Genomic DNA, 57,671 nt, shown 5'->3' with positions numbered 1-57,671 from the left:
CAACTTAGTAGAGAAGATAGGAAAAGGAGCAGGAGTTACTTTAGTTGATAACAACAATGGAACTATTACTTTAAAATCAAAAGATGGAGATGTATTAGGAACAGTAAATAAAGCAAACTTAACAAATAACAATGATGGTACGTATACATTTGACAATGGAAACGGAACACCAGTAGTTATAGATACTAATGCAGATGCAATAGCATTTGACAATAGTACAAATGGTTTCACATCAACAAATGTACAAGGAGCTTTAGAGGAGTTAAAAACTCAATTATCAGGTACAAGTGATTCATTAGTTAATAATAACGATGGTACTTATACTCATACTACAGTATCAGGAGATGTTGTTATCATTGATGCAAATACAACAACGGTATCAATCGATAAAGGTATTTATACATTTAAAGATGGTAAAGGAGGAGTAATTACAACAATCGATACTAATGCTTCTGCGACAGGATTTGACGATAGTAAATCACAATTGGGATCAGATAATGTACAAGGAGCTATTGACAACTTAGTAGAGAAGATCACTATAGTAGAAGGAGCAAAGGGGAATTTATCAGTATCAGGAGGACTTGAATTTACAGGAGGAACAAATGGTGTTGCTAAGTTATTAGCTGAGGCTGGTATTCAGATAGCAGATAAAGGAGTTACAGCAAGTAAGCTGGTTGCTGAAGGATCTGATAAAGGAAAAGTAGCTACAGTAAATGTAGATGGAAGTGTAACATATCAAGATATTACAGCAAATTCATTAGTTGATACTAAAACATTAAGTACAGACGGTGTTATTGTTATTGGAAAGGATAGTAATGCTACAGATACTACAGCTGTTAAGTCTTTATTAGCTGATGTAAAATTAAACATTGCTAATAATAAAATCACAACTGAGCATATTGCAAATGGTACTATTAAACCAGAAGATATTGCTAAGGCTGGTAATAATCAAGTGTTAGTCACTGATACAGATGGTAATCCTTCTTGGAAAAACCAAAGTAAAGTAGCTCCTCAATTCTTCTATATGCCAGCAGTTATTTTTGATACAAAAGCAAAAGCAACTGGATTAGTAAGAGATTTATATAAAGAATATGTAGATCAGTTTACTGGAGGAAAAATAGGAGATGGGAATGCTAATTATAATATTGCTCATGGAGCAGGTGGATATAAAATGCCTTATACAGGTGGAATAGTTGGTAGTGAAGGGGCTCCATCAGATATAGCTATATTTAATAGTGGAGAATTACATTATTATGTGACTTATTATGACACAAAAGTATTTGCTAATCTAAAGATAGATAAAGATGGTAAGCTTACTTATGATATCATTGGTAATGCTACACCTGCATCTTATATGAATATCGTTTTTGTAATCAAATAACGAATTAAAATAGTTAAGCGTTTTGAGTTTTGATTAACTCAAGACGCTTATATAACTAAATTATAATTACAAATACAACATGATATATAAAATTATAAATAAGATAACAACTAAAGTATTACTTACCTTAAGCTTAATCTTAGGAGTAAGTACAACTGTGTTGGCAGATGGTTCTAGAAATTTATATCCTAGTGGTGTGAGTGGACATCGTGCTATGTTATTAGGTAAAGGACATACTTCACCAGAGGCAATACCATTTCCTAATGCTGGAGCCCATTATGTATATGCTAAAGTAGGGGAAACTATCACTATGGCATCTTCAGCACAAGGAACAACTAACTGGAGAGATGCTAATGGAGGAATTACTTTGTATAATCCTTCAGGTAGTATAGTTGTTAATAATAATCAAACACAGGGACAAATTCCAAATCGTTCTGCTGAGATAGCAGGGCCTAAATTGAGAGAAGATAGTCAAGGAGGATATATTCCTATTTATTATAAAGTTTTAGAAGAGGGGCTTTATAGAGTTGAATTTACATCTAGAACTACTACAGGTGCCGGACCTGTATTACAAGCAAATGATTCATGGAATCAAGCTACTGCTGCTGCAATTAGTGCATGGGATGTTTCTGTAATTAATGAGGCAAAGTTTATTAATGGTAGAGTTTATACTACAAATTTAAATTTTACTAATGGTAATTTTAATGGAGAGTATGCAAATGTTTCTTTCCAAGGGAAGTTTTATGTGCGTACTAATGATGGGTTTACGTATAGAGTAACCCATAAAGGATCATCAGGTATTGTATGGGCTTTTTTTGTGAATAACAATGGTTTCTATGATCCTAAAACAAAGAATTCTTTGTATAAGAGTATGAATAGTGAGGCTAGTCAGGTTATTGATAATATTCATAATCCTAATACTCCGGATAATGATTCAAATATAACACATAAGATATACTATACGCTACCAGCGATTGATATGCCTACTAAAGCAAAAGTTGCTATCAATAGTTCATCTTATGGTTTGACTACTTGGTTGAATCCTAAAGTAATAGAGCCAGAAGTGTCTAATGTAAAGATAGTAGGTGCTGAAGGAACAGTAGGTGTTTTTGGACATAAAGGAGGTTATATAGAGTTTGATGCTCCTGTAAGTGGGCAACAATTTACGATAGATATCATAAGTAATGGATCTGTATTTAAAAAATTAGTAGGAAATACAAAAGAGGGACACAATAAAATTTATTGGGATGGAGTAGGAGCAAATGGACAAAAACTAAACGGTGTAGTTCCTGTTGATCTAAATGTACAATTACAAGGAGCTGAAGTTCACTTCCCTTTCTTTGATATGGAATACAATAAAGGAGGGATTGCTATTGAATTATTAGATTATAACAATTTTAATAATGTTATTTCTGATTTGGTTTTCTGGGATGATAGTGATATACCTAATGTAAGAAATGGGTCGAATGTTAATCCTAAGGTTAATACACATTTAACTGCTGGAAATAGGGGAATTAGTAGTAATACTAATGGTCATAAATGGGGTGAAGGAGGTTCTGGACCTAATAATACATTTGGTGATAAAAAATCCATGGATACTTGGACTTTTAGGGTTGGAAATAAAAAGGAAATCAAGACAGATGTTGTTATTAAAGAAGCAGACCTTTACACGACCTTAACTTATAAAGTAGGTGGGGTAGTAGGAAAAGGTAGCGGACATAAAGGAGATACAGTAGATTATATAGTGACAGCTGGTAATAAAGGACCTTCTGATATTATAGCAGATGCTAGTAAAGGAATTCATGGTGCTCCTTTTACATTTACAGTTCCTCCTGGAGTGGATATTATCAATCCTAATAGCGTTAAGGCTGTTTTTTCTTGTACAACAGGAAAAGTTGCTAAAGAATCTGTAACACTAAGTTATGATCCTCTAACACGTACATTCCGTTCAGAATTACAAATTCCTAATGGATGTACAGTTGAGTATAAAATCACAGGGGTGTTAAATGGTATGACAGGGTCAATGATTGCAGAATCTACAATTATGAGACCTGCGGATGTTTCTGATCCGGATGCAACAAATGGAGATCCTAATGTTAAACCAACAAATCCACACTATGAATGTTATAATAATGATTCAGGGAATTTACCAGGTAGTAGTGGATCAATCGGATGTAACAATATTAATGAAGTGGTCTTTATGGCTCTTGGAGACTGTGTAGATCAGATATTATATTTTGAAGATTTTGATAGAGGATATTGGGATCTTAATTCAGGTAGAACAGATTGGACTCAACGTGCTTCTATAAGTATTGGATCTAATGGAGAGATCTTAACACAGAATGGAAAAGTATTAAGAAATGGGCCTAAAGGAGGAGCTACAGCATCTTATCTTTTTGCCCCTGGTATTAATGATAGTCGCTATGCAGGAGCAAATAGATCACCGCATAATGAAACTATTTCTGTAGCACGTATTAAAAATGGATATTATTCAGTGAACCCTCCAGGATATGTTCAAATGGGAATTCCAGAAACAGATTCTTGGAAACAAGGTATTTGGGTACCTAATGCTCCAACGAATGATCCTAACATAGCAAATAGTAATTTTGACTGGACACCAGCATGGGAGAATGTAAAAGCTATTAGAGATATGTCAGGAGCGGTAAATGGATCAGCATTTTTAGTAAGAGGAGCTGCTTCAGCAGCACAAAGTATTAAACCATTTTATGAGTTTGAGGTAGAAGGGAAAATTGAGAAAGACAGAGTTTATACTTTAGATATTTATTCTTATGTGACATATCATGATAAAGATTATATGATCATGGATGTATTAGACAAAGAAACAGGGCATATCTATGCGTCAATTCCATTAAAGTATGGAGGAGTAGGTTTACCTGAAGGAGCCTCACCTACAGGATTTAGCTTAGGGTGGGTACCATTAACAGCTAGTTTTACATTCGCAGAAGCTGCATGTGATGATGTTGTTAATCGCCAAGTAAAGATTGCTATTCGTGGTAGTCAAGATAGAGCCTTAGAATCAGGTAAAGGATTTGGGCATACACTTATAGATAATATCACATTTTCTAAGCGTATTCAAGATCCAAACTGTGGAATTCATGTTTCTAATATTACTTGTGCAGATGAGTGTTATCAAGATATAGTAGGTAAAGGTTTTGGATGGGGATATTATGCAGGAGAATTAGGTGGTAAAAAAGTTATTGAAGAGAGTTTTACACAACCAGGAACGGATGGAGGTTTTGTATTAGATATTTATGAGCTAGATAATTCTTTTAATATGGTTATTAATGGAGTACCACTTTATAAAGAAGAATTAGAGTTTCAGAGAGCTGGTGGATTAGAGCAAAATGTACGTTTTAAAGCTGGTGGTATTTGGGAAGATGGAACAATTAAAGATATTTGGATGTTTCATCAGGGAGCAGTTTTTGATTTAGAAGATCGCTTTAATAATCCTACCCCTACAGTTCAAGTGATTATAGATAAATGGGGAAATGTTAAGTTGTATGGAAAGCGAACAGAAACGAGTAATTTGGAGGAGTTAGAGGTATTTGATAAAGTAACTAAAAATACTGTTCAATTATCTTCAATTGCATGGAATAGTGATATTAATAATACTTCTGCAAATGAAATAAAAGTTACTCAAAATGTAGTTAATGTAACTAGAATGTATGGTTTTGGTTATGGTCAACAACAAAAAGACTGTGAAACTTGCACAATTGAAAAGGAAGGTGTTTTTGCAGATGAAAGTAAAGATGGGTATGCACAGGTGGGTGAAACTATCTTATATACTTTTGATGTAAAGAACCTAGGAGACATGGATATTTATGATGTAGAGATTGTAGATCCATTATTTGGCTTTACTATTAAACTAGATGAGAATACTCATTTACCAATGCAAGAAGGAGTAACTCTATCAGGTGATAATAATAACAATGGTGTTTTAAATAGAAATGAAACATGGACATTTACAGTATCATATGTGGTAACTGAGTTTGATATTTTTGACACAAAAGGTGTGTATAATAGAGCTACTGTAAATGGTGTAGGTAAACTTCCTAAATCAGAACGTCAAGTAAAAGTAAAATCTACAGATCCAACTCCATATAAAGAAGGTGATGAAGGATGGGATCCTACTAAAGAATTCCATACTTATGTCCCTTTAAAAGGGGATGGATTGTTGATTACTAATCCTATGATTTATCAAAAAGTGAGACAATAGAATAATAACTGTGTTAGTATTCGTACTAACACAGTATTTAAAAACTGAAAACTATGCAATCAAAAAAACTATATAAATCAGTTGCCTTATTGGGTCTAGCGTTGCCAGCTACAGTAGTAGCTCAGCAAGCTAAGAAAGATCAAGTAATGGTAAACCAAGGAAAGATTTCGGTAGCAGAAGGTGGAGTAATGTCAACAATCTATGATTTTGATAATACGAAAGAAGGTTATGTGAAGAATGATGGAACGGTTTATTACTACAGCAATTTCAACAATGATAATTTATACGAGCACAGTACTAACGCCAAAGGTTCTAAAGTAGTGTTCACTCCTTTTGAACAAGCAACAGGTGGGCAAGCTATCACAGGGAGTCAACCATCAAACTTCTTTGATGTTGTTTTAGACAACCCAACAAAGGACATGGCTTTTGATCTAAAGAACGAAGCGAATGTACGTGGAAGTGTAGACTTTAAAGACGGAATTATCAAGGTAGACTCTTTAGCCGGTATGCTTACTTTTCACCAAGGAGCTAAAGCATTAAAGCCAACAGATAGAAGTCACGCAGAGGGCTATGTAGAGAAGATTGGTAACGAAGAATTTCAATATCCTAAGGGCGATAAGGGACTTTATCGCTATGCTAGAATCACTGCCCCTGAGAATGTAAAAGATGCTTACCAAGGTAAGTATAACTTAGATGATAAGAACTTCTTTAAGGCGCGTGCTACTAAGTCAGGAGTGATTAACCTACTGGATACTCGTGAGTATTGGACCATTGATAAAGGTAATGACAATAGTCAAGGAGATATTATGCTAACGTTAAGTTGGGATGAGCGCACTACCCCTAAAGAGCTTTTAGCTAATCCCGAGAAAGAGTTACACATTGTACGATGGGATGCCAAACAGCAGTTATGGGTAGACGAAGGTGGAGTAGTCGATTTAGATAAAAAAGAGATTACAACTCCTACTAGTGTAAGAGGGTATGGATTCTTTACGTTAGCGACAGTTAACACAGATCTAATCCTAGATGGAGACATTGTTATTTACAACCTTGTAACCCCTGATGGAGATGGTAAGAATGATTACTTTATCATTGACAACATTACTAAGTTTCCAAATAACACAGTGGAAGTTTATAACCGTTGGGGAGTTAAGGTTTATAATACAAGTAATTATGATAGTGCAGGAAATGTATTTAGAGGGTATTCGGATGGTCGTGTGACAATCAATAAGAACGAAAAACTACCAAGTGGAACGTACTATTACATTGTGAACTACGAGTATAAAGATGCCAAAGGTTCACGCATGATTAAAAAATCAGGTTACCTACAATTAGAAAGCAATAAGTAAGAATATATGAATATTCAACAAAATATCAAGAAAATCGGAATCAGCTTAATCGCCTTAGGCTGCTTCTCACAAATGCAAGCTCAACAAGACCCGCAATACACCCAGTATATGTATAATACTAATATGGTTAACCCAGCTTATGCAGGAAGTAGAGGAACGTTAAACGTATTTGGGATGTACCGCACACAGTGGGTAGGATTAGATGGAGCCCCTAAGACAGCGAATGTATCTGTATCTACACCATTAGGTGAGAGCGGACTAGGGTTAGGTGTAAACTTTACCAATGACCGTTTAGGAGCGATGGATGAGAATAATATCTCAGTAGATTTATCGTATGCAATTGATTTGAACGCAGATTATAAATTAGCTTTTGGATTAAAAGGGACAGCTAATTTACTGAACGTGGATTATACAAAATTAAACATTCACAATCCATCCGATCCACACTCACAGGAGAATATCAACAATAAGTTTAGCCCCAATATTGGAGCAGGAGTTTACTTATATTCAGACAAAGCGTATGTGGGGTTATCAGTACCTAACTTCTTAACACAGAATAGATACGATGATAACGAGCGCAATACAGATCTAACAGTGATGCGTCAAAAAGCACACTTCTACCTAATGGGAGGATATGTGTTTGATGTTAGTGAGAATGTATTGTTTAAACCGGCAGCATTAGTAAAAGCAGTAAGTGGAGCACCCTTACAAGTGGACTTGACAGCTAATGTATTGTTGTATGATAAATTTACATTAGGGGCAGCTTATCGTTGGGATGCAGCAGTCAGTGCACTGGCAGGCTTCCAGGTGAATGATAATATGTTTATTGGATATGCTTATGATTTTGATACTACTAAATTGCACAACTACAACTCAGGATCACATGAGATCTTTATGAGATTTGAGCTATTTAACCGTCGTAGTACGATTAATGCGCCTCGATTCTTCTAGAAGAATAAGAGGAAAAAGACACAATTATGAGAAAAGAGCTATTGAAAATAAGCTTATTTGGTATGTTACTTTTAGCGGGAGTGAATACTCAGGCACAGAGGGTAGCAGAGAAAAAAGCGGATAAAGAATATCAAACCCAGGCGTATGTCGATGCAATCAAAATTTATGAGCGCATCGCTAACAAAGGGTACACAAACGCAGATATGCTAAAGAAATTAGCAGATGCGTATTACTTTAATGGAAAGTTACCAGAGGCCAATAAGTGGTATGAACAGTTGTTTGACGGTGAGTATGACAATAAGGGCAAGGAGGCTATCCCATCAGAGTATTACTATCGCTACGCTCAGACGCTAAAATCTGTAGAGAATTACGACAAGTCCAAACAAATGATGCAGGAGTTCTCTAAGCTAGAAGGAAACGACTCTAGAGCACAGCTTTTTGAAGCAAGCAAAGATCGCTACCTAAAAGAGATAGAGAACAACTCAGAGCGTTATGAATTAAAGAATATCGGAGTAAATACTGCGTATTCTGATTATGGAGCAACACTGTACGGAGATCAATTAATTTATACAACAGCTCGCCAGACAGAGCATGAGTCAGGTAGTCGTTTACACGATTGGACTAATGAGAGTTTTACGAGTTTGTATAGCAGTAAGATTAACGCAGACGGAACCTTTGAACAGCCAGTTAAGTTTGCCCCAGAGTTAGACACTAAAGTAAACGAAGCAACAGCTGTGTTTACAAAAGATGGCAAGACGATGTACTTCACGCGTAACAATACAAGTGTAAAGGGAAAACGTCGTTTAAACAAAGATAAGTCAACTCTTTTAAAGATATATAAAGCAATGTTATCAGAAGAAGGGAAATGGACAAATGTAGAGGAGCTTCCGTTTAATTCGGATAACTTTAATACAGCTCACCCAGCGTTGACTCCAGATGATAAATGGCTTTACTTCTCATCAGACAGAGAAGGGAGTATCGGTCAGTCAGATATCTTTAGAGTGGCTATTTATCCAACGGGAGAATATGGAAATGTAGAAAATGTAGGAAAGAAAGTTAACACATCAGGAAGAGAGACTTTTCCATTTATTTCTAAAGACCACTTCTTGTTCTTCAGTTCAGATGGACATCCAGGATTAGGAGGATTAGACGTGTTTGTAGCGAAGATCAATGTAGATGGTAGTATTGGACAGGTTACTAATATGGGAACGCCTATAAACAGTAGTACAGATGACTTCGGATTTTATGTAGATAACAAGACACGCAAGGGATTTGTGAGTTCTAATAGAGCTAACTCAGTAGGAGGAGATGATATTTACTTCTTTATGGAGAAAGTATGTCACCAGATCTTAGAGGGTATTGTGTTTGACAAGGATACCAAGGAAGTATTAGCCAATGCGAAAGTGACCATTTATAACAATGCTTATACACGAGTAGGAGAGTTAATGACAGATGATAAGGGCTACTATAGAGTAGAAGATTTAAACTGTAATGGGAAGTACCGTCTGAAGGCAGAAGCACCGAAGTATAATACCGAAGAAGTGATTGTACAGATGGATGCGATAGTAGGTGGAGTGAGAAAACAAGATATTCCACTAGAGAAAACAGAGAAGCCAATTGTTAAGGATGATGACTTGTTTAAGAAGCTTAAGTTAAACCCTATCTATTTTGACTTTGACAAATCTAACATCCGCAAAGATGCTTCTATAGAATTAATGAAAGTAGTGGAGGTATTAAAAGAATACCCAACGATGAAGATAGATGTGCGTTCGCATACAGATAGTAGAGGAAATGATGATTACAACTTGAAGTTATCTGATCGCAGAGCTAAGTCTACAGTGGCGTGGATTATCAGTCAGGGAATCGATGCAAGTCGAGTAACAGGGCAAGGATATGGTGAGACACAGTTACAGAACAAATGTAGTAATGGTGTACCATGTACAGTAGAGGAACATCAACTAAACAGACGAAGTGAATTTATTGTTACTGAGTTGTAATATAGTTACTTAGAAAGCGTTTATAGAATATTACTATAATTTGTTTAAAAACAACAAAACAATTTTTTTTCGACCGATCCTGCTGTAGGATTTAAAACTAACAGTATTAGCCACTAAAAGCTCCCATATGGGAGCTTTTTTTTTCAATTATATTTTCGAATTCTATATAGTTTTAGTTTGAATGAATAATTAGATTATATAAAGCATATAAGAGGAAAAATAATTTTAGCTATAGGAAAGTATAATTATGATTTCATTTATTTAGAAAGTATTTTATTAGATATAAAATATTTGATTATTAGCCTTTTATATGACTTTGTTCTTTTGTTAAATTAGTTTATAGAGTAAATTATACACTATTTTATGTTCTATTTTTATTTGAATGTTATCAAAAGTCCTATTTAAATTGAATTATGGTGATTTATAACTAGTATAATCATAAGAAGCGTGCTAATAATTATTTAATTTATAATCTGTTAATAATTATTTTTTATTTGATTATTAAATGTTAAATTTATTTTTAATTTTGTTATTTATTATAATGTTGGCTTTTGTAGTGTGATATTCTATAAAAATTAAACAAATGCTAAAAAATATAGATATGAAAAAAGAAAATGCATTGAAGTTAGTTCTGTTTTCGGGGGGATTGATTTGGTCTACACTAAGTAATGCTCAAGAAAAGTTAAATTTATATAATAGTGGTTCAATTTTTGTTGAATCAAAAGAAGTGTTATCAGTCCAAGGTCAATTTGAGAATGCTAAGGGGGCTAGCTTTACTAATTTAGGCGAAGTTCATTTTTTAGATGATTTTAATAATGAGGGAGATTTTGTTTTTTCAAAGACTGAACGAGGGAGTAAGGTATTCTTTTCTCAATTAGAGGGAACAAAAATTAAGAAGAAAATATCAGGAGGAGCAAATTCTACAGAGTTTGACAATGTGTTTTTTGATACAGAAGGGATAGACTTACAAAATGAAATAAGTATCTCAGGTCGAGCTAATTTTGAGCGTGGTAATGTAATTGTCAATACCCCTTTATCAGGGAGTATAACATTCACAGAAGGATCTTCAATAGGTAGTGTAGGTGATAGTAGCCATGTAGTAGGTATGGCAGATCGCGAAGGGAAAAGTGAATTGACAATGCCTATAGGAGATGGAACCTACTATCGCCCTATTACTTTAGGTGATAGTAAGGGGACCAAGGATTTGTTTCAGAGTGAATACAAGCGCAGTAATCCATTAGTTGGCAGAACACATACAAAGAAAAATGCTATTGTTGAGATTAACAATGCAGAGTATTGGGAGGTTAAAAACGAAGTGAAAGATGGAGGTGCAATAATTTTAACATTGAGTTGGAACGAAAAAACAACTCCTGCAAGTTTATTGGTTAATCCAGAAAAGGGATTACATATTCTACGTTGGGATGCAAAGGAATTGGTTTGGGTTGATGAAGGAGGTATAGTGGATGTTACTAGTAAAACAGTTCGCACGCCTATGACCGTTAATGCATCAGGCATCTTTACATTGGGTATAGTTGATGTAGATTACAATGCGGAGATTAAGATTTATAATGCAGTATCACCAAATGGGGATGGATTGAATGATTATTTTATCATAGAGAATATTGGTAAATACCCTAATACAGTAGAGATTTTTAATCGTTGGAGCTCAAAAGTATATAGTACTACTAATTACGATCCTAATGGAGATGGAAGTACTAATGTATTTAAAGGAGAGGCAGAGGGAAAAGGAGTTTCATCTAGTGGAAAGTTGGCAACAGGAACTTACTATTACATAGTTAGATATGAAGTCCGTACAGCAAATGGTTCAGAATGGATTAAGAGATCAGGTTATTTACATTTAGAAAATAATTAGAAAAAAAGATTGTGATGAAAATAAGAAAAAGTATACAATTAGGAACGTTATTGTCTTTGGTTTTTTTAGGAGCCTCAGAAATGTATGGTCAGCAAGATCCGATGTACACGCATTATATGTATAATACAACCAATATCAACCCTGCATATTCAGGAACTCGAGGTGTTTTAAATGTCTTTGGTATGTATCGTACACAATGGGTAGGATTAGATGGAGCACCTCAAACAGCAAATATTTCAATAGATACTCCATTAGGAGATAATGGATTGTCGGGAGGTATAAACTATACTAATGATCGAATCGGAGCTATGTCAGAGAATAACTTCTCTATGAACCTAGCATATGCTATCGATTTAAATGATACTTATAAGCTGTCATTTGGATTAAAGGCGACAGCTAATCTGTTAGATGTAGATTATACTAAGTTGGATATTTACGATCCTAATGACCCTACTTTTGCAGAGAATATCAATAGCAAGTTTAGCCCAAATATTGGTGCAGGTATGTTCCTATATTCGGATAAGGCATATGTAGGGGTTTCGGTACCTAATTTTTTAACAACAGACCGTACCAAGAATGAAGGACGAGAGTTGATGCGTCAAAAGATGCACTTTTATTTAACAGGAGGATATGTCTTTGAGTTGAATCCAAGTTTAAAGTTTAAACCTGCCTTTTTATTAAAAACTGTAGAAGGAGCCCCAATGCAAGTAGACTTAACAGCAAACTTTTTAATTGTAGATAAGTTTACAATCGGAGCGGCCTATAGATGGGATGCCTCAGTTAGTGGATTAGTAGGATTCCAAGTGAATGATGGATTGTTTATTGGGTACTCTTATGATGCGGATACTTCGAAGTTGGCGAAGTATAATTCAGGGTCACATGAGATTTTCTTGAGATTCGACTTGTTTAACAAATATAATAAAGTTAGTACTGCTCGTTTCTTCTAGGAAAAGAGAGTTGATAAAAAAGTAAATATGGACTTATGGACAGAGTTTTATTCAGAAATATAAAAATATTGTTTTTGTCATTGTGTTGTCTAGGAGCCTTTGCTCAGAACAATTCTGCAAAATATGGTAACCTTTTATTTGAACATTTATCATTTAGTGATGCAATAAAAAGTTATGAAACAGCCATCAAAAGAGGGGAAACAGGACAAGAAGTATTTCGAAATCTTGCTGATGCTTATTATAATAATGGAATGTATAAGGACGCAAATAAATGGTATAGTAAAATATTAAGTAGTTCTGAAGAAAATTCTGAGTTTGTTTCTTCGGATATTTACTTTAGATATGTGCAGACTTTAAAGAGTGAAGGAAATTATGAAGAGGCGGATAAGGTAATGGACTTGATGGCTGAAAAGTTTAAAGAGGATCTTAGAGTTAAACTTTATTTGGCGGATAAATCTTATTTAAAAACGTTACATGCTAATCCTGGTGCATTTAAAGCTACATTAATGGATAATGTAAATACAGCGTATTCAGAATATGGAGCTGCTATGTATAAAGGGCATATAGTTTTTGCATCGTCTCAAAATCGTACTGATTATTATCCAGGAATCCATAGTTGGACCAATGACCCATTTACAAAGCTATATGCTGCTCCTGTATACATAGATGGATATGTAGGAGAATCTAAACCTTTTTCAAAAAAGATCGAAGGAAAATTAAATGAGTCGACTCCAACTTTTTCATTGGATGGGCAAACAATGTATTTTTCTAGTAATAATAGGGAGTCCCTTAAAAAGCAAGAAGGTATAATTAGAGTAGAATTATATAAAGCTACATTAGATGCTAAGAAGCAATGGTCTAATGTAGAGAGATTGCCTTTTAATGTGCCAAATTCAAGTAGTGCGCATCCTGCAATTAGCCCTGATGGGGAATGGTTATATTTTGTTTCTGACCGTGCAGGAACTTACGGGCAATCGGATTTATATAGAGTAAAAATACTTGAAGGAGGTAATTTTGGTACTCCTGAGAACCTTGGAGATAAAATAAATACAGAAGGGAGAGAGAGTTTTCCTTTTGTAAGTACAAATAATATTTTATATTTTGCCTCTGATGGACGCCCAGGTTTTGGAGGATTAGATATTTATGGAGTGAAAATAAATGATGACGGCTCTTTTGGTGATGTTGTGAATTTGGGGGATACAGTAAATAGTAGTTATGATGATTTTGCATTTTATTTAGATCCAAATTGTAAGTTTGGTTTTATGACATCTAATCGTCCAGATGGTGTAGGTAAGGATGATTTGTATTTTGTACGTGAAATAGATGGAATTGATATGGAATTCTATCAAAGTATAAAAGGTAAAGTTTATGATATCCAATCTAATAAAGGAATATCAAGTGCTAAAGTTACTTTGTATGATGGAGATCATAAATTAGTAGAGGAGATTATTACTAATAAATCAGGTGAGTATGAGTTTACTAATAAGGTTTGTTCAGTTAGTTATACTGTTGGTGTTGATAAGTTTGGATATAATACAATAGAATTGGGATTACCAGCACTTAATAAGTCAAATGGTGCAGTGTTAGATTTTGGAGTAGAAGGGGGAAGTGGTTCTTCTATAGAGAAGTTAATTCCAATAGAGGGTATAAAAGTCGGAGATGATTTATTTAAAGTTTTAAAATTAGATGTTATTTATTTTGACTTAGGAAAATATAATATACGCCCTGACGCAGAGAAAGAACTTTATAAAATATTGGAGGTATTAAGGAAATATCCTAATATGCGAGTGGATGTGCGTTCTCATACTGATGTCTCTGGTTCAGACGGGTTTAATTATCTACTGTCTCAAAGACGTGCAGAATCAACAGTAAATTGGTTAGTTGCTAGAGGGATAGAGAGAAGTCGATTGACAGGTAGAGGGTTTGGATCTTCTATGTTAGTGAATGAATGTTATAAAGGTGTTCCTTGTCCTGGCTATAAACATCAAGAAAATCGTAGAAGTGAGTTTGTTGTAGAAGATTTATAAGGATTGAATTATAAACAAAATAGCCCTAGTAAAAACTAGGGCTATTTTGTTTTAGATAGAATGTATTATTTGCATAAAAACAGTTGATTTTTTGTTTATTGCTTTGTTTTAAGTTATTAAATTGCCTTATAATGTATTTTTTAACTTTGTTATTAGTTTATTTTATAATATTTAGATATTATTAGTGTGTATTTTATTATTTTGTTAATTTTGTTATGATTTGGCTGATTAGACTCTAGTCGCCTTTTCGCAATAAAAGCTATAAAGAAAATTGTAATTTAAATTGTTGTTTATGAAAAGAAAATACTTGAGTTTAAAAAAAATAACTCCTTTAATTGTGCTGGTTACTAGTGGTATAGCGCATGCACAGGTGAACACTTCTTTAAATTTATATAATAGTGGTTCAATTTTTGTTGAATCAAAAGAAGTGTTATCAGTCCAAGGTCAATTTGAGAATGCTAAGGGGGCTAGCTTTACTAATTTAGGCGAAGTTCATTTTTTAGATGATTTTAATAATGAAGGAGATTTTGTTTTTTCAAAGACTGAACGAGGGAGTAAGGTATTCTTTTCTCAATTAGAGGGAACAAAAATTAAGAAGAAAATATCAGGAGGAGCAAATTCTACAGAGTTTGACAATGTATTTTTTGATACAGAAGGGATAGACTTACAAAATGAAATAAGTATCTCAGGTCGAGCTAATTTTGAGCGTGGTAATGTAATTGTCAATACCCCTTTGTCAGGGAGTATAACATTCACAGAAGGATCTTCAATAGGTAGTGTAGGTGATAGTAGCCATGTAGTAGGTATGGCAGATCGCGAAGGGAAAAGTGAATTGACAATGCCTATAGGAGATGGAACCTACTATCGACCTATTACTTTAGGTGATAGTAAGGGGACCAAGGATTTGTTTCAGAGTGAATACAAGCGCAGTAATCCATTAGTTGGCAGAACACATACAAAGAAAAATGCTATTGTTGAGATAAACAATGCAGAGTATTGGGAGGTTAAAAACGAAGTGAAAGATGGAGGTGCAATAATTTTAACATTGAGTTGGAACGAAAAAACAACTCCCGCAAGTTTATTGGTTAATCCAGAAAAGGGATTACATATTCTACGTTGGGATGCAAAGGAATTGGTTTGGGTTGATGAAGGAGGTATAGTGGATGTTACTAGTAAAACAGTTCGCACGCCTATGACCGTTAATGCATCAGGCATCTTCACATTAGGTATAGTTGATGTAGATTACAATGCAGAGATTAAGATTTATAATGCAGTATCACCAAATGGGGATGGATTGAATGATTATTTTATTATAGAGAATATTGGTAAATACCCTAATACAGTAGAGATTTTTAATCGTTGGAGCTCAAAAGTATATAGTACTACTAATTACGATCCTAATGGAGATGGAAGTACTAATGTATTTAAAGGAGAGGCAGAGGGAAAAGGAGTTTCATCTAGTGGAAAGTTGGCAACAGGAACTTACTATTACATAGTTAGATATGAAGTCCGTACAGCAAATGGTTCAGAATGGATTAAGAGATCAGGTTATTTACATTTAGAAAATAATTAGAAAAAAAGATTGTGATGAAAATAAGAAAAAGTATACAATTAGGAACGTTATTGTCTTTGGTTTTTTTAGGAGCCTCAGAAATGTATGGTCAGCAAGATCCGATGTACACGCATTATATGTATAATACAACCAATATCAACCCTGCATATTCAGGAACTCGAGGTGTTTTAAATGTCTTTGGTATGTATCGTACACAATGGGTAGGATTAGATGGAGCGCCTCAAACGGCAAATATTTCAATAGATACTCCATTAGGAGATAATGGATTGTCAGGAGGTATAAACTATACTAATGATCGAATCGGAGCTATGTCAGAGAATAACTTCTCTATGAACCTCGCATATGCTATCGATTTAAATGATACTTATAAGCTGTCATTTGGATTAAAGGCGACAGCTAATCTGTTAGATGTAGATTATACTAAGTTGGATATTTACGATCCTAATGACCCTACTTTTGCAGAGAATATCAATAGCAAGTTTAGTCCCAATATTGGTGCGGGTATGTTCCTATACTCAGATAAGGCATATGTAGGGGTTTCAGTACCTAATTTTTTAACAACAGACCGTACCAAGAATGAAGGACGAGAGTTGATGCGTCAAAAGATGCATTTTTATTTAACAGGAGGATATGTCTTTGAGTTGAATCCAAGTTTAAAGTTTAAACCTGCCTTTTTATTAAAAACTGTAGAAGGAGCCCCAATGCAAGTAGACTTAACAGCAAACTTTTTAATTGTAGATAAGTTTACAATCGGAGCGGCCTATAGATGGGATGCCTCAGTTAGTGGATTAGTAGGATTCCAAGTGAATGATGGATTGTTTATTGGGTACTCTTATGATGCGGATACTTCGAAGTTGGCGAAGTATAATTCAGGGTCACATGAGATTTTCTTGAGATTCGACTTGTTTAACAAATATAATAAAGTTAGTACTGCTCGTTTCTTCTAGAAATGAAAAAAGGGGAAGATCTTGTCTAAATACAAGTTGAAATTTATTGAATAAAGTTTTTTTAAGAGAAAAAGAATAGAAAGAATAATATAAAATTACTATCTAAGTATGTGTTAACTTGTTAAAAAGGGGAGTACTTGCTTGTTAATTTGGTTGTTTCTTTAGTAAAAAATATCAATGTGATACTACTGGTGATAAATATGTAAATAACATTTATTATTAAGTATAATTTTGATTATTTTCTTTTTTGTATAATTTTGTGTCAATGATTCTAAAGATGATGTTTTTATCTGTTTAAAAGTATTGATTTAGAGTAGACGACTAGCTTGATAAAAAAAAGTACATCTAATATATTATGAGAAAAAATATTTACAAGATAGGGATAATGACTCTATTTGGAATGTTTTCAACTATAGGAATTGCACAGAATTCATATATAAAGAAAGCTAATTCACAAATAGAAAAAATGGCCTATGCTGATGCTATTAAAACCTATGAAAAATTACTTTCTAAAGGTGATAAGGGCACTGAGGTTCTAGCGAATCTTGCAAAAGCGTACTATGAGAATGGTTTGTATTTAGAGGCAAATCATTGGTATGGTAAATTATATAGTGGAATCTCTACTCCTAATGAAATAGATGATGTTGATGCTTTTTATAAATATGTTCAAACTATTAGAACAACTGGTGATTATATTTTAGCAAATGCTAAAATGGATTTATTAGTAGAGAAAGCGCCAGAAGATGGAAGAGTCAAAAAATATCTAAGTGATCCAAATTACTTGGAAGAGGTTAATACAAATAGAGATGGTTATCGAGTAAAATTACTTAATAGTGTTAATACAGCAGGGTCAGAATATGGCTCGGCACTTTATAAAGGTGAAATTGTTTATGCTTCTTCTGCTAATAAGAAAGGTAAACATAAAGGAATTCACAATTGGACAAATGATCCTTATACAAAGTTGTATTCTGCACCAGTTAGAATAGATGGACATATAGGAGATGTAAAGCCATTTGCAAAAAAACTGGATGGTAACTTTAATGAAGCGAATGCTATATTCTCAGCGGATTCTCGTAGTATGTATTTTTCTAGTAACAATAGAGAAGATAAAAATGTTCGCTATTCAGATGGTACTTTATTAGTTAGTTTATATCGTGCTTATAATTTAGGTAATGGACTTTGGGGAGATGTTGAAAAATTAAGTATAAATGTTGATAATGCAAATACTGCATCACCAGCACTGAGTCCAGATCAAGATTGGTTATATTTTTCGTCTGACAAACCTGGAGGGTTTGGTCAATCAGATTTATATCGAGTTAGATTATATCGAGATGGTACAATGGGAACACCTGAGAGCTTAGGTGGTAAAATTAATACTGAGGGACGTGAGAGTTTCCCTTTTGTTAGTTCAGATAATGTACTTTATTTTGCATCGGATGGACATCCTGGATTGGGAGGTCTTGATTTGTTTGGTGTGCAGATTTATGATGATGGATCATTTGGAGAAGTTGTGAATTTAGGTAATTCAATTAATAGTTCTTATGATGATTTTGCTATGTATCTTGATCCAGAAGCTAAGTTTGGGTTTATTACATCTAATAGACCAAATGGCAATGGAAAAGATGACCTTTATTATGTGAGAATGAAAATGGGAACTGAGCTTAATATCGCTCAAGAGATTAGAGGTAGAGTTACTGATAAGTCTACTAAACGCCCTATTTTAGATTCATTTATTTTCTTATATGATAGTAAACATAGAATGATAGAGGAAGTTGAGGCTGATAAACGTGGTGAATATGTATTCAAAGATGTTAAGGTAAATAGAGATTATTATGTAGCTGTTAAAGCCAATGGATATAAATCAGAAGAGGTATCAGTAGAAGATATCGACAAGAATGATGTTATTGTAGTTGACTTTGAGTTAGAAAGAACTCGTAAGGATTTACCTAAATATGAGGATTATGATTATGGAGATAGAAATGATTACGGAGAAGCAGACAATGATCATGGAGATACGTATGAAAATAGAAAACGTCCAAGAGAGGTAAATCTTGGAAATCATATTGGATTGGCACCTATTTATTTTAATAATGATAGTTCAATTATAAGAAGTGATGCACAATTAGAGTTATCGAAGGTTGCGTCAGTTATGATGACTAATCCTGAATTAAGATTAGAGGTTCGATCATATACTTCTAGTGTTGGACCTGACGATTATAATTTAAGGTTATCAGAGCGTAGAGCTAATATGACAGTTGATTGGTTAGTACGCCAAGGAGTTAATAGGTTAAGATTAAAAGGTGTAGGATTTGGTGAAAAGGGAATTAAAAATGGCTGTGTAAACAACATACCTTGTAGTGAAAGACAACATCAAGAAAATAGAAGAAGTGAATTTATAATCACTAATTTGAAATAAAGTAAAAAGGTTAGACAACAATGTCTAACCTTTTTTTGTGCTTTTTTATAAGATTTATTTCTAATTGTAGTGAGGTTAATTTGTAACAATAAATGTGTATAGTTGTGATAAAATGCGTAATTTGCAACTTGGTTTAAATTCAACTAAAGTAGAAAAAGATTTATAATGATTATACAACCTAGAACTAGAGGATTTATTTGTTTAACATCTCATCCTGAAGGATGTGCTGAGAATGTTAAGAAGCAAATTGAGTATGTTAAGTCAAAAGGACAAATTGTAAACGGACCTAAAAAGGTATTAGTAATTGGGGCTTCTACAGGGTTTGGATTAGCTTCGCGTATTTCTGCGGCTTTTGGTTCAAATGCTGCGACTATTGGTGTGTTTTTTGAAAAACCAGGTGCAGAGGGAAAACCAGGTACAGCAGGTTGGTATAATTCTGCTGCATTTGAAGATCAAGCTACTGCTGCTGGTCTTTATGCTAAGAGTATTAACGGTGATGCTTTCTCTGATGAAATTAAAAAAGAAACGATTGAGTTGATTAAAAAGGACTTAGGTCAAATTGATTTAGTGGTTTATAGTTTAGCTTCTCCACGTAGAACTCATCCTAAGACAGGTGTAGCTTATGCTTCTGTTTTAAAACCTATTGGACAAACGTTTACAAATAAAACTGTGGACTTTCATACAGGTGTAGTTACTGATATTAGTATTGATCCAGTGAAAGAACAAAGTGATATAGATAATACTATTGCTGTGATGGGGGGTGAAGATTGGAAGTTCTGGATGGAAGATCTTAAGGCTGCAGGTGTGTTAGCTGACGGAGTTAAGACAGTAGCTTATTCTTATATAGGACCTGAATTAACTTATCCTATTTATAGAAATGGTACCATCGGTATGGCTAAGAATGATTTAGAAGGTACTGTTGCTGTGATTAATGATATGCTTCAGGATCTTAATGGTGTTTCTTATGTTTCGGTTAACAAAGCTTTGGTAACTCAGTCAAGCTCTGCTATTCCTGTTGTTCCATTATATATCTCTTTATTGTATAAGGTAATGAAAGAGAAGAATATCCACGAAGGATGTATCGAACAAATGCAACGTTTGTTTGCTGATCGTTTATTCGGTGGTGAACTTTCATTAGATACAGAAGGACGTATTCGCGTTGACGACTGGGAAATGAGAGAAGATGTTCAAAGTGAAGTAGCTAAATTATGGGAAGAAGTTACATCTGATAACATAGATGCTATTTCTGACTTATCTGGTTACCGTAGAGACTTCTTTAATTTGTTTGGATTTGAGTTTGATGGAATTGATTATAATTTAGAATCAAATGAATTAACTACAGTTAATAGTTTAAAATAATTCTATTAATATTGATAATAAAAAAGCTCTTTAATTAAAGAGCTTTTTTTATACCTATATAATTAGCTAGAAATGATCAACTTTGATCTTAGTTAATACATCATTTATATTTTCTTCTAATTGCTCAATGTATGTATTTAGTTCTTCTTGGGTTCCAAATGTAATACTCTTATCCTCTAATACTTCTAAAGTATGTATTACAGCTTTTATTTCTAATTGTTTAAACATAGGAAGCATCTTGTGAGCGATATTACTTATTTGCTCTATATCAGACTCTTCTTTAGCATAATTCATATCTATTAAGTTCTCTTTGGTACTATCTATAAAAATTACTAATAAGTTTTTAAGCGCATTGATATCATCTCCTATGAATTGTGTAAGTGATCTAGTATTATATAAATACTCTTCGTTATCAGTAGATTCTTTCTGCTGCTCTTTATTTATCGTTATCAAATCAAAGTTGATGTTTAAAATCTTAGATATTAAAATTAATAATTCTGTTAACTGTAATGGTTTAGGGTGTGCTGAAGCGAACCCTGCTTGTGTAAACTCTTCTAGGGTGACATCTCTTTTACCAGAAAGTGCAATCACTGGAGTGTCTTTAAATACGGATTGCGTTTTTAGATAGTGTATGAGTTCAAATCCATCCATTTTAGGCATCTGGATATCACTTAATATTATATCGTAGTGTTCTTTATTTAAAAGACTTTCTATTGTCGTAGGATCAAATGTTACGGTTACCTTGTTAAATAAAGGAGATAGTATTTCTTCCATTAACTGCAACTGTACTTTATCATCATCTACTACGAGGATATTCGTTTTTTTTAAGTTTTTAAATACAGTTTGTAAGTCAGAAGATGTTATAACGATATTTTCTTCTTCGTTTGCTTCTATGATTGGAATAGTAAAGGTAAAAGTAGATCCCTCATTGAGAATACTTTCAACAGAGATTTCACCACCAAGTAATTCGATCATTCGCTTAGAGATATTTAATCCTAGACCTGTACCTCCAAATTTCTTTTCTATACCATCGTGTGCTTGTTGGAACTCTTTAAATATATTATCTGTTTGATTAGTAGCAATACCAATTCCTGAGTCTATAACTTGAAATTTGATAAAACCGTGATCAATGAACGCCTTAATAGACACGCCACCCTCTTGTGTAAACTTAATCGCATTGGTCACAAGATTAGTTAGAATCTGCTTTATACGATGTGGATCAGAAATAAAACTGCTGTTTAACGCCTCTTCAACTTCCCACTTCAACTCTATGTTTTTATTGGTAGCATTAGGCATTAATAAATAGGATGTGTTTTCTATTAATGTTTTAGGGTTAAATGACTTTTGTTGAATGCTGATTTTATTGTTTTCTAATCTAGAGAAATCAGTTAAGTCGTTTACTAAGTTGATAATATACTGAGAAGAAGACTTTATATTGTGTACATACTGCTTCTGTTTGTTGTCTAACGAAGTTTGATCTAACAAATCAGTAAAACCTATCAATCCTCCAAGAGGTGTCTGTAAATCGTGTGTTACAGTAGCTAGAAGCATTGATTTACTTCTTAGAAGAACTTCATTCTCCTTGTTAAGTTTCTCTAAAGTATTCCTATAATCTTGTGTTTGATTAATATCTCTAATGATAATCCATCCAAGTATTAGTACCACGATTAACGCAGTACCGCCTATATACGCAATATTGGTAGACGCAGCACTGATACGAGATTTAGATTCATTTATCTTTTGATAAGAGAGTGCTAAAATATTTTGTTCTACATTTTGTAGAATCTCTCGTAATTGATCAGTGATAATCTTGTTTTCTTTTAATAGGCGTTGCTCTTGTATAAGTAGATTTTTCTGTTTATCGTTTATTTTTGCTTGTGTTGCGAGAAGGATGCGCTCCATCGCACTGATTAATGAATCTGATATACTAGGGTAATTCACTGTTGTTTTAATGGTATCAGTGTTATCTCCTTTAAATAATCTAGACCAACCACTTCGTTTCTCCTTCTCTTTACTTTGAATAACGATGGGTTGTATGTTTTTTTCTATTTCCTCACGAATGTTATATATTTCAGAGAATGCCTCAGTATATCTATCTTCTGCAGTAAGATCTTTACGCGCTTTTATGATATTCTCAAAACTGACTTTTTTACGAGATAGCAAGTCTATTACAGAATCTAGTTTTAAGACAATAACTCTGTCTTGCACTTGTTCTTGTACTAAATTTATTTGTTTAACGATAGTGTCAAGCTCTTTGTAATAAAGTTTGATATCCTTGCTATTGCCACTTAATATTGCTGTTCTACTATACGCTTCGCTACTATAAAGATTGTTGATAGCACTAGTGACTAAGAAGATTTTATTATTCTCTTCGACCACATGTTCTTCTGGTATAGTAAACTTCTTTGCTTCTTTATAGATATATCCACCTGAGAATATAGCAGCTACAAATAGTGTGAAGTATAGGAATAAGATCTTTGTCTTAATAGATTTAGGTGGCTTCATGTATTATTCTAATTTGTGGTAAAATTACAAAACAGAGTTGAATCATTTTGTTAAATCAGAATACTCTTATTGAACTTTTAATTTAACTAACTTTTGCAAAGTATTTTTAATTAATAACAAAAATGATTTTTTGTTTTAATTTTAACTTTTTATTTGTATTTTTGAGTATAGGGTTACACCTAAGCGTTGAGAATACTGATTGTGTATTAAAATATATGAAAAAGAGAAATGAAATTCTCACAATGTTTAATTCGTTTTTTTGAAGAGAGACTTACTATTTATGGTAAGTCTTTTTTTTGAGTATTGCGGTTTTAGTGATAATAGTGCTGACTATAAGTTGATTACTAAAACTAATCCCTTTTTTAGTAATTTTACAAAATACAATTAACATAGAATGTCTACAGTTAATCTATATAATCACAGCCCTTTTCGTCCTAAGTAGTGTGATACGGTAATAATGCTTCTAGCGCTAGGCATAGGTATGTTCTTGTGTTTAAGTGGAGTTGTTGGGGTTAGTGTGTTTAAAATGTTTGCTCCTGTTGAAGAGCCTTTTTGGAAAAGTAGAGGATGTGTCCACCTATAGAATTTAACAACGACTTAGCCAATACTATCCACGCATCTTATCTATGAGCAATTCCTAATTATGACTATGTGCCTGTACAAGAGATTCCATTAGATATAAATTATGAAGGTCCGAAGGTCAAGTTTCACAACCAAAGACCTGCGGATATTGCCCAAGAAGGAATAATAGGAGGTAGTGTTACAGTATATAAGGATGAAATTATGAAGTCTTTTCCTAAGTTTAGTTAATTAAAAGAGTCTAAGGAGCATGTGGACGTGGTAGAATCAGAGATAGAGGAAGTGTTTTATCCCGATATAGTTTGTGAGCTTCCATTCTATTCAAGAATAGTACCGGCTAGTCCTACTGAAGGCGAAGATGCTTTAGAGCCAATGTGATGAGTATGATTAACTTAGATTACTATCTAAATAGAGGAGAAGAATATCGCTTTAATGTGAACTTTACGGTAGGTATAGATGGTGTGCTTTCAGATATTGTTATTCAAAGTGAACAAGGATATTTACTACCTCATGTAGAGAAAGATATAATCAAGGTGTTTAAGGCAATGCCAAGGTGGACACCCGCTTCGCAGAACAATAAGCGTGTACCTACAACATTTAAATTACCAATAAAAGTCAATGTACAGTAAATAAGAAAAGGCTATTAACTCTAAAAGTTAATAGCCTTTTTTATAAGGATTGAGTTGTGCTTATTTAGCAATAGCTCTTGAAATAACGATTTTTTGAATCTCAGAAGTACCTTCATAGATTTGAGTGATCTTAGCATCACGCATCATCCTCTCTACATGATATTCTCTAACATAGCCATTACCTCCATGGATTTGTACTGCTTCGATAGTTGTATCCATTGCTGTTTTAGAAGCAAATAACTTCGCCATAGCACCAGATAATGAAATATCCTCTCCAGCATCTTTCTCAGCAGCAGCTTTAAAACATAACATTCTAGCTGCAGAGATTTGAGTAGCCATATCAGCTAGTTTGAATGCAACTGCTTGGTGGTTGATGATCTCTGTACCAAAAGCTTTACGCTCTTTAGCATATTTTAATGAAAGTTCATAAGCACCTTGAGCGATACCTAATGCTTGTGAAGCAATACCAATACGTCCTCCATTTAATACATTCATAGCGAATGCAAAACCGAATCCGTCTTCTCCGATTCTATTTTCTTTAGGAACCTTAACATCTGTAAACATTAATGAATGTGTATCAGATCCTCTAATTCCCATTTTTTGTTCTTTTGCTCCGATTTCAAATCCAGCCCATCCTTTTTCAACGATGAATGCATTGATACCTTTGTGTTTTTTCTCTACGTCAGTTTGAGCGATTACGATATAGTAGTCAGCTGTACCTCCATTAGTGATCCAGTTTTTAGTACCATTAAGTAGATAATGGTCACCCATATCTACTGCAGTTGTTTTTTGTGATGTAGCATCTGATCCAGCTTCTGGTTCTGATAAACAGAATGCTCCAATAACTTGACCTTGAGCTAATGGTGCTAAGTATTTTTGTTTTTGTTCTTCATTTGCGTATTTCTCTAAACCAGCACATACTAATGAGTTGTTTACTGACATAACTACTGCAGCAGAAGCGTCTACTTTAGCGATTTCTTCCATTGCTAATACGTAAGATACACTGTCTAGTCCGCTTCCTCCGTATTTAGGATCTACCATCATTCCTAAGAATCCAAGCTCTCCAAGTTTTTTAACTTGTTCTGTTGGAAACTTTGAATGTTCATCTCTTTCTATTACTCCTGGTAATAATTCTGTTTGAGCAAAGTCACGAGCAGCCTGTTGAATCATCAACTGCTCTTCTGTAAATTTAAAATCCATTTATAGTCTCTTATATTTTTTAGTTGTTCTATTTTTGTAGTTCTCAAATATAGTTGATTTAAAACAATTATTCAATTAACATTATCTAATTTTATACAATGAAAAAATACCAATATAATATTATAGGAGTTATGTCAGGTACTTCATTAGATGGTATAGATCTAGCTTATATCACATTTAATTGTGAGCAGGATAAGTGGAGTTTCGAAGTGATTTCTACTGAGACGGTTGGATATAGTACAGCGTGGAAAGAACAGTTAAAAGGAGCGATTAGATTAGATAGCCAGCAGATAGAAATACTAGACCTTAGATATACAACACACTTAGCTGCTGTGATTAATACGTTTATTTCAGCGAATGATATACAGCATATAGATGCGGTATGTTCTCATGGGCATACCATATTTCACAAGCCTGAATTGGGATATACGCTACAGGTAGGGAACATGCCTATCTTGGCTGATATGATACAGCAGAAAGTAGTCTGTGACTTCAGAGTACAAGATGTATTATTAGGAGGACAAGGGGCGCCATTAGTGCCTATTGGCGATCGTCTGTTGTTCAGTGAGTATGATGCTTGTCTTAATCTTGGAGGGTTTGCTAATATCTCTTTTGAAGGTAAGTTAAATTATAGATTGGCTTATGATATCAGTGCTGTGAATACACTACTTAACGAACAGGTTAATAAACTAGGTTTAGAATATGATGATAAGGGAATACTTGCCTCGCAAGGACAAGTAAATACTGACCTATTAGTCGAATTAAACGCATTAGAATTTTATCAGCAGTCTGCTCCGAAGTCTTTAGGAATCGAGTTTCTTAATGCTTATGTAAATCCTATTTTGAATAAATATACACTTTCTGTAGAAGATTATTTAGCCTCGCTAGTAGAGCATATCGCTATACAGATAGCCTCTGGAATAGGTGTGGGGGTAGGACAACGCGTATTAGTGACAGGTGGAGGAGCTAAGAATGATTATCTGATTAGTAGAATTAAAGCACACGCTATGGGTATTGCATTTGATAGACCTGAAGACATAGTGATAGACTTTAAGGAGGCTATTATATTTGGCTTCTTAGGCGTATTAAAGTTAAGAGATGAAGTCAATGTGCTTGCTAGTGTTACAGGTGCTAAATATGATCACAGTTCAGGTAAAATATATGATTACTTTCATAAAAATTATTAATAAAAGTTGTTTTGAACCTTTGTTTACTCTAGTAAAAAGTGTGTAATCTTTAAAATCATTATACCTTTGGAAAGTTTCATAGTACTTGAAGTTAGCTATATTAAGGAGGAAAGTTTGCGGTTTTTTGGCAAGTTAGATATTAAACAGGATTATTACTCGTTATTATTTAGTAGGTACTTTATTAGACTACAATTATTGAAATTTATAAAAACATTAAAAACTCAAATTATTTATGTTTCATTTCTTACAAGTGGATACAACAGCAGTAGCACAAAATTTATCAAACGCAGTAGATGCAACTAAAGGTACTTCTGATAAGGAATTAGCCCTTAGCGAGATTATCTTTAGTGGTGGTCCGATTGGACAGGCTATTATGGTTATTATCTTTATTATGCTATTTATGGCTTTATATTTATACTTAGAGAGATTCTTTGCTATTCGCAATGCTTCTAAGATTGATGAGAATTTTATGACTCAGATCAAGATGTTTTTATCTCAAGGAAAAGTAGATCAAGCCAAAGTACTGTGTGCAAATACAGATACACCAGTGGCTCGCTTAATAGAGAAAGGTATCTCTAGAATAGGTAAACCGTTACAAGATATCAATATCGCTATCGAAAATACTGGTAAACTAGAAGTGTATAAAATGGAGAAGAACATTAATCTACTTGCTACATTATCAGGAGCAGGACCTATGACAGGGTTCTTAGGTACAGTAGTTGGTATGGTTATGGCGTTTCACGAGATGTCTACCGCTAGTTCGACTCGTATAGATATGAGTGTGTTATCAGAGGGGATATACACTGCGATGATGACTACTGTATTTGGATTGATTGTTGGTATTATTTCGTATGTGGGATATAACCATTTAGTGAGTAAGATCGATAAGATCGTACATCAGTTAGAAGCTAACGCAGTAGAGTTTTTAGACTTATTAAATGATCCTGCATAATGAATATAAGAGGAAGAAATAAAGTATCAGCAGAGTTTAATATGTCGTCTATGACAGACATCGTATTCTTATTGCTTATATTTTTTATGGTAGCGATAACTACGATGACTTCTACCAATGCTCTAGATTTAGTTTTGCCTAATTCGGATGGCAAGGCAGATGTAGTAGAGACTGTAGCAGTGAGCGTAGATAATCAGTCTAACTACTTTATAAATGAACAGAAGGTAACGCCTGAAGAATTAGAGGGTGGACTAAAGAATAAACTAGCTGGAGTACTTGAACCTAATGTAGTATTACACGTAGCTAAAGGTGTTCCTGTAGAAGATGCAGTATTCGTTATGGATATCGCTTATCGAAATAGTTTTAAAATCGTATTGGCAGTAGAGCCTAAATAAGAATGAAAATATTACAAACAGATAGTGAGAAAAAGGCTTTTGCAATTACTTCTACAGTTTTTGTAATACTTTTTTTATTGTTTTTCTTTTATAAAATTATTACTCCTGTCTCTGAGGAACAGCCTTTCTTACTAGGAGGAGAGATTGCTATTAATTTTGGTAATAGTGAAGTAGGGCGTGGGGATGTACAGCCTACAGAGCCCATCGCTATGGAGCCAGAACCTGAGCAAGCAACTACGATGGAGGCTAAACCTACAGTAGAACCTATTGTTACTCAAAACACAATAGCTGTCCCTGTAGTCAAAAAAGTGGAGGATAAACCCAAACCAAAAGAAGAACCTAAAAAGGAAGTAGTCAAACCTAAACCTGATCCTAAACCTAGTCAGAGTACATCTGACGCGTTGGCAAGTCTGATTAATGGACCGAAGACTACTGGTGAGAAATCACAAGGACAAGGCAATTCAAATAAAGGTGGAGACCAAGGTAAGTTAGATGGGGATATGTATTCCAACTCTACCTACGGCAGTGGTAAGGGACAAGGAAGTGGTAATGGAACCAGCTGGGGGTTAAATGGTCGTGCATTAGCCAATAGAGGACAGGTAGTACCTAACTGTAATGAGGTAGGTACTGTAGTCGTTGAGATTAGAGTGGATAAGAGTGGTAGAGTGATCGCTGCTCAGCACACTAAGGGAACGACTAATTCAGCTAAATGTCTTACAGAAGCAGCTATCGCTACTGCGAAGACTTTTAGATGGAAAGAAGATGATAAAGCACCTAACACTCAAGTTGGGTTTATAGTAATTAATTTTAAAGTAGGACAATAAGAGCGTGTTGGACTCATCTCTAAAACCTATTTATATATAAGTATGAATTATCAAGAAACGCTAGAATGGATGTTTAATCAATTGCCAATGTATCAAATGCAAGGCGCAATTGCTTACAAAGCAGATTTATCCAATACAATCAAATTAGTTAATCACTTAGGCAATCCTCAGGATAGTTTAAAGACTATACATATAGCAGGTACTAATGGCAAGGGATCAACATCATCGATGATTGCTTCTATATTACAAGGAGCAGGTTATAAAGTAGGATTGTATACTTCTCCGCATCTAAAGGATTTTAGAGAGCGTATTAAGATTAATGGAGTAGAGATAACAGAATCATTCGTGGTAGAGTTTATCGCACGCAATAAGTCTTTCTTTGAAGAGAATTCTTTAAGTTTTTTTGAAATGACTGTAGGGATGTGCTTTGAATATTTTAAACAGGAGCAGGTAGATGTAGCAGTTATAGAAGTAGGAATGGGTGGACGACTTGATGCTACTAATGTGATTAATCCGTTGATTTCTGTTATTACTAATATAGGTAAAGACCACACCGCTTTTTTAGGAGATACACTAAGTGCTATCGCAGGAGAGAAGGCAGGTATCATTAAAGCAGGTGTTCCTGTAGTAATAGGAGAGTATAATGAACAGACTCAACCCGTATTTATAGCAAAGGCAAAAGAGTTGTCTGCTGATATTTACTTTGCTCAAGATACTTATAAAGACAATACTTTAGTGTCCGATCTAAAAGGAGATTACCAAAAATCGAATATTAGAACAGTAAGACAGGCAATCGAATTATTGAGAAAAACATTTGTTATAACTGATACTAATGAAGAGCAAGGGCTACTTCACGTAGTCGAGCATACCAAATTATTAGGTAGATGGCAAGTTCTAGGTGAGAATCCGAAGATAATTACAGACACTGCGCATAATTCTCACGGGCTAACTATCGTGATGAATCAACTAAAACAAGAGAAATATGACAATTTGTACATCGTTTTCGGTGTAGTCAATGATAAAGACCTAGCTTCAATTCTTCCTTTGTTGCCAAAAGAGGCAAAATATTTTTTTGCAAAACCAGATAATTTAAGAGGGTTAGAGCCAGGGATTTTAGTGGAGAAGGCTAAAGAGTTTAATCTGATAGGAGAGGTTTGTAGTTCAATTCCAAATGCTTATGAAAAAGCGAAGGAGGTAGCAGGGAGTAAAGACTTGATATACGTAGGGGGAAGCACATTTGTAGTGGCTGAAGTTTTATAAAAAAAATATTTAAAAAAGCTTGCAAAGTTAAATGACAGTCGTATATTTGCACCCGTAATCAACAAACGATTACGACGTTCTTTAAAAGAAAATGGGCGATTAGCTCAGTTGGTTCAGAGCATCTCGTTTACACCGAGAGGGTCGGGGGTTCGAATCCCTCATCGCCCACCATTTTCAAAATATTGTTATTATATCCAAATTTGTTTAAATACTTGGGCGATTAGCTCAGTTGGTTCAGAGCATCTCGTTTACACCGAGAGGGTCGGGGGTTCGAATCCCTCATCGCCCACCAGAATACCAAGTTATTTAGAATATTTTTGGGCGATTAGCTCAGTTGGTTCAGAGCATCTCGTTTACACCGAGAGGGTCGGGGGTTCGAATCCCTCATCGCCCACTAGAATATCTAGTTATTTAAATGCATTAGGGCAATTAGCTCAGTTGGTTCAGAGCATCTCGTTTACACCGAGAGGGTCGGGGGTTCGAATCCCTCATTGCCCACAAAACAAGTCTGTTTAATAATAATATTTTGGGCGATTAGCTCAGTTGGTTCAGAGCATCTCGTTTACACCGAGAGGGTCGGGGGTTCGAATCCCTCATCGCCCACATCATAAGCTTCACTTTTTAGTGAAGCTTTTTTTTTGCTCTATATTCAGGTTATAAACACTGTTGATAGAAGAGTTTCTTAGATACCTACACCCTCTTGTGTATAGAATAAATGAGGAGTATTTTGCATTTCCAAAATACCGTGGTTTACATTCTCATAGAGAATAGACCTTAGTGTATAAGCAACAAGAATACTATTCTACCTATCATCCGCTCAGCGAAGTCTCCCGACTTCGTTTATCTATTTTAGCAACTATATTTATACTTAATAATAGCGCGCTCACTTAAAAAGCGAGTGTGATATTTACAGCGCATTTCCTTACAGTAGCCATAATCGTAGGGTGTATTACATATGCCTATTTAAAACATCTAAATGTTTTAATGAATGAGGTGGCGCATTGGACTATTGTGTCTGTACCTAGTGTGGATTATGATTACTGTGTGAATGTAATGTTAGAGTGATTAGTTTTAAGAAGTGTTGTTATTTCTGTTTTATGTTAATTATTGTATTTTTGTTTAAATTTAAAATTGAATTAGTGTGAAAAAGGCGTTCTTGTATATATTGATTTTGATAGTGATGCCTTGTGTATATGGACAGACGTCTAGCCCTAGTTTTCGTACTCCTGCGTCTATTGTGTATTTAAATAGTAATCCTAGTTTGTATTTTAATGATGCTAATATTAGGTTTTTTAATATGTCTTCTGCTTTTATGCCGTATAGTAATGTGAATGAAAATGTATGGGAAGAGGATTATTCTTTTTTGACCAGTATGAAGAATAAATATAGTGCTCTAAATACTGATGTTAAGTTTAACAATGGAAAAGCTATTGATCTACGTAGTTATGTGAATGGCGTTGAAAAAACAAGAGCTGAGAATGAAAATAGAAAACCACGTTATCCTTATCCTACTAAGTGGAGAAAGGATTTATCTGTTGTAGGAAATGTACTGAATTTACTATTTTCCGAATATTGAATTTACTTGCTAGTAGGAAGTGAAAAAGCGACTTCTGATACCTTCAGAAGTCGCCTTATAATTTGATAATGCGTATTATCGTTTGTAGTAAGCGATGATGCTTGCTTTTGCGATTGTATTAGCCCATAGATTGAAACCTACAACGGCAGGAGTAGTATTTCCATCTAAACCAAGTTTGTCTGTTTTAAGAGCGTGTACAGTTATAATGTATTGGTGGTAGCCGTGACCTACTGGAGGACAAGGACCTCCGAATTCTTTGACACCATAATCAGTAAGACTCTGTATAGCTCCTTTCGGTAATAGATTTGCGGTTGAGTTACCTGCATTAGCTACTAATTCGTTTATGTTGTTTGGAATATCAAATACTACCCAATGCCAAAACCCACTTCCTGTAGGGGCATCTGGATCGTACATCGTAATGGCAAAACTTTTGGTTTCAGCAGGAGCATTTTGCCAAAATAGTTGAGGTGATTGATTCTCTCCATCACACCCCCAGCCATTAAATTCTTGTTTCTTAGTTGTTTCTCCACCTAGATCTTTACTAGATAGAGTAAAGGTATTTTGTCCAAAAACGCTTGTAGAAAGAACTAATGCTAGTCCGATTATAAAATTTGTTACTCTCATTTTATTTGTGATTAAATGTTTGATGCAAATTTATAGCAAGCTTTTAAGGGAGTGTTATGGCATTAGTTCAAAAAATGTTGCTAAAAGCTCATTTTTTACGATGTTGCGTAGGTGTTGTACCATATTTGGCTTTGTATGCTTGGATGAAACTAGATGCACTTTCGTAACCGATTTCTAAGTAAATTTCTGAAACTGTTTTGTTTTTTTGACTCAGTAAAGTGTGGGCGTATTCTAGCCTTTTGCTTTGAAACCATCTGCTAGGTGATTCAGCGTAGTGTTTTTTAAATTCTCTTTTAAAGCTAGATAGGCTCATATTGCATAAAAAGGCGAGTTCGTTTAATGTAAGTTTGTTTAGTATATTGCTTTCTATGGTTTGTGTGAATTTTTGTATTTGATTGTTGTTATTGATTGTGAAGGATAAAAGAAAGTCTACACTATATAATTCTATTAGATATAATAGTATTTCCTCTAGTTTTAATGTCAGTAGTTTGTTTTTTGTAGGATTATTCAATTTATTAATATCTAATAGGCTAAAAGCAAATCGTCTTATAAAGTCATCATAATTAAATGTGTGTACAGAATTGTGATTTGCTATATTATTATAAGGTATATTATTTTTGATTAAGAAGTTAAGTATAGCTTCGTTTGTGAAGAAGAGGAGGATACTTCTGTAGTTGTTAATAGTAGAGAGCCGCTCTGTCATTAGGCAATGTCCAGCTTGCATTAAAATAAATTTAGAGCTGTCTATGGCTACATTCGCATTGTTGTGAACTACCTCTTTTGTTCCTTCTATTAAGAAACTAAATGTATTTTGACTCAAACTTACTTGTTGTTTTGAAACCTCTTGGGTAGATAGATAATCATATATAATTATTTGTTCAGATAAGGTAGGGACAAGATCTTGGGGTAGTCTGATGCTTTTCATTTCATTGTTCAATTTGACCGGTAATTATAGAGTGCTTTTGTTGTTTTGTGCACAGGGTAGATTGTGATGCGTGGTTGATTTAGTAAAAGTATAGGTTTATGTCTGATTAGGTTGTAGTTAAAAATTTAGTAAATATAATAAAACACTGAACATATATGTAATTGGTCGAGGGAATGAATTAGAGTTTAGTAATTAATTATGTTGTAATGAAGGAATAAAGTAATGTGTAGGATTATAATTGAATATTGTAAGAAGGATTTTAGCGAGTGGTGTTGTAGTGTTTAACAGATATTTACTTGTTTTTAACTTAGAGGATATTATGTTTTTTAATGTAAATAATTGTTTTTTAATTAGTTGATAGGGAGGTGTTGGGTTTGATAAATTCTAAATGAAATGTTTAAATTCCTTGTGTAGACCTCTTGAAATGACGAAATATAAATTATCTTTGCTTCTTTAATAAAAATAATAAAAATGACATTAAATCAGATTTTAACTCCGCAGATAGAGAAAGCGATTCAGCAATTATATGGTGCTACCATAGACAAAGTTGAGTATCAGGCGACAAGAAAAGAGTTTGAAGGCGATATTACTGTAGTTATTTTCCCGATCTTAAGACAGGTGAAGGGAAATCCAGTAGAGATTGGAACGAAGATAGGTGAGTACTTAGTAGAGAATACATCTGTCATAGAGCGGTTTAATGTAGTTAAAGGATTTTTAAATCTAGTTGTTTCAGATAGTTACTATATCGATTTCTTTAATGCTACACGTAAAGAGGAGCACTTTGGATATGTAATGCCTGTAGAGGGTGATAAGTCAGTATTAGTAGAATACTCTTCTCCTAATACGAATAAACCACTTCACTTAGGTCACGTTAGAAATAACTTATTAGGATATGCTGTGGCTGAGATATTAAAAGCTTCAGGTAAGAAAGTATACAAGACACAAATCGTTAACGATAGAGGTATTCATATCTGTAAGTCTATGCTAGCATGGCAACGTTATGGTAATGGTGAGACTCCTGAGTCTACTGGACTTAAAGGAGATAAATTAGTAGGAAACTATTATGTGAAGTTTGATGTAGAATACAAGAGCGAAATCAAGGAATTGATGGCGCAAGGTATGACAGAAGATGAAGCGAAAAAAGAAGCTCCGATTATCAAAGAAGCGAAGCAAATGCTAGTGGATTGGGAGAATAATGTGCCTGAAGTTATCGAACTGTGGAAGACGATGAACCAATGGGTTTATGACGGATTTGCGGTATCATATAAAAACTTAGGTGTTGACTTTGATAAAGTGTACTACGAGAGTAATACTTATTTATTAGGGAAAGATGAGGTAGAGAAAGGTCTAGAGCAAGGTGTATTCTTTAGAAAAGAAGATAATTCTGTATGGATCGATTTATCTGATGAAGGACTTGATGAGAAGTTAGTACTTCGTGGTGATGGTACATCTGTGTATATGACACAAGATATTGGTACTGCTATACAGCGTGTGAATGACTTCGGTGATGTAGGTGGTATGGTATATACTGTAGGGAATGAGCAAGATTATCACTTTAAAGTATTGTTCTTAATCCTTAAAAAACTTGGTTTTGACTGGGCAGAGAGTTTATTCCACTTATCGTATGGTATGGTGGAACTTCCTTCTGGTAAGATGAAGAGTAGAGAGGGAACTGTAGTAGATGCAGATGATTTAATGCAAGAGATGGTAGATACAGCTAAGAGCATTTCTGAGGAGTTAGGAAAGTTAGAAGGGTACTCTGAGGAGGAGCGTTCTGAATTATTCACAACTATCGGAATAGGCGCGCTTAAGTATTTTATGCTTAAAGTAGATCCTCGTAAAGGAATGATGTTTAATCCTAAAGAATCTGTAGATTTCGCAGGTAATACAGGACCATTCATTCAATATACGTATGCTCGTATTCAATCGATATTAAGAAAAGCAGACTTTGATTTCTCAACAGAAATTACAGGAGTTGCATTAGATCCAAAAGAAAAAGAATTGTTGAAATTACTAGAGGAATTCCCTGTAGTGATTCAAGATGCTGCTCGTACACATAGCCCTGCATTAGTGGCTAACTATGTGTATGAATTAGTTAGAGAATATAACTCATTTTATCAGACGGTATCTATCTTAGGAGAAGAGGATGCTGTGTTAAAAGCGTTTAGAGTACAAATATCAGAAAAAGTAGGTATGGTGATTAAGGATGCATTCTCTTTATTAGGGATAGCTGTACCAGACCGAATGTAATCTATAAGTATTTTTGTGAAAGTAGAGAAATCATATATATATCAGTCACTTGCCATTATAGTAATGGCTAGTGGCTTTTTTTTATTCTTTAAGGGAAATTTGCCTGAGAAGTTGTTTAGTGAAGAGGTTGTTTCTACTAATAATATAGTCGTGGATAGTTTAATGCTAGAGGCGATAGGTAGCGTTGAAGAAACAATAACGAATAAAGATACTTTAAAGGGAAGTGTTAAAGAACCTATATTAGTAAGTACAGGGGATGAACGAGTAATCGTAGTACCTGAAGATGCATTGACTAGTGATGAGGATACAGAGTCTTTTAAAGGGAATATATATTTAGAGCATTTCTTTGCTAGATTATATGCTTTAGAACAACAGAAGGGTAAACGTGTACGTATTGCATACTATGGTGACTCGATGACGGATGGTGATTTGATAGTACAGGATATACGCAAGAGCTATCAGGCTAAGTATGGTGGTATGGGAGTAGGATATATACCTATTATGTCAGAATCTGCTCAGTCTAGACAATCTGTTATTCATAAATATTCACCTAACTTCAGAATGGTATCTTACTTAAACGTGAAGAAACCACAAAAACCTTTTGGTGTATCTGGACAGGTGTATTTCGTTAAAGATACAATCAAGCAGACATGGGTTAGTTATGCAGGTGGTAAGATGCAAAATATGACAATGCTGTATAATCCAACACTTTATTATGGAAGTTCGAATAATAAAAGAGGGGAAGTCGTAGTTATAACTAATAGGGATACTATTGTTAAGAAGTTGAGTATCAATTCTGAGTTGAATAAACTTAAGATAGTAGATGGAAGTGTCAAAGAAATAAAACTGACGTTTAAACACGCTGATTCTATTCCTATTTACGGAATGGACTTCAGTGGAGCAGGAGGTGTACAGGTAGATAACTTCTCTAGTAGAGGTAACTCTGGACTTCCAATCTCATTGTTTAAAACAAGCTTAATGCAAAAATACCAGTCTAATCTGGATTATAGTTTAATCGTGTTACACTACGGAGCGAATGTGCTTAACTATGGTACACTTGATTATTCTTGGTATACGAAGAAAATGAGTGCTGTGGTGGCCCACCTTAAACAGTGCTTTCCTAATGCGAGTATTTTAGTCATTTCTGCTGCAGATAAGTCATCTAAAGTAGATGGTGTGATGCAAACTGATAAAGCTGTAGTGCCATTAGTAAAATCACAACGCAAGTATGCTATGGAAGCACGTACAGGATTCTTTAATCTATATGATGCTATGGGGGGTAATGGATCTATGATAAAATGGGTAGAGGAGGCTAAGGCGAATAAAGATTATACACACTTTAATCACAAGGGAGCATCTGCAGTAGCTCAGAAGATATTCACGAGATTAGAAGAAGGGTATCAAGAATATAAAAAGAAACATCCAGGTGGAACATCTGTAGGAGTGGATAATCAATCTGATGGCGGTAGCAAAGGGGAGTAATCACTCAAAAAAAAATGAAAATGAAAAGGAATAAAATTGCTGTTTTTGTGGTAGGTGTTTTATTTCATATTAGTTCTTTTGGACAATCTCAAGGCAATAGTACTTACCAGTATGATGTGTATAATGGGGATCAGGATAGTAAAGAGATAATAGGAAATAAAATTTATTACACAGAACAATTGAATACATTCTTTAGCAAGTTACAAAAGGTAACGCGCACGAAGAAAGGGAAGATAAACATTGTTCACATAGGGGATTCACATATCCAAGCTGATTTTTTCAGTGGGAGAATGAGGGTTCTACTTCAAAATAAGTTTGGTAACGGAGGTTTAGGATTTGCTTTTCCATATAAATTAGCAAAGACTAATGGTAACGCTTTAGTTAGATATTCGTCTAATGCAGAGTGGAATAGTTATCGAAATATCTACCCCGTTAAAGAATATAATGTAGGATTAAGTGGTATCGCTTTAACTACTATAGATAAGAATGCAGTGATAGAGCTAAGTGTGCGCGATGCTAATTACGGTTTTTCTCGGATGAAGGTATTTACACCTTCTAATACGAAGGACTTTAATGTAGGGACAGCTAGTCAGCGTGTGTTCTTAGAGTCTTCTGCTCCTAAAAAGGTCTCTCATCAGATCAAGAAGGGAGAGTCATTAACAGGTATTGCTAATAAGTATGGTGCTTCAATAGAGTCTATTAAAAAGGCGAATAATATGAAGACTAATACAATACATGCAGGAAAGAGATTGTCTATCCCAACGAAGCAGAAAGAGTCAGTGGCTGTATCTAATACTATGTTTAATGAGTTGTCAGGGGAGAAGAACGATGTATTCTATACTTTTGAAATAGGAGAAGAATTAGATCGTATTTACTTCTATTCTAATAAGCAAGCTGAAGCTTATGACTTAAATGGTGTGGTGCTAGAGAACGATAAGCCAGGAATACTGTATCATACGATCGGTGTTAATGGGGCTAAGTTTTCGGATTATACGAAGTATGATCTGTTCTTTAAACAATTAAGAGGTTTAGAGGCAGACTTAATAATCGTATCTATGGGGACGAATGAGTCTTTTGATAGAATGGATGCAAAGACATTCCAAGATCAGGTTAATGCTTTTTTAGCAAAAGTAAAAAGGGTAGCTCCTAATGCTAATGTATTAGTGACTACACCACCACCCTCATATTTTTCAAAAGACAATCCTAATCATATAGCTGCTGAACTAGCGAATGAACTAATCATTAATGGTATCAGTGGTAAATATGCTATCTGGGATTTATATTATAATCTAGGAGGTACATTAGGTCTTTCTTCTTTAAGGGAGAACAGTATGTTATCCAAAGATCTAGTACACTATACTGTAAAAGGGTATGAATATACAGGAGACCTGTTTTATGAAGCGCTTTTAGAGGCTTATAACCAATTTGTTAAACAACAATAGTCTTCTAACTTAAATGAGTCTATTAAATATCGAAATACCAAGTATAACTGCTGATCAAGTAATCAGTTGGTTTACTTTTAATCCTAAAGAACCGTTATTATTTAACTCGGCTTTGTTCTTAGGGATTTTTATTGTGTTTTATCTCTTCTATATATTGATGAGAAAAACCTTTCATATCCGCTTGTTATATGTGACATTGTTCTCTTTGTTCTTTTATTACAAGTCAAGTGGTATGTATTTTATCATCTTGATAGGATCATCGCTGATGGATTATTACTTTGCTAATATTATTAATCATACGGTTAATCTAGCGAAGAAGCGACTGCTATTGACGATAAGTATCATCGTGAATCTTGGGCTATTAGGGTATTTTAAATATACTAATTTCTTCTTGGATGGGATTAACCTATTCGCTAATACAAGGTTGCACTTAGATGATATAATATTGCCAGTTGGGATATCGTTCTTTACGTTCCAATCGATTAGTTACATCATTGAGATATACCGAAAAGAGATAGAGCCAACTAAGAACTTCTTAGACTACTTATTCTTTATCTCATTCTTCCCACAGTTAGTGGCTGGACCTATCGTACGCGCTAAAGACTTCTTGCCACAGATATATAAGAATATATATGTATCTAGGGAGTATGTAAATGAAGGTCTTCTGTTAATCATAGGAGGGTTATTAAAGAAAGCAGTTATCTCAGATTATATCTCGATTAACTTCGTAGATCGCGTATTTGATTCTCCTAATAGCTATACAGCTTTTGAGAACCTTATGGCATCTTATGGTTATGCTATTCAGATCTACTGTGATTTCTCAGGATATTCTGATATGGCTATAGGTATTGCGTTGCTGATGGGATATAGACTTCCTATCAACTTTAATGTACCTTACCAGTCTACCTCGATTACAGAGTTCTGGAGAAGATGGCATATATCCTTATCTACTTGGTTAAAGGACTTTTTGTACATTTCAGTAGGAGGAAATAGAAAGGGTAGTTTCGGTGGATATTTATTCCCTGGTTTATTCTTTATAGGATGTATCGCGTGGGGAGTATATTATATGAATACAAGTATCATACCTCTGATATTAGCTATTGCTTCAGTAGTGGTATTCTTACTTACATTCCTTTTAGCGAAGGATAAGAAGAAGAATATGTACACTAACTTTAACCTTCTGACGACAATGTTATTAGGAGGGCTATGGCACGGAGCTAGTTTGCGTTTTATCGTTTGGGGAGCCTTACACGGTATTGCATTAGCGATCCACAAGATTATTATGGAGTTATTTCCAAGAGCAAAAGGAGTGGAACCAAATATCTTTTGGAAGATATTCTCTGTCTTCTTGACCTTTAACTTCGTTACATTCTGTTGGATTTTCTTTAGAGCGGGATCTTTTGATATAGCCCTTGATATTATTAATAATATTGGAAATCTAGAGTTTGATTGGAGTGCATGGACTACTATTGCGATGGGGTATAAGAATGCCTTTATGCTTATCGGTATAGGATTTGTGTGGCACTATATTCCTAAGTCGTGGATGGCAATACCAAACCAACTGTTTAATGTTGCACCAATGTTCGTTAAAGCAGTAGTGTTGGCATTTGTGTTTTGGATTGTCTATGCTACAGCAACAGCAGGACCACAACCGTTTATTTACTTCCAATTCTAATAAAAAAATTATTATATAAATACAAACGCCCGATTCACTGAATCGGGCGTTTGTATTTATATTTATAATGTACTGATTAGACTTGTCTAAGATCAGCACTGTGCTTCGGTGATAATAATGGTTCTGCAAACTCTATTACTTTCTCATCTTCTAGAGCACTTAGGATAGCATATACATTTCGATAATCAGTTTTACTAGGGACATTGATTACGAAGTATTGATCATTACATACTTCTATCTCTGTACCTGCATATAGAATCTCGTTATATAAGTCTTCTCTGTTATATTTGTCTTTTAGTACGATAACTTGTGCAGTCGTATTCCCTGATGGAGTAGCAACGTGGCGATAAGTCAAACAGTTTTCCTCACTGTCAAATTCGGCGAAAACAATATCATCACAAGAAAAATCTGGACCATAGAAAGGGATGTTATCTACCTGATATAACCCTTTTTGCTTATCTATTGTTTTTCCCCAAAAAGTCTCTACAGTATTTTCTTCTAAGACATCACTATAATATCTAACTAAGATTTGTTGATATTGCTCTTCCATTGTGTATTAATATTTGTTCTATTTGTTTTAATCTTTTGAATAAACTTAATAGCTAATTCGCATCAAAGATAAGTCAATCTAAAAAATATTATATCAAAACCATACTTAGTTTCGCAATTTTAGTTTGAGTAGCTTATCGTTTGCTGTAATGTATAGTGTTTTAAAATCATGATTAAAGACACAATTAGAAGCTAGTTCAGTAAAATAAATTCGAGCAATTAGCTCTAATTCTTTATTGAATATCCATATTCCATTAGGTCCAGTCGTATAAATATTACCAAACTTATCTGTCTTTAGCCCTTTTGGGAAATCTTCAGAATCACTTATGAAAGGTGTATAGTCAAAAGTATTAATAGAATCAGATATATTCTTTTTGACAATATTGTACTTGTGTAAGTAAGCTTTCTTTTTATCTGAACACGTCAGGAACACGTGCTTATTATCACTAGAGAATGTAATCCCTGTTATTGGTATTGGATTACTTAGGAGTAGTTCTAACTTATTCTTAGCGTCTATTCTAAACAAACCATATAAAGAGCTTTTACTAGGTTCTTGTTCAGATATAGTATCTGTAAAGTAAATGTTGTCTGTATTATCTTCTGTAAATATTGAAGGAGTTACTAGTACATGTTTTTTGGGATTGTTAATCCATGTCGTGAAGTTAAATTTAGGCTCTCTAATAGCTGCATTCATTTTAGCAATTTTCTGTTTGCCATATAGAAACAAAGTTAGGTCACCTGTTTTATTAAAAAGCAATGCACTTGAGCTAAGTTCTCCTTGTTTGGTATTTTGACCAATGAAATCAATTGCTTCTAAATAAGTTTTAGTTTCTTTATAGTGTTCCTTCCAGTAGTGTATTCTCTTATTAGGTAAGTCTGTAAATAGCAATAGATTTTCTGTGTCAACCCATACAGGAGAATCTGTATATTGAAAACCTTTTGCTATTATTTCTACAGAAGCATTATCATCTAATACTAACTGAGCAATAGGATTAATAATGTCAATCTCACCTATGTTTTTTCTACTTTTGGCTGTTGTGTTATTATGTTTAAAATTCTTATTCATAATAAGTTGCTTAAAAAATACAATGAATAAATATACTAAAAAATGTTAACTAAGTACTTGTGGTATAAAGATTTATTATAAGTTATTTTAGCAGTCAAAGTTTGTTTATAATTAAGGTAAAATAAGTTATCTTTAGCGTAAGAGTAACTGTTTAAAAGTATAGGATGATTAATTTTAAAATAAATAGTACAGAATCATTATCTCAAGCTTTTATAGCATTAGGTATTGTTGACTTTAAACAAGCATGCGAATATATAAAACAACTGTCCTATAAACGCAATAAGGATAGAGATAATCTACTGAATGTATTAGAAGAGCAGAAGGGGGTATGTAGTACCAAACATGCTGTAATACGCAAATTAGCTTTAGAAAATAATCACCCTGAAGTAGAATTAGTATTAGGGATATTTAAGATGGATGCAGACTATGCACCCGCTATTCGTGCTACATTAGAACAGGCTGGTTTAGATTATATCGTAGAAGGACATACTTATTTAAAATATAACAATCATTTTTACGATTATACAACTATAACGAGTGATTACGAATTGTTTAAGGATAAAGGGATTAGTGAGGTAATCTATGAGTATAATCAAATAGGTGATTTCAAAATCAATTTACATAGAGAAGCCATTCAAAAATGGTTAGATATAACTCCTACTATTGCTTACTCATTAGACAAAATATGGACAATAAGAGAGCAGTGCATTGCGGACTTACAGTTGTAAGGCGTTTAGTATTTATAAAATTAAAGCATAAAATTAGTTACAATTAAAATAAAATAACTACTAATAAGAAAAAGAAAAAAGATATGAATTTGTTTAAAAAATTATCTGGAGAATTCATTGATATTATTGAATTCTTAGATCCTACACAAAATACGATAGTACACCGTTTTGAACGTTTTCAAAACGAGATAAAGAATAATGCAAAGTTAGTTGTTCGAGAAGGACAAATGGCTGTGTTTATCAATGAGGGGCAGTTAGCAGATGTATTCAGTCCGGGAACACATACTCTAAATACACAAAATTTACCTATTCTATCTACTTTAAAAGGATGGAAATACGGATTTAATAGCCCATTTAAGGCAGAGGTATATTTCGTAAGTACAAAGACATTCATTGATCAACGATGGGGAACGAAGAATCCTATAATCTTAAATGATGATCGCTTTGGGATGATAGAAGTGAGATCTTTTGGAACATATACATTTAAGATTGCTGATCCAGGTAAGTTTATCAAAGAGATAGTAGGTACATCAGGTACATTTACGACAGAGCAAATTAACGATCAGTTGCGAAGTGCTATTGTTACTCGTTTTACAGACTCTATAGGAGAGGCTAATCTGCCTATCGAAACGTATGCAGCAAACCTGAATGAATTGTCATTGGCAATCTTTGCTTATATGAAAGATGATTTTGAGGTATATGGTATGGATGTAACGAAGTTCTTAATTGAGAACGTATCTATGCCTGAAGATATTAAGAAAGAGATCTTTGAGTTAAGCAGATTAAATCACGTTGATTTAAATAAGTTAATGCAAATGAAGGCCGCTAAAGCGATGGAAGCTGCGGCTAATAATCCATCAGGAGTAGCAGGTGCAGGAGTAGGAATGGGAGCAGGATTTGCTATGGCTAATCAGTTTGGTCAAGCAATGGCTCAAGGACAAACGACTACACAAGGTCAAGGTGCTCAACCTGTAGCCAATACACCTCCGCCAATACCAGGTGCGGTGGCTGTTAGTTACTTTGTCGCTGTTAATGGACAACAAGCAGGCCCATTTGATTTAGAAGGATTAAAGCAGATGGCAGGCAATGGTCAGTTATTAAGAGATACCCTTGTTTGGAAAAATGGAATGGGAACTTGGGAAAAAGCAGGAGAACAAGGTGATTTGAGTGCTATATGGGCACAAACACCTCCTCCGTTACCAAATATGTGATTTAAATAAAATAGGCGTTAAAACTAATTATAACGTCTATTTCTATTGCTTCCTTGAAGTGATAAAGTACAAAAGGAATATAGTATCTATTAATATCTATAGAAGTGTCATCAGAAGAAGAATTAAAGCTGAATACATCAGAGTCTACACCTTGTAATTCTTGTGGAGGACCGATGTCATATAAGCCAAGTGCTCAAGCCTTGGTATGTGAGTATTGTGGCAGTGTAAAAGAAATAGAGCAGGGGACAGGAGTTCTGAATGAGCATGATTTCGTTAGTTTTATGGAGAGCTATGAGAAAGAGAGCTTTAGTACCACTAAGGTTGTAGAATGCAGTAGTTGTCATGCTACTTCTACAGTAGATGAAAACCTGAAGTCGATGGCATGTCCTTATTGTGCTAATCCTTTAGTAGAACAAGATATACACGAAGAAAGATATATTAAGCCAGAGTATGTCGCTCCTTTTGCAATAGACGAGAATCAAGTGGCTTCTAAGTTACAAGAGTGGATAAAAGGATTATGGTTTGCGCCTAATAAAATAAAGAGAGGGATATTCTCTGCTGATAATTTAAGGGGAGTATACGTGCCTTTTTGGACGTATGATATGCAGACTTATACCCAGTATCGTGGAGAGCGTGGAGATGCTTATTATGTAACTGTTGGTAGTGGTGATAATAAAAGAAGAGAACGCAGAGTATCTTGGTCAAGAGTGAATGGTACAGTGTCAAACTTCTATGACGATGTATTAGTAACGGGAAGTAAGACACTTGATGTGAAATTACTAAGTTCTATCTCTACAGGTTGGGATCCAAAAGCAGTCCATAAGATTAAGCCAGATTATTTAAGTGGGTTTATTACCCAGAAGTATCAAGTAGACGTAAAAGAAGCTTATGATAAGGCAAGGGATATCGTGTATCAGTATGAAAGGGAAAGTGTAAGAAGAGATATTGGAGGGGATGAACAACGTATACATAATATGAATACCGAACTGTCAGCTATTACTTTTAAGCATATCTTATTACCACTATATGTGAGTTCATTTGGCTTTGGAAATAAGCAATATACCTTTTATGTCAACGGGGTAACAGGTAGAATAACAGGTGAGCGACCTTATAGTACTATGAAAATAGTCTTGGCTGTTTTAGTAGGATTGATTGTTCTTGGATTCTTGATTTATTTGTTTCAGGATGCTTAAATTAGAGTTATGAGAAATAACTTTAAAATATTAGGTAAGGTAGTATTAGTTGTACTTGCTGTTATTGCAATAACAATAGTTGGTTGGTTTTGTTATCTTACTTATTTAGATCGATCAAAACAACCCTCTCAATTGTCTGGTCAGGAAGAGACGATAGAAGTGATGTATGTGAATTGGGCTTGTGACTGTGCAGATTTTATCGATACATCTTTACTTGTAGAAGGGTATGAGATAGATGCTAAAGACTGTATGTTTATAGAGCCTGTTTTTAAGGAAATATCGATTAATGAAGATACTTTGTATAAAAAACAATTTAACTATTTCATTAAGTTAAAAGGACAGTATTACATCGATGAAGGTGTACCTGATAGTTATGAGCGCAAGGTTAGTGAACCTATGGCAGCTCCTAATAAAGCAAGAGTATTTCGATATAGTTCATATGAATATGTGAAGAAATAAAACAATAAAGCCTCCCATAAGGAGGCTTTATTGTTTATATAAGCTATATATTATTTAGCGTTGTTTTCTTCAATCCACTCACGTGCGTTAGTGAATGCTTCCATCCAAGGAGAAACTTCATCTTTTCTTCCTTCAGGATAGTTAGCCCAGTGCCATTGGAATAATGAACGCTCGATGTGAGGCATCATTACTAAGTGGCGTCCTGTAGTATCACACATCATCGCTGTGTTAAAGTCAGAACCATTAGGGTTAGCAGGGTAAGCGTCATAAGCATACTTTGCTACGATGCTATATTTATCTTCTGTCTCAGGTAAGTTGAATTTACCTTCACCATGTGAAATCCATACTCCTAAAGTACTTCCAGCTAAAGTAGAAAGCATAATAGAGTTGTTCTCTTGGATTGTAACAGAAGTAAAGTTACTCTCGTGTTTTTGAGAGTCGTTGTGTTGCATCTTACCGTGTACTTCGTGCTCAGGGTTGATTAACTCTAACTCCATAAATAACTGACATCCGTTACAAATACCTACTGATAAAGTGTCTTTACGAGCAAAGAAGTTTTTCAATGCTGTATTTGCTTTCTCGTTGTACATAAATGCACCAGCCCATCCTTTAGCAGATCCTAATACGTCTGAGTTAGAGAATCCACCTACAGCTCCGATAAATTGGATATCTTCCAATGTTTCTCTACCAGAGATAAGGTCAGTCATATGTACGTCTTTTACATCAAAACCAGCTAAGAACATTGCATTAGCAACTTCTCTCTCTGAGTTACTACCTTTCTCGCGAATAATAGCAGCTTTTGGTCTTGGTTTCGAAGCGTCAACTACAGGTTTCTTACCGTCAAACTGAGCAGGGAAGCTGAAGTTTAAAGGTTGTACTTTATAGTTGTTATAACGATCTGTCGCTTTGTTATTCTTTGTTTGTTTTTGGTCTAATAAGTAAGACGTTTTAGCCCAAGTATCTCTGATAGCAGGTACGCTAAATGTAAAGTTATCTATTCCATTAGTAAATGATACTTTCTCATCTGTAGTCACTGTACCAATCTTAGTAACGATTACTCCTTTAGCAGCTAAAGCTTGTTCTAAAGTAGCATCGTCTTTTGCTTGAACGATAAGCGCGATGTTCTCGTTGAACAATGCTTTTACAGTATCTATTTCGTTCAATGCTGTTAAGTCGTATTTCGCACCTAAATTAGTATCAGCGAAAGTCATTTCTAAAAGAGAAGTAACTAAACCACCACTTCCAATATCGTGTCCAGCAGCTATTTGTTCGTTAGCTACTAATTCTTGAATAGCGTTAAAAGCATTCTTGAAGTAAGTACCGTCAGTAATAGTTGGAACCTCTTGACCTATTTTGTTTAATACCTGTGCAAAAGAAGAACCTCCTAATTTGAAGTTGTCTTTAGACAAGTTGATATAGTAGATAGAACCAGCGTTTTTCTTTAAAGTAGGTTCTACTATTTTAGTAATATCTGTACAGTTAGCTGCAGCAGAGATGATAACTGTACCAGGAGCGATAACCTCGTCATTAGGGTATTTCTGCTTCATAGATAAAGAATCTTTTCCTGTAGGGATATTGATTCCTAATTCGATAGCGAAGTCAGAACAAGCTTTCACAGCTTTGTATAGACGAGCGTCTTCTCCAGCATTGTTACATGCCCACATCCAGTTAGCTGATAATGAAACATTCTTAATTCCTTCTTTAAGAGGAGCCCAAACGATATTAGATAAAGCCTCTGCAATAGCATTTCTACTTCCTGCAGCAGGATCTATGATCGCTACGATAGGAGCGTGTCCTACAGTAGTAGCAATACCTTCTTTACCTTTATAATCAAGTGCCATAGCACCTAAGTTGTTAAGTGGTAACTGTAATGGACCTGTACATTGTTGTTTAGCCACACGACCACCTACACAACGGTCTACTTTATTAGTTAACCAATCTTTAGAAGCTACAGCTTCTAATTGTAATAAGTGGTTTAAGTATTCTTCTACTTTGTTTACAGAGTAATCTAAATCAGCATACACACGGTTGATTGTTTTATCATCCATGATTGTTTTAGGAGAACTACCAAACATATCTTCGATAGCGAAGTCCATAGGTTTGTCACCTTTAGTTTTAGACTCAATAGTGAAACGGTGATCATTAGTAATCTCACCTACAGTGTACATTGGAGCACGTTCTCTCTCAGCAATCTTCGCTAAAGTATCGATGTCTTTTTGACCGATAACTAATCCCATTCTTTCTTGAGATTCATTACCGATAATTTCTTTAGCAGATAGGGTAGGGTCACCCACAGGAAGGTTATCTAAGTTGATATGCCCACCTGTTTCTTCTACTAATTCTGACAGACAGTTTAAGTGTCCACCCGCACCGTGATCGTGAATAGATACGATAGGGTTATGTTCAGCCTCTACCATCGCACGGATAGCATTAGCAGCACGTTTTTGCATTTCAGGGTTAGAACGTTGGATAGCGTTTAACTCGATACCAGAACCAAAAGCACCTGTGTTAGCAGAAGATACTGCTGCACCACCCATACCGATTCTGTAGTTCTCACCACCTAAGATTACCACTTGGTCACCTACAGATGGTTTGTGTTTTAACGCTTGGTCAAGTTTACCATATCCGATACCACCAGCTTGCATAATCACTTTGTCAAAACCTAATTTACGAGCTTCTTCTTCGTGCTCAAATGTAAGGATAGAACCTGTGATAAGTGGTTGTCCAAATTTGTTACCAAAGTCAGAAGCACCGTTAGAAGCTTTGATTAAGATATCAATAGGCGTTTGGTATAACCACGCTCTTTCGTCCATTGCTTGTTCCCAAGGGCGGTTCTGTTCTAAGCGAGAGTACGATGTCATATAGATTGCTGTACCTGCTAATGGCAGTGAACCTTGTCCTCCAGCCAAACGGTCACGTATCTCTCCTCCTGATCCTGTAGCAGCACCATTGAACGGTTCTACAGTAGTAGGGAAATTGTGTGTTTCTGCTTTTAATGAGATTACAGAGTCAAACTCAGTCTCTGCATAGAAGTCAGGTTTGTCTGCTGATTTAGGAGCGAACTGCGTTACTCTTGGTCCTTTGACAAAGGCAACGTTATCTTTATACGCTGATACAATCTCGTTTGGATTTAATTCAGACGTTTTTCTAATTAATTTGAATAGAGAAGTAGGTTGTTCTTCTCCGTCGATAATGAATGTACCATTAAATATCTTGTGACGACAGTGCTCAGAGTTAACCTGAGAGAATCCGAATACTTCAGAGTCTGTTAACTTACGTCCAAGTTTAGTAGATAATTCATTTAGGTAAGTAATCTCTTCGTCGTTTAAAGCTAAACCTTCTTGTGCATTGTATTTAGCGATGTCTTCAATGTAGTTAATTGTTTCAGGATCAATGTTAATAGTAAAGATGTCTTGGTGAAGTGCATCAAACTCTTGTAATAACATTGGGTCAAATGTATCACTATCTTCTGCTTTTACGAATTCCTCAATACGGATAATCCCAGTGATTCCCATATTTTGAGTTATCTCTACTGCATTGGTACTCCATGGAGTAACCATTGTAGCACGTGGACCGACAAATTTAGCATTGATTGTTTTCTCGTTGATGTGCTTGGCATTGCCAAATAACCAATTTAACTTTTGGATATCTTCATTAGATAAGTTGTTCTCCACTTGTACAGTGTAAAACTTTCTCGAAGGGTTTTCGAAGAAATAAATCATTACGTTAAGAATATTTAGTTGTTGTTGTAATGCACAAAAATAGTCTAAAAAATAAGATATTAAAAATTAATATTTGTTTTACCAATCAACTTTAGGATTGCAAAAAACAATTTAGTTATTAGTGAAAAAATAAGACGTCTTTTAAAAAAATTAAAATAGAGATTGTTATTAATATTAGTTTATTTTTGTTAAAAAAAATAGAATGGCACGACTTCCGATTTTAATGTATCACAATGTTACAGATGATGATGCTAAAGTAGAAAGACTCACTATACATCAATTACTTTTAGAGGAGCAGTTTAAATACTTAGTATCTAAAAAATATAAAACTCATCATTTGAGTGACTTAAGGAATACTAAGTCTCTATCTGGTAAAAATGTAGTTATCACATTTGATGATGTAACTATAAACCAATTAGAGTATGCGGTACCACTTTTAGAAAAATACAATCTAAAAGCCACATTTTTTGTTCCTTTTGCTTATATAGGAAAAACAGATGGTTGGAATGAAGGGACTGTACCTGTTATGTCAATGGACCAATTAAAAAACTTAAGTAATTTAATAGAATTAGGACATCATTCTAATTTGCATAGAGCTTATGCTAGTTTGAGTAATGAGGAAATAAAGGAAGATTTTGATATTTGTTTTTCAATTTGCAAAGAGAATGATTTAAAAGTGTTTCCTGGTGTAGCGTATCCCTATGGAAACTTCCCTAGAAAAAATCCGGTTAAATCTAGTTTCTTTGCTGAATTAAAAAGAAACGGAATGGAGTATGGACTTAGAATTGGAAATAAGATTAATAGTTTTCCTTTTAAGAAATTGTATGAGATTAAAAGAATAGAGATACAAGGGGATGAATCAATGTTTAAGTTCAAAATGAAATTGCAATTTGGGAAGTTGTTTTAACTTTTTTGAATTGAATTAAAAATAGTAAGGTAGTATGATAGAAAGGATTCCGATAAGTGTTACAATGCTTGTGAAAAATTCTGAGAAGTATTTGAAACGTGTTTTGCAGTCTTATGCTGATTTTGATGAAATTATCGTGTTAGATAATGGATCTAACGATGGTACAATTAAGATTGCAGAAACATTTTCCAATGTAAAAGTTTTTAAGTCTGAGTTTATTGGCTTTGGTCCATTAAAGAACCTAGCGGTATCTTATGCAAAGAATGATTGGATACTTAATATGGATAGCGATGAAGTAATGACTCCAGAATTATTACAACGTATTAAGGATGTTGATTTTAGCAATAAAAATGTTATTTATGGAATGCTTTGCTTAAATCATTATAGAGGGCGCGTTATCAAAGCTTGTGGTTGGTATCCAAATATAGTGAAACGCTTGTATAATAAGACAGAAGTAATGTTTGACAACAAACAAGTACATGAGTCTTTACAATATGGAGAGCGAGTTAAAGTAGTGATTTTTGAAGAACATTACTTACATTATTCATTTGACGGAGCTGATGATCTGATTAGAAAGTTACAACATTATACATCTCTATATGCAGAACAAATGAAATACAGAAAGAAAGCTTCTGTATTTAAGGGGTTTACACATGGTTTATTTGGTTTTTTTAAACATTATTTTCTAAAAAAGGGATTGCTATATGGGGCAGACGGATTTGTAATAGCCAGTGCTAATGCAATGGGGTCATATTATAAATATGTCAAATTAGCTGAGGCAAATCAGAGATTAAAAGTGAGTTTGTTAATTACAACTTATAATCGTGTTGATGCTTTAGAAGCTGTATTAGTTTCAGTTTTAAATCAAGAAAAATTACCTTTTGAAGTAGTTGTAGCGGATGACGGTTCAAGAGAAGATACTATTGCATTGATAAAAAAATATCAATCTGTTTTTCCAGTTCCTTTAAAACATGCTTGGCAGGAAGATAAAGGGTTTAGATTATCAGAATCGCGCAACAGAGGGTTAGCATTATGTGAGGGAGAATATGTTGTGATGATTGATGGAGACATGGTATTACATTCTAAGTTTGTATTGGATCATATTAGTAATGCGAAGAGAGGTTTCTTTGTACAAGGGGGGCGTGTGATGTTTAATGAGAAAAAAACAAAAGAATATTTAGCGACTTCAGATAAATATAAAAGAATACACTGGTACCAACCTAATATAGAAACACGTTTTGAAAAAAGGTTATCAGCTTGTCATTTGCCTTTTCTAAATAATAAACAACAAAAAGATATTACATATAGTCATAAAGCTATTAGAGGATGTAATATGGCTTTCTTTCTAGAGGATGTTCTCGCTGTCAATGGATTCAATAATAACTTTGTTGGATGGGGTAGAGAAGATAGTGAATTTGTTGAGAGATTATTTAATAAAGGGGTAAAACGACACAATGTTAAGTTTATGGCTATCGCTTACCACTTATATCACAAAGAAGAAGAAAGAGCCTCTTTGCCTAATAATGATAAACTATTAAAGGATGCAATAAGTAATAAATTGAGTTATTGTGAAAATGGACTTAATCAGTTATTAATAAAATAGATATGAGAGAAGATAAAGTAACTTTTGTTTTAACTAGTTGTAATCGTTTTGATTTATTAAAGTTAACAATCGCAAGTTTTTTAAAATATAATACTTGTCCCATTGAAAAGTATATTTTTATTGAAGACTCAGAAAAGATAAAGAGTTTAGAAAAGGTAGTTAATAACTTTCCTGAATTAAAAGGAAAAACAGTCCTGCTACACAATCCTGTTAACTTAGGACAATTAAAGAGTATTGATAGAGCTTATAGTTTAGTTGATACTGAATACATTTTTCATTGTGAAGAAGATTGGATTTTTTATAGAAGTGGATTTATAGAAGATTCTATAGAAGTACTGAAAGCTTCTCCTAAAATACTTAATATTTGGTTAAGAGAGCGTACAGATACTAATCATTGCAAAGTTCTTGATACATTTGAAATTTGTGAAAACCATAAAATATATCGTTTTGATTTAGAAGATAAAAAGGAACCTTTTGCTTTTACATTTAACCCAACAGTAAAAAGACTTTCTGATTATAAAATGATTACAGGAGGATATGCTAACAGTGGAATGGAAGATTCTATAAGTAAGTTCTATGAAGAAATAGGCTATTATGCAGTTGTTTTTGAGACAGGCTATGTAAAACATGAAGGATGGCATCGAAGAGTTTTGGCAATGGAGAAGCAGAGAAGTAAACTTCAAAAAGAGTTTGATGCAGGCTTTAAGAAATATAAGGCTAAAATATACAAGTTGTTAGGTATATTTGGCAAAGGGAAATAATAAAAAAAACAGCCTTTAGATTACAATAAAGGCTGTTTTTTTATATAGACTCATATAGTTTAATCCAATTTTTGGCAATGTATTCGTCATTAAATTTCTGGACATACTGTTTCCCTTTATCAAGGATTTCTTGACGTAAGTCAGGATTGTTTAAAAGGGTCATAATAGCCTGTTCTATTTCTTCGCTGTTACTTTCATCAACATAAATACTATCGGGACCTCCTGCTTCTGGGAAAACACCTGATTTAGAAGTGATGACTGGTGTTCCTGAATAAAGTGCCTCAATAATTGGAATACCAAAACCTTCAAAAATTGAAGGATAAGCAAAGACTGTAGCTAATTGATATAAATGAGCAAGTTCTATAAGGGATAGACCTTGTAGAAATATGACTTTATTACTCATTTTATGCTCTATAATATACTGCTCTATTTTATGTGAATATTTTGTTTTTCGACCTACTAATACTAGAGTTGTATCAATATTTTTTATAGCTTTAACTAAGCTAAAGGCATTTTTTCGTTCCTCTATTGTTCCTACATTTAAAACGAATTCTTGTGGTAATGTATACTTAGTTTTAGTTTCTTGTAGTTCCTCAGCAGTGTATTTTACTTTAAAAGCTTGCGCACAACCTTGATAAATAACATTTATTTTTTTAGGATCAATATTTAAATATGTAACAATATCTCTTTTAGTTTGTTCACTTATTGCTACTATGGCATCAGCATTATTAACTGCGTATTTTGATTTATTAAAATATGCCTTTTGATTCCATTTATTATACAAGTGAGGATATCTTACAAAGATAAGATCATGTATTGTAACAACTTTTTTGACATTTGTAGGTAAGTTGAAAGGTATTTCACCTGATAGACCATGATAAACTTGAAGATTCTTTACACTACTGTTTTTAGAGATACCATAAGTTCTCCAGATAAAGTGAAGAATACTCATTAGTCCTTTGGGATATATAATTTCAAAATTATTATCATCAGAAAAAAAGGGAAGTGACTTTTGTTTAGGATTATAAAGGACATACGAATTACTAGGATAGTACCTCTTTAGTATCCGTATAAGATCCCTACTGTAATTACCTAAACCTGTTTTATTGTGAAATAATCGTTTAGCATCAAAACCAATTCTCATATCTTTTTTCTTTGCAACCTTATTTTTTTAATAATGTTTTTATTGTTATAAAAACCTTATTATTTTCATCTGTTTATTCTACCAAAAGAACACTATATAAGCTGTATAGCTCTTAGAATTCTAAATCATTTGTGGTATTTCTTTATCACTTAATTTAATATCAGACTATATTGTTTTATATTCTCTAATTTAAGAATCGTAAACACATGTTAAAGGTATGGAAATAAGATAGTATTGTGCTAATTATTTCTAATTTTTTATGATTCTATTGTGTAATACCTTGTAGTTAATATGTTTAATTTGGTGAAAAACGAATATATTGATATCATATATTTAGTACAATGCCTCTTGCGTTAAACAATTTAGTTTTTTAACGCAAGAGGTAGTGTGTTTAGTATGTATAAGCTGATAAAAATAAAATGAGTAATTATTGTTTTATAGGCTTCTTATTGATTTGATGTAGTCTTATTAGCTTGGCATATTTCATAAAAGAGAAGAAAGATTGTATTAAAGCAAAAGCAAAGCCATCTACTCCATTTAGAAAACCCTTTTTGAAAAAGTAACAACGAATAAAAGAGACAGTACCATTTAGAACTGGTTTAAAAGCAGAAACTTTTCTTCCTTCATCAAATAGTTGTTGAGCTGCCCAAGTAGAATATTGATTCTTTTTATCGATTACTTGTTTATATGAACTCCATCCATAATGTAGTATATGAACATTTATTGATCGTTCATTAGTAGAGATAATGTACTGATGTGCCATATGGTCTGAAGGATAGGCTGTTCTTTTATTGAAAAAACGAACCTTCGAGTCAGGATACCAACCAGAAAAATTGATTAGAGTCTCTCCTAAGAAATTTTTTACTCTAAACTTGAAAGCGTCAAATTCACTTTTTTCATACTCTTGTTTAGAAATAAAATGTAACGCATCTTGATCTAAAAACTCATCTGCATCTAAATTCATTATCCAGTCATTTTTACAGTATTGCAATCCATAAGTGCGTTGAGGGCCATCACCTAAGTATGCTTGTGAGTAGACTTTAGCTCCTTTGCTTTCAGCTATTTCGACAGTCTTATCTTTACTATTAGAGTCTATTATGATTACTTCTTCACAATATTGAAATAAAGAGTCAATACATTTACCAATATTTTTTTCTTCATTAAATGTTATTACGAGTCCACTAATTGCCATTGTATTATACTTAAATATGTGCTCTTATGATATGAGCTGTTTTGTTTGTAAGGGGAATTTTATAATGTGTGTATAAAAATAAATATATTAAATCAAACTAAATTAGATTTGACATTTATTTAATATCACTTCATAATATTTAAGATTTTAATGTATTGTATTTTAGTTTTTTAAGGTTATTTGTATTAATTATAAGGATAAAGTTGTTTTATAATTTCAATAGGATTTAAAATTATATTCTTTGATTTTGTTATATAGTTAACTTACATATATAAGGTAGAATATAAATAGCTGAATGTTATAAAAAAAACAGAGCAGTTATGTAACTGTTCTGTTTTTATGTTTATATTATAATGATTACACTGCTACATTATATTCTCTTAAAGCATCGTTTAAAGATGTCTTAAGATCTGTAGATGGTTTTCTCTGACCGATGATTAACGCACATGGTACTTGGAATTCACCAGCAGGGAATTGTTTTGTATATGAACCAGGGATTACTACAGAGCGCTCAGGTACATATCCTTTTATCTCTACAGGAGTATCTCCTGTTACATCTATAATTTTAGTAGATGCTGTAAGTACTACATTAGCACCTAATACAGCCTCTTTACCTACGCGAACACCTTCTACTACGATACAACGTGATCCAATGAATGCATTGTCTTCAATGATTACTGGTGCTGCTTGTAATGGTTCTAATACACCACCGATACCTACACCACCTGATAAGTGAACGTTCTTACCGATCTGTGCACAAGATCCTACAGTAGCCCATGTATCTACCATGGTTCCCTTATCTACATAAGCACCGATATTTACATAAGATGGCATTAAGATAACACCAGCAGAGATATACGCTCCATGACGAGCCACAGCATTTGGTACTACTCTAATACCTTTCTCAGCATAGTTTCTCTTTAGCGGCATTTTATCGTGGTATTCGAAGATACCTGCTTCTAGGGTTTCCATCTTTTGGATAGGGAAGTATAGTACTACTGCTTTTTTAACCCATTCATTGATTTGCCATTCAGTACCTTTTGGCTCAGCTACACGCAATTTACCACTGTCAATAAGCTCTATAACTTCACGAATAGTATTTTGAGTATTTTGATCTTGTAAAAGTGAGCGGTCGTCCCACGCTTTTTCGATTACTTCTTGTAAGTGCGTCATCTGTATTAGATTGAGGTTTATTAATATATAATTATTGAATAGCTTTGATTACAGCCATTAAGTCTTGTTCTGCTAATCCTTGGTCACTAGCGTTAGCATATGCCTGTTCTGTCGCTTGTGTTAATGCTGTATTCCATCCAGCATCTTGTGCTAGTCGTATATCTTTTAGCATAAACTTTAGTGGAAATGCAGCAGGATATTCGTCACTGATCACAGCAGGAGTCTTTATCTTACTCATTCCAGAACCACAAGCACTATCATTTACTATCGCAGTCATTAGTTCTCTACTTACACCATTTTGCTCAGCGAATAATACTGTCTCTGCTAGTCCCTGTACCACCACTGCCATATAGTAGTTAATTGCTAGTTTAGCTTTGCTACCATTACCTGCTTCTCCTAAGTAATAGTGACTTTTACCCATCACCTCGAAGTATGGTATAGCATCCACATAGACCTGCTTATCACCACCCACTAAGAACAGTAATGTACCGTCTATCGCAGGCTTCACACTACCAGATACTGGCGCATCTAGATAACGACCACCTTTTAGTTGGATAGCATTACTTAAGTTTAGCGCAAGGGCTGGAGAGATAGTACTGCTGTTGATAAACACCTTTCCTGAGATATCATTAGTCACTATCTGATTAAACATATCCTCTACTATAGTATCATCAGGTAAAGTTAAGAATATGATATCTGTATGCGTGATAAAATTATTGATATCATCTAAAGGCGTTGCTCCTAAAGCAATTAATGGAGAAGATTTAGTTATATCTCTTCTGTAAAAGTTAACCTTGTATCCAGCTTTTAAAAGATTAGTAGCCATCGGAGCTCCCATATTCCCTAGTCCTATCCATCCTAATGTTTTCATATCTCTTAATTTTTGTGTTGAGGTTAACGATAAAGCAAATATAGCGATAATTTTTTTTGACTAATAATTCTATAAATACCTGTTTAAGTTAAAAATATAAAATTAGTTGCCTTTGTGTTTTTAACAAAGTCACTGTGTAAGGAACCAACCTATTTTAGATTCTTAATATGTCAGTAGTTTGGAAAAAGAAGAAATTCGCAAAACTTTTTGTTCATTAACAGAAATCTTATTTCTAACAAGATATAATAAAATTGTGTCGTTAAAGGAAAATTAAAGATGAATGATAAGAGTATACACGGGTAAAAAAATCTCATCCCTAGTATTGTCCTAGAAATGTCCTAGAATCCTAACATAAGGCTTGTATTTACTAGGCTTAAAGGGTGTTTGAGGAAATTAGATGATTAAATGTTTTTAGTTTAAGTGGTTGTTTATTAGTTTTTTAAGTGTTTTGTCGGTTAAAAAAAATGTACAAAAAATTAAAAAACGGGTATCTCATATCACCTGTGGAAGAGGTAGAGCAAAAAAAGTGAGTA

General features: G+C 34.0%; 43 protein-coding genes and 5 tRNA genes (1 of these 48 cut by a window edge). 37 read left to right on the top strand and 11 right to left on the bottom strand.

Annotated elements, in window-relative coordinates:
• The 12 genes from LNQ81_RS00870 to fabV all read left to right on the top strand — a co-directional run.
• A protein-coding gene (locus tag LNQ81_RS00870; protein ID WP_229944273.1) for a hypothetical protein crosses the window boundary here: on the top strand, positions 1–1,381 show its 3' end. It extends 6,860 nt beyond the left edge of the window; only the last 1,381 of its 8,241 coding nucleotides appear in the window; its start codon lies beyond the left edge, outside the window; it ends in the stop codon at positions 1,379–1,381.
• 79 nt (positions 1,382–1,460) lie between these two features.
• Complete coding sequence (locus LNQ81_RS00865; protein ID WP_229944272.1) at positions 1,461–5,618, top strand: DUF7507 domain-containing protein; 4,158 nt, start codon at positions 1,461–1,463, stop codon at positions 5,616–5,618.
• A 53-nt stretch (positions 5,619–5,671) separates the two neighbouring features.
• Positions 5,672–6,964, top strand: a complete 1,293-nt coding sequence (locus tag LNQ81_RS00860) for a gliding motility-associated C-terminal domain-containing protein (RefSeq protein ID WP_229944271.1) — start codon at positions 5,672–5,674, stop codon at positions 6,962–6,964.
• A 6-nt stretch (positions 6,965–6,970) separates the two neighbouring features.
• Positions 6,971–7,915, top strand: coding sequence for a PorP/SprF family type IX secretion system membrane protein (locus LNQ81_RS00855; protein ID WP_229944270.1), 945 nt, complete (start codon positions 6,971–6,973; stop codon positions 7,913–7,915).
• Positions 7,916–7,941: 26 nt separating this feature from the next.
• Positions 7,942–9,912, top strand: coding sequence for an OmpA family protein (locus tag LNQ81_RS00850; protein ID WP_229944269.1), 1,971 nt, complete (start codon positions 7,942–7,944; stop codon positions 9,910–9,912).
• Positions 9,913–10,513: 601 nt separating this feature from the next.
• The gene (locus tag LNQ81_RS00845; RefSeq protein WP_229944268.1) at positions 10,514–11,785 is read left to right on the top strand and encodes a gliding motility-associated C-terminal domain-containing protein; all 1,272 of its coding nucleotides are present in this window, start codon (positions 10,514–10,516) and stop codon (positions 11,783–11,785) included.
• A 14-nt stretch (positions 11,786–11,799) separates the two neighbouring features.
• A complete protein-coding gene (locus tag LNQ81_RS00840; protein WP_229944265.1) occupies positions 11,800–12,732 on the top strand; it encodes a PorP/SprF family type IX secretion system membrane protein in 933 nt (310 codons plus the stop codon).
• A gap of 35 nt (positions 12,733–12,767) precedes the next feature.
• Positions 12,768–14,759, top strand: coding sequence for an OmpA family protein (locus LNQ81_RS00835; RefSeq protein ID WP_229944267.1), 1,992 nt, complete (start codon positions 12,768–12,770; stop codon positions 14,757–14,759).
• Between the two features lie 292 nt (positions 14,760–15,051).
• Positions 15,052–16,332 carry a gliding motility-associated C-terminal domain-containing protein gene (locus LNQ81_RS00830; RefSeq protein WP_229944266.1) on the top strand — a complete coding sequence of 427 codons (1,281 nt, stop codon included), beginning with the start codon at positions 15,052–15,054 and terminating at the stop codon, positions 16,330–16,332.
• 14 nt (positions 16,333–16,346) lie between these two features.
• A complete protein-coding gene (locus LNQ81_RS00825) occupies positions 16,347–17,279 on the top strand; it encodes a PorP/SprF family type IX secretion system membrane protein (protein WP_229944265.1) in 933 nt (310 codons plus the stop codon).
• Between the two features lie 355 nt (positions 17,280–17,634).
• Positions 17,635–19,695, top strand: a complete 2,061-nt coding sequence (locus LNQ81_RS00820; RefSeq protein WP_229944264.1) for an OmpA family protein — start codon at positions 17,635–17,637, stop codon at positions 19,693–19,695.
• Positions 19,696–19,860: 165 nt separating this feature from the next.
• Positions 19,861–21,054 carry an enoyl-ACP reductase FabV gene (fabV, locus tag LNQ81_RS00815; RefSeq protein WP_229944263.1) on the top strand — a complete coding sequence of 398 codons (1,194 nt, stop codon included), beginning with the start codon at positions 19,861–19,863 and terminating at the stop codon, positions 21,052–21,054.
• 66 nt (positions 21,055–21,120) lie between these two features.
• Here fabV and LNQ81_RS00810 read toward each other — a convergent pair whose 3' ends face one another.
• Entirely contained in the window at positions 21,121–23,559 is a 2,439-nt protein-coding gene (locus tag LNQ81_RS00810; protein ID WP_229944262.1) for an ATP-binding protein, read from the bottom strand.
• A 651-nt stretch (positions 23,560–24,210) separates the two neighbouring features.
• Between LNQ81_RS00810 and LNQ81_RS00805 the strand changes: the two genes are divergently transcribed.
• Both LNQ81_RS00805 and LNQ81_RS00800 read left to right on the top strand, forming a co-directional pair.
• Positions 24,211–24,369: a hypothetical protein gene (locus LNQ81_RS00805; RefSeq protein WP_229944261.1), complete on the top strand. Its 159-nt coding sequence runs from the start codon at positions 24,211–24,213 to the stop codon at positions 24,367–24,369.
• A 152-nt stretch (positions 24,370–24,521) separates the two neighbouring features.
• On the top strand, positions 24,522–24,767 hold the full coding sequence (locus LNQ81_RS00800; protein ID WP_229944260.1) for an energy transducer TonB: 246 nt from the start codon (positions 24,522–24,524) through the stop codon (positions 24,765–24,767).
• A gap of 60 nt (positions 24,768–24,827) precedes the next feature.
• Here LNQ81_RS00800 and LNQ81_RS00795 read toward each other — a convergent pair whose 3' ends face one another.
• On the bottom strand, positions 24,828–25,967 hold the full coding sequence (locus LNQ81_RS00795; protein WP_229944259.1) for an acyl-CoA dehydrogenase family protein: 1,140 nt from the start codon (positions 25,965–25,967) through the stop codon (positions 24,828–24,830).
• 98 nt (positions 25,968–26,065) lie between these two features.
• Here LNQ81_RS00795 and LNQ81_RS00790 point away from each other — a divergent pair, with 98 nt between their 5' ends.
• The 12 genes from LNQ81_RS00790 (at position 26,066) to LNQ81_RS00735 (ending at position 32,161) form a co-directional block, all read left to right on the top strand.
• Entirely contained in the window at positions 26,066–27,154 is a 1,089-nt protein-coding gene (locus tag LNQ81_RS00790) for an anhydro-N-acetylmuramic acid kinase (RefSeq protein ID WP_229944258.1), read from the top strand.
• A gap of 232 nt (positions 27,155–27,386) precedes the next feature.
• A complete protein-coding gene (locus LNQ81_RS00785) occupies positions 27,387–28,106 on the top strand; it encodes a MotA/TolQ/ExbB proton channel family protein (RefSeq protein ID WP_229944257.1) in 720 nt (239 codons plus the stop codon).
• Positions 28,106–28,501, top strand: coding sequence for an ExbD/TolR family protein (locus LNQ81_RS00780; RefSeq protein ID WP_229944256.1), 396 nt, complete (start codon positions 28,106–28,108; stop codon positions 28,499–28,501). Before LNQ81_RS00785 ends, LNQ81_RS00780 begins: the two co-directional genes overlap by 1 nt.
• 2 nt (positions 28,502–28,503) lie before the next feature.
• Positions 28,504–29,325, top strand: coding sequence for an energy transducer TonB (locus LNQ81_RS00775; RefSeq protein WP_229944255.1), 822 nt, complete (start codon positions 28,504–28,506; stop codon positions 29,323–29,325).
• A gap of 42 nt (positions 29,326–29,367) precedes the next feature.
• Positions 29,368–30,585 carry a bifunctional folylpolyglutamate synthase/dihydrofolate synthase gene (locus LNQ81_RS00770; protein ID WP_229944254.1) on the top strand — a complete coding sequence of 406 codons (1,218 nt, stop codon included), beginning with the start codon at positions 29,368–29,370 and terminating at the stop codon, positions 30,583–30,585.
• 93 nt (positions 30,586–30,678) lie between these two features.
• Positions 30,679–30,756, top strand: a tRNA-Val gene (locus LNQ81_RS00765).
• A gap of 43 nt (positions 30,757–30,799) precedes the next feature.
• Positions 30,800–30,877, top strand: a tRNA-Val gene (locus LNQ81_RS00760).
• 27 nt (positions 30,878–30,904) lie between these two features.
• A tRNA-Val gene (locus LNQ81_RS00755) sits at positions 30,905–30,979 on the top strand.
• Between the two features lie 29 nt (positions 30,980–31,008).
• Positions 31,009–31,083: transfer RNA gene (locus LNQ81_RS00750), tRNA-Val, on the top strand.
• A gap of 30 nt (positions 31,084–31,113) precedes the next feature.
• Positions 31,114–31,188 (top strand) — tRNA-Val (locus tag LNQ81_RS00745).
• Between the two features lie 297 nt (positions 31,189–31,485).
• Positions 31,486–31,650, top strand: a complete 165-nt coding sequence (locus LNQ81_RS00740) for a hypothetical protein (protein WP_229944253.1) — start codon at positions 31,486–31,488, stop codon at positions 31,648–31,650.
• A gap of 76 nt (positions 31,651–31,726) precedes the next feature.
• Entirely contained in the window at positions 31,727–32,161 is a 435-nt protein-coding gene (locus LNQ81_RS00735) for a hypothetical protein (protein ID WP_229944252.1), read from the top strand.
• A 75-nt stretch (positions 32,162–32,236) separates the two neighbouring features.
• On the opposite strand, the gene LNQ81_RS00730 is transcribed toward LNQ81_RS00735, so the two are convergent.
• Positions 32,237–32,785 (bottom strand): YbhB/YbcL family Raf kinase inhibitor-like protein, encoded by a 549-nt coding sequence (locus LNQ81_RS00730; RefSeq protein WP_229944251.1) that lies wholly within the window; start codon positions 32,783–32,785, stop codon positions 32,237–32,239.
• 88 nt (positions 32,786–32,873) lie between these two features.
• Complete coding sequence (locus LNQ81_RS00725) at positions 32,874–33,710, bottom strand: helix-turn-helix domain-containing protein (RefSeq protein ID WP_229944250.1); 837 nt, start codon at positions 33,708–33,710, stop codon at positions 32,874–32,876.
• A 471-nt stretch (positions 33,711–34,181) separates the two neighbouring features.
• Between LNQ81_RS00725 and argS the strand changes: the two genes are divergently transcribed.
• From argS to LNQ81_RS00705, 4 genes are read left to right on the top strand one after another with little or no spacing between them, the layout of a single operon-like run.
• Complete coding sequence (argS, locus tag LNQ81_RS00720; protein WP_229944249.1) at positions 34,182–35,960, top strand: arginine--tRNA ligase; 1,779 nt, start codon at positions 34,182–34,184, stop codon at positions 35,958–35,960.
• Positions 35,961–35,975: 15 nt separating this feature from the next.
• Entirely contained in the window at positions 35,976–37,442 is a 1,467-nt protein-coding gene (locus LNQ81_RS00715; protein WP_229944248.1) for an SGNH/GDSL hydrolase family protein, read from the top strand.
• Positions 37,443–37,462: 20 nt separating this feature from the next.
• Positions 37,463–38,884 carry a LysM peptidoglycan-binding domain-containing protein gene (locus LNQ81_RS00710; protein ID WP_229944247.1) on the top strand — a complete coding sequence of 474 codons (1,422 nt, stop codon included), beginning with the start codon at positions 37,463–37,465 and terminating at the stop codon, positions 38,882–38,884.
• 13 nt (positions 38,885–38,897) lie between these two features.
• Positions 38,898–40,559: an MBOAT family O-acyltransferase gene (locus LNQ81_RS00705; RefSeq protein ID WP_229944246.1), complete on the top strand. Its 1,662-nt coding sequence runs from the start codon at positions 38,898–38,900 to the stop codon at positions 40,557–40,559.
• A 76-nt stretch (positions 40,560–40,635) separates the two neighbouring features.
• Here LNQ81_RS00705 and LNQ81_RS00700 read toward each other — a convergent pair whose 3' ends face one another.
• Positions 40,636–41,109, bottom strand: coding sequence for a DUF4265 domain-containing protein (locus tag LNQ81_RS00700; RefSeq protein WP_229944245.1), 474 nt, complete (start codon positions 41,107–41,109; stop codon positions 40,636–40,638).
• A 105-nt stretch (positions 41,110–41,214) separates the two neighbouring features.
• Complete coding sequence (locus tag LNQ81_RS00695) at positions 41,215–42,174, bottom strand: SMP-30/gluconolactonase/LRE family protein (protein ID WP_229944244.1); 960 nt, start codon at positions 42,172–42,174, stop codon at positions 41,215–41,217.
• Between the two features lie 164 nt (positions 42,175–42,338).
• Between LNQ81_RS00695 and LNQ81_RS00690 the strand changes: the two genes are divergently transcribed.
• The 4 genes from LNQ81_RS00690 to LNQ81_RS00675 all read left to right on the top strand — a co-directional run bounded on the left by LNQ81_RS00690 (position 42,339) and on the right by LNQ81_RS00675 (position 45,765).
• On the top strand, positions 42,339–42,902 hold the full coding sequence (locus LNQ81_RS00690; protein WP_229944243.1) for a hypothetical protein: 564 nt from the start codon (positions 42,339–42,341) through the stop codon (positions 42,900–42,902).
• An 83-nt stretch (positions 42,903–42,985) separates the two neighbouring features.
• Positions 42,986–44,113 carry an SPFH domain-containing protein gene (locus LNQ81_RS00685; RefSeq protein ID WP_229944242.1) on the top strand — a complete coding sequence of 376 codons (1,128 nt, stop codon included), beginning with the start codon at positions 42,986–42,988 and terminating at the stop codon, positions 44,111–44,113.
• 104 nt (positions 44,114–44,217) lie between these two features.
• Positions 44,218–45,306: a TFIIB-type zinc ribbon-containing protein gene (locus LNQ81_RS00680; protein ID WP_229944241.1), complete on the top strand. Its 1,089-nt coding sequence runs from the start codon at positions 44,218–44,220 to the stop codon at positions 45,304–45,306.
• A gap of 9 nt (positions 45,307–45,315) precedes the next feature.
• The gene (locus LNQ81_RS00675) at positions 45,316–45,765 is read left to right on the top strand and encodes a hypothetical protein (protein ID WP_229944240.1); all 450 of its coding nucleotides are present in this window, start codon (positions 45,316–45,318) and stop codon (positions 45,763–45,765) included.
• Positions 45,766–45,815: 50 nt separating this feature from the next.
• Here LNQ81_RS00675 and purL read toward each other — a convergent pair whose 3' ends face one another.
• Positions 45,816–49,487 (bottom strand): phosphoribosylformylglycinamidine synthase, encoded by a 3,672-nt coding sequence (gene purL / locus LNQ81_RS00670; RefSeq protein WP_229944239.1) that lies wholly within the window; start codon positions 49,485–49,487, stop codon positions 45,816–45,818.
• A 202-nt stretch (positions 49,488–49,689) separates the two neighbouring features.
• Between purL and LNQ81_RS00665 the strand changes: the two genes are divergently transcribed.
• Genes LNQ81_RS00665 through LNQ81_RS00655 form a run of 3 tightly spaced genes read left to right on the top strand, consistent with a single transcriptional unit; the run spans position 49,690 to position 52,758 of the window.
• On the top strand, positions 49,690–50,394 hold the full coding sequence (locus LNQ81_RS00665) for a polysaccharide deacetylase family protein (RefSeq protein ID WP_229944238.1): 705 nt from the start codon (positions 49,690–49,692) through the stop codon (positions 50,392–50,394).
• A 34-nt stretch (positions 50,395–50,428) separates the two neighbouring features.
• Positions 50,429–51,997, top strand: a complete 1,569-nt coding sequence (locus LNQ81_RS00660; protein WP_229944237.1) for a glycosyltransferase family 2 protein — start codon at positions 50,429–50,431, stop codon at positions 51,995–51,997.
• 2 nt (positions 51,998–51,999) lie between these two features.
• Complete coding sequence (locus LNQ81_RS00655) at positions 52,000–52,758, top strand: glycosyltransferase family 2 protein (protein ID WP_229944236.1); 759 nt, start codon at positions 52,000–52,002, stop codon at positions 52,756–52,758.
• A 40-nt stretch (positions 52,759–52,798) separates the two neighbouring features.
• Here LNQ81_RS00655 and LNQ81_RS00650 read toward each other — a convergent pair whose 3' ends face one another.
• The 4 genes from LNQ81_RS00650 to LNQ81_RS00635 all read right to left on the bottom strand — a co-directional run bounded on the left by LNQ81_RS00650 (position 52,799) and on the right by LNQ81_RS00635 (position 57,138).
• A complete protein-coding gene (locus LNQ81_RS00650) occupies positions 52,799–53,902 on the bottom strand; it encodes a glycosyltransferase family 4 protein (RefSeq protein WP_229944235.1) in 1,104 nt (367 codons plus the stop codon).
• A gap of 427 nt (positions 53,903–54,329) precedes the next feature.
• Positions 54,330–55,094 carry a glycosyltransferase family 2 protein gene (locus LNQ81_RS00645; RefSeq protein WP_229944234.1) on the bottom strand — a complete coding sequence of 255 codons (765 nt, stop codon included), beginning with the start codon at positions 55,092–55,094 and terminating at the stop codon, positions 54,330–54,332.
• A gap of 357 nt (positions 55,095–55,451) precedes the next feature.
• Positions 55,452–56,267: a 2,3,4,5-tetrahydropyridine-2,6-dicarboxylate N-succinyltransferase gene (locus tag LNQ81_RS00640; RefSeq protein WP_229944233.1), complete on the bottom strand. Its 816-nt coding sequence runs from the start codon at positions 56,265–56,267 to the stop codon at positions 55,452–55,454.
• 31 nt (positions 56,268–56,298) lie between these two features.
• Positions 56,299–57,138, bottom strand: coding sequence for an NAD(P)-dependent oxidoreductase (locus tag LNQ81_RS00635; RefSeq protein WP_229944232.1), 840 nt, complete (start codon positions 57,136–57,138; stop codon positions 56,299–56,301).
• Between the last annotated feature and the right edge of the window lie 533 nt (positions 57,139–57,671).

This window comes from Myroides oncorhynchi, from assembly GCF_020905415.1.
GTDB classification, from domain to species: Bacteria; Bacteroidota; Bacteroidia; order Flavobacteriales; family Flavobacteriaceae; genus Flavobacterium; species Flavobacterium oncorhynchi_A.
The sequence above is the reverse complement of the archived record's forward strand: the minus strand, read 5'-3'. Positions and strand labels throughout refer to the sequence as shown.

What these genes read in the sequence shown, in the direction of transcription:
- LNQ81_RS00865 (WP_229944272.1), top strand. Translation starts at nt 1,461, where the DNA reads ATGATATATAAAATTATAAATAAGATAACAACTAAAGTATTACTTACC.
- LNQ81_RS00860 (WP_229944271.1), top strand. Translation starts at nt 5,672, where the DNA reads ATGCAATCAAAAAAACTATATAAATCAGTTGCCTTATTGGGTCTAGCG.
- LNQ81_RS00855 (WP_229944270.1), top strand. Translation starts at nt 6,971, where the DNA reads ATGAATATTCAACAAAATATCAAGAAAATCGGAATCAGCTTAATCGCC.
- LNQ81_RS00850 (WP_229944269.1), top strand. Translation starts at nt 7,942, where the DNA reads ATGAGAAAAGAGCTATTGAAAATAAGCTTATTTGGTATGTTACTTTTA.
- LNQ81_RS00845 (WP_229944268.1), top strand. Translation starts at nt 10,514, where the DNA reads ATGAAAAAAGAAAATGCATTGAAGTTAGTTCTGTTTTCGGGGGGATTG.
- LNQ81_RS00840 (WP_229944265.1), top strand. Translation starts at nt 11,800, where the DNA reads ATGAAAATAAGAAAAAGTATACAATTAGGAACGTTATTGTCTTTGGTT.
- LNQ81_RS00835 (WP_229944267.1), top strand. Translation starts at nt 12,768, where the DNA reads ATGGACAGAGTTTTATTCAGAAATATAAAAATATTGTTTTTGTCATTG.
- LNQ81_RS00830 (WP_229944266.1), top strand. Translation starts at nt 15,052, where the DNA reads ATGAAAAGAAAATACTTGAGTTTAAAAAAAATAACTCCTTTAATTGTG.
- LNQ81_RS00825 (WP_229944265.1), top strand. Translation starts at nt 16,347, where the DNA reads ATGAAAATAAGAAAAAGTATACAATTAGGAACGTTATTGTCTTTGGTT.
- LNQ81_RS00820 (WP_229944264.1), top strand. Translation starts at nt 17,635, where the DNA reads ATGAGAAAAAATATTTACAAGATAGGGATAATGACTCTATTTGGAATG.
- fabV (WP_229944263.1), top strand. Translation starts at nt 19,861, where the DNA reads ATGATTATACAACCTAGAACTAGAGGATTTATTTGTTTAACATCTCAT.
- LNQ81_RS00810 (WP_229944262.1), bottom strand. Translation starts at nt 23,559, where the DNA reads ATGAAGCCACCTAAATCTATTAAGACAAAGATCTTATTCCTATACTTC.
- LNQ81_RS00800 (WP_229944260.1), top strand. Translation starts at nt 24,522, where the DNA reads ATGATTAACTTAGATTACTATCTAAATAGAGGAGAAGAATATCGCTTT.
- LNQ81_RS00795 (WP_229944259.1), bottom strand. Translation starts at nt 25,967, where the DNA reads ATGGATTTTAAATTTACAGAAGAGCAGTTGATGATTCAACAGGCTGCT.
- LNQ81_RS00790 (WP_229944258.1), top strand. Translation starts at nt 26,066, where the DNA reads ATGAAAAAATACCAATATAATATTATAGGAGTTATGTCAGGTACTTCA.
- LNQ81_RS00785 (WP_229944257.1), top strand. Translation starts at nt 27,387, where the DNA reads ATGTTTCATTTCTTACAAGTGGATACAACAGCAGTAGCACAAAATTTA.
- LNQ81_RS00780 (WP_229944256.1), top strand. Translation starts at nt 28,106, where the DNA reads ATGAATATAAGAGGAAGAAATAAAGTATCAGCAGAGTTTAATATGTCG.
- LNQ81_RS00775 (WP_229944255.1), top strand. Translation starts at nt 28,504, where the DNA reads ATGAAAATATTACAAACAGATAGTGAGAAAAAGGCTTTTGCAATTACT.
- LNQ81_RS00770 (WP_229944254.1), top strand. Translation starts at nt 29,368, where the DNA reads ATGAATTATCAAGAAACGCTAGAATGGATGTTTAATCAATTGCCAATG.
- LNQ81_RS00730 (WP_229944251.1), bottom strand. Translation starts at nt 32,785, where the DNA reads ATGAGAGTAACAAATTTTATAATCGGACTAGCATTAGTTCTTTCTACA.
- LNQ81_RS00725 (WP_229944250.1), bottom strand. Translation starts at nt 33,710, where the DNA reads ATGAAAAGCATCAGACTACCCCAAGATCTTGTCCCTACCTTATCTGAA.
- argS (WP_229944249.1), top strand. Translation starts at nt 34,182, where the DNA reads ATGACATTAAATCAGATTTTAACTCCGCAGATAGAGAAAGCGATTCAG.
- LNQ81_RS00710 (WP_229944247.1), top strand. Translation starts at nt 37,463, where the DNA reads ATGAAAAGGAATAAAATTGCTGTTTTTGTGGTAGGTGTTTTATTTCAT.
- LNQ81_RS00705 (WP_229944246.1), top strand. Translation starts at nt 38,898, where the DNA reads ATGAGTCTATTAAATATCGAAATACCAAGTATAACTGCTGATCAAGTA.
- LNQ81_RS00700 (WP_229944245.1), bottom strand. Translation starts at nt 41,109, where the DNA reads ATGGAAGAGCAATATCAACAAATCTTAGTTAGATATTATAGTGATGTC.
- LNQ81_RS00695 (WP_229944244.1), bottom strand. Translation starts at nt 42,174, where the DNA reads ATGAATAAGAATTTTAAACATAATAACACAACAGCCAAAAGTAGAAAA.
- LNQ81_RS00690 (WP_229944243.1), top strand. Translation starts at nt 42,339, where the DNA reads ATGATTAATTTTAAAATAAATAGTACAGAATCATTATCTCAAGCTTTT.
- LNQ81_RS00685 (WP_229944242.1), top strand. Translation starts at nt 42,986, where the DNA reads ATGAATTTGTTTAAAAAATTATCTGGAGAATTCATTGATATTATTGAA.
- LNQ81_RS00675 (WP_229944240.1), top strand. Translation starts at nt 45,316, where the DNA reads ATGAGAAATAACTTTAAAATATTAGGTAAGGTAGTATTAGTTGTACTT.
- purL (WP_229944239.1), bottom strand. Translation starts at nt 49,487, where the DNA reads ATGATTTATTTCTTCGAAAACCCTTCGAGAAAGTTTTACACTGTACAA.
- LNQ81_RS00665 (WP_229944238.1), top strand. Translation starts at nt 49,690, where the DNA reads ATGGCACGACTTCCGATTTTAATGTATCACAATGTTACAGATGATGAT.
- LNQ81_RS00660 (WP_229944237.1), top strand. Translation starts at nt 50,429, where the DNA reads ATGATAGAAAGGATTCCGATAAGTGTTACAATGCTTGTGAAAAATTCT.
- LNQ81_RS00655 (WP_229944236.1), top strand. Translation starts at nt 52,000, where the DNA reads ATGAGAGAAGATAAAGTAACTTTTGTTTTAACTAGTTGTAATCGTTTT.
- LNQ81_RS00650 (WP_229944235.1), bottom strand. Translation starts at nt 53,902, where the DNA reads ATGAGAATTGGTTTTGATGCTAAACGATTATTTCACAATAAAACAGGT.
- LNQ81_RS00645 (WP_229944234.1), bottom strand. Translation starts at nt 55,094, where the DNA reads ATGGCAATTAGTGGACTCGTAATAACATTTAATGAAGAAAAAAATATT.
- LNQ81_RS00640 (WP_229944233.1), bottom strand. Translation starts at nt 56,267, where the DNA reads ATGACGCACTTACAAGAAGTAATCGAAAAAGCGTGGGACGACCGCTCA.
- LNQ81_RS00635 (WP_229944232.1), bottom strand. Translation starts at nt 57,138, where the DNA reads ATGAAAACATTAGGATGGATAGGACTAGGGAATATGGGAGCTCCGATG.